Raw genomic sequence first — 44,768 nt, 5'->3', positions numbered from 1 at the left:
ATTTACCCCCTTTGTTAACTTTTCTCGCTATCATCTCGTTTTACCTTTAACATTTTTTCTCCCAAAAAATCCAGTCTCATTTTCCGGGGGCATTATACATTTCAACCATACCTTGCCCAACGGCATCAAAAGCTTGAAGCGCCGGTACAAGCTCTCCTCCGGCGTATACATGTATTTTAAGTCTACCTTCAGACATTTCTTCAATCCACTTGGCTATAAAGTTTGCGCTTTCGCCAAAAACTGGGAAGTTAGGTGGCCAGGTAGTTACCATTTTCCATTCAAAAGATTTTCTAGTTATTATGTTTGTTGCTTCTACTTTTTCTTCTTTTTGCTTACTATTTGTACATGAACTTACCAACATACTGCTACCTAAAGTAAGACCAGTAATAGTTGTTAGGGTAGCTTTTTTTAAAAACTCTCTTCTTTTCATCTACGCCTCCTTGATTTAGTAATATTTAAACATTTAGAACATTGTTTAAATTATGTGGATAATATTAGTATAAATTATCAGTAGTTTCAAGTCATTTTTGTTTTATTGTTTAACTTTTTGTTTATATTTTTTAAAAAAGTTTGATTTTGTTTAACAGGGTAAATGCTTAATTGACAAAACCTTATTTTTTTAATAAAATTCATATATCATAGGTTGGGGAAGTCCGGTGAAAATCCGGCGCTGTCCCGCAACTGTGAGCCTGACGAAAGCCAAATTAGCCACTGCTTTTAATAGTGGGAAGGCTGGCAAGTAGGTTGAAGGTGAGCCAGGATACCCCCTATGAAATACCTTACGTGGATAAGGAGGCCAGGATGCGTTGTCTTTTTACATAACTTCATACTTTTCTCTTTTCTAACTGAATAATATTTAAAACTGGAGGTTATTGTATTTATGAAAAATTTTTATGTAAGTCTATTAATATTACTTTTTTCTTTAAATGTATTTGCTATTGAAACCGTAATTGTAACTGGAAATAGAATCGGTGAAAGTAAAGAAATGATTCCTCAAAAAGTATTGGTTTATGAGGAGGAAGAACTTAAAACATATAATGCTCAGAATGTAGCTGACTTTTTAAAGCAGATAAGCATGGGGCATATTCACGATTATCCGGGGCTTTCAACCTCAATAGATATCAGGGGGTTCAGGACAGATACCCACGGAACAGATTTGAGGGGTAAAGTGTTGATTTTGATTAATGGCCGAAGGGCTGGCACCGGTAACTTATCTTTGATACCTATGACTAATGTTGAAAAGATAGAAATCATAAGGGGCCCTGCCGGTATTCAGTATGGCTCTGCTGCAATGGGTGGCGTAGTAAATATTATATTGAAACAAGGTAAAGAAAAAGGTGAATTTTTTATAGAAGGGTCACTCGGCAGCTTTGATTACAAAAGTGTTACTGTTGGGGCTAATGGTAAAAAGAATGGTTTTGACTTTGCATTGGTTCTAAAAAATATGGATGCAGATGATTATGATACCGATATGGGGACATATCCGAAAACAGATATCGGTGAGAAAAGTATTTCTGCAAATGTCGGCTATACCTTTAATAAATTGGATAGAATTGGATTTGTTTATAATAAATTTGACTCAGGGGATATCGGCTATAACAATAAACAACAATATACTATGGATAATTTAGCATTGTATCTTGATGATTATCAAAATAAAAAACTTGAATCTTATGATTTTGATTTTGCGAGAAATGGCGAAAAAATCAGCTGGAACTTCAAGGTTTTTAAGGGGGAAGAGGAAAAAACGTATCACGACCCTGACAGGGATGATTTTGGGGGCTCAAATTCAGAAAATTATTACAAAACTGAATTTAAAGGTATTCAGGGTAATATTTTTTACAAAAGAGCATTGATTGAGCTGACTACAGGTTTTGATTACAATAGTTATGAAACAATTAATAGAAATTCTGAAAATACTGCTCCCTATAATCCCGATAGCGAATATTCTGACTTTGGGTTATTTATTTTACCAAAATTAAAACTATTAAATGAAAAACTTATTTTAAGTGCCGGGTTAAGGTATGATATTTACGAGTTAAAAATCAAAGAAACTCCTTTAAGAAGCGATGTAAAAGCTCAAGAAACAGAAAAAAAGCCTACTACATTATCTTTTGGCCTAAAGTATAACTTTTCGAAAAATATTTCTTTAAGGGGAAGTTATGGGGAAGCATATGTTATTCCTCAGGCGGATCAATTAAATGCTGATTATTCTGTATGGGGTATGCCTTACAAAGGTAATCCTGATCTTGATCCTGAGACGAGTAAGACTTATGAGATTGGAATTGACTACAACTATATGTTGTTAAATGGCTATTTGACATATTTTTATACAAAATATAAAGATAAAATAATAACTGAAACAGTAACTGAAACAGTAACACAATCTTACATAACCTGGATAAATAGTGGAAAAGCAACGATTGAAGGTATTGAAGGCAATATAAAGTTTGATATCGGCGGGCTATTTAAATTGCCGGTAATTATTGAGCCATATCTGAATTTTGTTTATTATGACAAATTTTATGATGATACAAATGATGTTAAGCTTCTTTATGTGTCAAGACTTCAAGCAAGTTATGGGTTGTTTGTTACCAACAATCCTAATGATTTTTACTGCAGGCTGAATTTTGCTTATACAGGCAAACAATTGGTAGATGACTATGACCCTGCAACATATACCACTACAAGAAAATACAAAGGTTCTTTTACTGTAGGTGATTTGAGTGTGGGTAAGAGATTAATTAAATTCAAAAGGGCAGGTAATTTGTATTTAAAATTAGATATTAACAATCTGTTTGATAAAGATTATGCCTATGTAGAAGGTTATCCTATGCCTGAAAGAAATTATAAAGGCACATTAAAATATGTTTATAATTTCTAAATTTTTAAGGCGACTTTGTGTCGCCTTTATATTTATATTTTTATTTCAGGTATCTGTTTATGCAAAAGATATCAGGATAGTGTCACTTACCCCTTCAATTACAAAACAGTTAATGGCCCTTGGTATTGAAAGGAATATAGTGGGATGCACAAGTTATTGCCCTTTAGCTCAGAAAAAGGGTGCGAACGCAAAAGTAATAGGCTCGGTTTCTACAATTAATATTGAAGCTATTTTGCAGTTAAAACCTGATGTGGTAATAGCAAATTCTTTGACAAACTTAAAGAGTATAGAAAAGCTTAAAAGCTTAAATGTTAATGTTGAAATATTTGAGTATCCAAAAAGTATTGAGGATATTTTTAAAACTGTATCAAGATTAGGGAAAATCACAGGTAGAGTACAGGAAGCAGAAAAAATTGTAGACCAGTCAAAAAGTAGATTAGAAAAGATTAAAGCTAAATTTTTACATAAAGATAGGAAGAAAATTATTTTTTTAATCGGTGCAAATCCACTTTTTACGGCTCCAAAAAATACGTACATAGACGATATAATAAACATTATCAATGGAGTAAATATTGCAGGAAATTTGAATTCCGGAATTATTTCAAAGGAATTTATTTTAAAAGGAAACCCGGATGCAATATTCATAATGAATATGGGAGCAATTGCTGATGATATTGTTAATGATTTAAAGAGATATAGTTTTATAAATGCAGTAAAAATGGATAATTTATTTATAGTGGACGCTGACAGGCTTGGCAGCCCTTACCTGCCGGATTTAATTGATTTGATTGAAAATTTAGGCGAGCTTGTAAACAGATGAGGGGTCTAAAAAATAACTGTAGACCTTTGATGTTTGTTGGCACCGGCTCAGATGTGGGTAAAAGCATAATTGTAGCAGGTATTGGGAGAATTTTAAAACAGGATGGTTTTAATCCGGCACCATTTAAAGCTCAAAATATGGCACTTAACAGTTTTGTCACAAAAGATGGTCTTGAAATTGGCAGGGCTCAAGCAATGCAGGCAGAAAGTTGCAAGGTTGAGCCTGAAGTGCAGATGAATCCAATTCTTTTAAAGCCTAATAAGGATACTGAGAGTCAGATTGTATTAAATGGCAAACCTATAGGAAATTTTTCTGCTAAGGATTATTTTGGTAATGATTTGAAAAACAATTTTTTTCAAGAGGTTAAAAATTCCTATTACTATCTACAAAATAAATATTTCCCGATACTTATTGAGGGTGCAGGCAGTATTAGTGAAATGAATTTGTGGGAAAAAGATATTGTTAATATGCCTGTGGCAAGGTTTACAAATGCTGCGGTATTTTTAATTGCTGATATTGATAAAGGCGGTGTCATAGGGAATATTTACGGACATTATAAGTTATTAAAAGAGGAAGATAGGAAATTAATCAAAGGTTTTATAATAAACAAATTTAGAGGTGACATTTCACTTTTTGAAGATGGTAAAAAAACTATTGAACAGTTAACCGGTGTTCCTGTTGTTGGTGTAATACCATACTTTAGGGATATTTATCTTGATGAAGAGGACAGTTTAAATTGTAAAAAAAGATATCCGGATAAAAGCAAAATTTTTAAAGTAGCAGTGGTGCTGTTGAAACATATGTCCAATTTTACTGATTTTGCTCCATTTGAGCGTATCGATGATGTAAATCTGTTTTATACGGAAAATCCTGAGGAGCTGGATGATGCAGATCTGATTATTGTTCCAGGCAGCAAAAATAGCATCTCTGATATGTTATATTTAAAAAAGAAGGGCTTTGATAGAGCAATTAAAAAACATTTTAATAGTGGTAAAGGTGTGATAGGGATATGTGGCGGTTTTCAGATTTTGGGGAGAAAAATATTCGACCCTTATGGGGTGGAAAGTGATGTTCAAGAGATTGATGGTATAGGTATTTTCCCAATAGTTACAAGGATGACCAAAGATAAAAAAACGGTACAACGAAGTTTTAGATATAAAAATTATCCTGAAAAATGTATAGGTTATGAGATTCATATGGGGGAAACAACATTTTTTGAAAATAGCCCTCTAAACTTTTTTGAAGATGGTTCTGCTGAAGGCTTCCTATTGAATGAAAAGTGTTTTGGTACATATATTCACGGTATTTTCGACAACAGTATTGTATTGAGAGATATTATTAGAAAAGAGATAACTTTAGAAGACTTTGCCGCATTTAAAGATAGGCAGTATGATAAATTGGCAGATATTTTGAGAAGCTCCCTTAATATAAACTATATATATGATTGTATGAGTGGAAAATGTTAAAAGGGCACGGCGGAAATATTTCTGAGTTTGAGGATATTAAATATGATTTCAGTACAAATATTTCCCCTTACGGTATGCATGATAAATTGAAATCGTATTTGGTTGGGCATATAGATGAATTTGAGCGTTATCCGGATATAGAAAGCAGAAGGCTAAAAAAGAAATTATCGTCTTTTTTTGATATTTCATCGGACAATTTTCTTGTTTTAAATGGTTCAATTGAAGGTATATATCTGGTGGCAGAATTGTTTAAAAGCGCAAAAACAGCTATCCTGATTCCGACATTTATAGAATATGAAAAAGCAGCCGAAAAATTTGGTCACAAATTGCAATTTATTAATAGGCTTGAAGATATAACCGATGATGTAACCCTGATTTTTCTCTGCAATCCAAACAATCCTGACGGGAAGTTTTTTGAAAGAGAGGAAATTATTTTTTACTTAAATAGATATAAAAATACCTTTTTTGTAATTGATGAGACATATGAAGATTTTATTCTGAAAGATATATCTCTGGTAAAATACGTTGATAAATATAAAAATTTATTAGTTTTAAGATCGTTTACAAAAACTTTTGCTTTGCCAGGCTTAAGATTGGGATATCTGGTTGCGAATGAGAAGATTGTAAAGCAGATTTACAGTCTGCAAATTACCTGGAGTATTAATTCACTTGCCCTTCTGGCAGGGGAATTAATAGTTGACAATTATGAATACTTGAAACCGCCTGTTGAATTGATGATCAATGAGTCAAAATGGTTACAAAGTGAAATGGCTAAGATAAAAGGTGTGGAAGTTTGTTTTAGTGAACTCAACTTTTTCTTGTGTAAAAGCGATGCCAAAGCTTCAAAATTAAAAGATTTTCTTGCAAAGAACTTCTCAGTATTAATTAGAGATGCTTCTAATTTTAGAGGACTTTCTGAAAAGCATTTCAGAATTGCATCTCAATTGAGGGAGAAAAACCTGATATTGATTAAAGGGATAAGGAAATTCTATGAATGATTTTGTTATTCCTCTGATAATTGGGCTTGCTCTGGATTTTGTTTTTGGTGATCCTGAAAGTAGATTTCACCCAATAAGACTGATAGGTAAAATATCAACATTTTTTGAAAAAATATTTTATAAGAAGACCGAAAATTCTGCTAAAATGAAGCTTTACGGTTTATTTTATCTTATTAGCTGTATATTGGCGGTATATTTTTTAATTAGTTTAGTGATAAATATATTTGAGACCCCATATTACAGAATATTTATTTTATCGCTGCTTGTGTATTTTGGAATTTCAAATAAAGAGTTGATAACCAGAGCCAAAAGTATTGAAAGTAAATTAAGTTGTAATGATATTGAAACTGCAAGGAAAGAGTTAAGCCTTATTGTGGGTAGAGATACAAATCGGTTTGATGAAAATCAGATAAGAAAGGCGGTAATTGAAACTACCTCAGAAAATTTGTGTGACGGGGTTATAGCACCTCTGTTTTACTATTTCTTAGGTGGAATTTATTTTCTTTATGTATATAAAACCGTAAATACCCTTGATTCTATAGTCGGTTATAAAAATGATAAGTATAGAAATTTCGGATATTTTTCAGCAAAAATGGATGATTTGTTAAATTTTATCCCGGCAAGGTTAACTGCCTTGTTGATATACGTCGTTACTTTGAGAGATGATGTACTTAAAAGTGTTAAAAAGTTTGCACGAGCTCACACAAGTCCAAATTCAGGTTACCCTGAAGCTGCAATTGCAGGTTTTTTAAATTGTCAGCTTGGCGGAGTAAACTATTACAATAATATAAAGATTGATAAAGGCACCATTGGTAACAATGATAGAATCATTTTAAAAAAGGATATTCTTGATGTATGCAGCATAAATATGAAAGTTACTGTTTTATTTGTAATCATTATTACTGTATTTAGGCTGAATTTATATGAATAAAAAGAGAGCGCTTGTTAAGATAATTATTCTTTTTTTTATATTGATTATAATAGCTTATTTTAATATTACATATGGGCTTCATCTGTTTGAGAAATCTTCGGATATTGATAAAACAATCTTATTAAATTTAAGGTTGCCTAGGGCTGTGTTAGCAATACTTGCAGGTGGTAGTCTTTCAATATGCGGTGCTGCGTTGCAGGGAGTTTTCCGTAATAGTTTAGTAGAGCCATATACTTTGGGTGTTTCTGGTGGTGCTGCGGTTGGTGTCGCAGTTGCCCTGAGTCTATCTTTAAATAAAATATTTGGAGTTTTTTTACTAATTAGTGCCGGTTTTTTAGGAGCAATCCTGGTCCTTTTGCTACTTTATGTAATTGCAATAAAAAATTATAAGTTGGATATAAAAACATTACTTCTAATCGGCGTTATGATAAGTTTTATCTCATCATCTGTTTTAATGCTGATTTTAGCTGTTTCAAATACGCAAAATTTGCATGGAATAATTTTTTGGATGATGGGCTCGCTCAGCAATGCTCAAAATAATCTAAACATAGCTTTGGGCTGCATTACACTTTTTGGACTTTTAATATTTTATCTTTTTGCAAACAAATTAAATGCTTTGCAGTTTGGTTATGACAAGGGTGCTACATTAGGAGTAAATGTGGAGCAGGTTATCAAAATAACGGTAATCCTTTCTTCTTTGTTAACGGCAGCATCTGTATCTGTTACAGGGATAATTGGATTTATAGGTTTAATTATTCCTCATATAATGAGAAAATTGTTTTATAATGACTTTAGAATATTATTTATAGCCTCATTCTTAGGTGGAGCAATTTTTTTGATGCTTTCAGATTTTATTGCTTCTAAAATAATTTATCCGAATGAGTTACCTGTGGGTGTTGTTACCGGAATTCTTGGCGGAATATTTTTTATCTATATTTTCAGAAAAGAGAAGAGGGCATGACTAAAATCTTGAGGCTTGAAAATATAATTTCGGGATATGAAAAAGGGTTTTCTTTAAAAGGGATAAACTTAACTATCTATAAATCAAAATTTTATGGAATTATAGGCCCAAATGGCTCGGGAAAATCTACACTTTTAAAGACAATGACAGGAATATTAAAACCTTTTAGTGGCAGCATTTTTTTAGATGAAAAGGATTTTTATTCTTATAACCAAAAGCAGAGGAGTAAAAAAATTGCTTATGTAAGTCAGTTTGTGGAGAATAAGGATATAAAAGTGATTGACTTTATTCTTGCAGGAAGGCTTCCTCATTTTAAAAGTTTCCAACTCTTTGAAACGGGGAAAGATAGGGAAATAGCACATAAATATATGAAAATATTTGATATTTTGCACTATGAAAATAGATATATGTATGAATTAAGTGGGGGACAGCAGCAGGTGGTGGCTATATGTTCGGCCTTAGCGCAGGAGCCTGAAATTTTGTTTTTGGATGAGCCTACCGCACATCTTGATTTAAATTATCAAATAAAGATATTAGATTTGTTACAAGAGTTAAATGAAAATATGGGATTGACAATTGTCTGTATCTTGCATGACTTGAACTTAGCTGCCGAATATTGCAGCGACTTAATTTTACTAAATGATGGAGCAATATTTAAATCGGGTAAGCCTGAGGAAATTATTACATATGAAATACTTGAAGAAGTTTACCAAACTGTAATTGTGACAGATATAAACCCTGTGTCAAAAAAGCCTATGGTATTGCCGGTTTCAAAAAATGCTCTAAAGAGTAGTTTGGGAGTTAAAATTGATAAAAAATAGATTTAATTTTTTTCTTATTTTTTCAGTTTTAATTCACACTATCCTTTTTTATTCATTAAAGGTAAATATGAATTTTAATAAGCAGTTATACAATCATAAATTATATAGCTTGGATATATTAACAGTTTCCAAAAAGAATCAAGTTGCACAACATCATGTTGAAACAGAAAAAATAAGCAAAAATATACACATAGAAAAACAGCCGCTCAAAAAAATAGAAAGGGTTAGACCTAAACCTTTTATAAAAAATAAAATTGCTGATATCCCCGATAAAGACAATATTCCTATCAAAAAAGTAAATGATGTTAAGATACAGTCAATAAATAAAGATATTTCAAATTCTGCAAAACCAACAGAAGGTTATACGTATACTATAACCAAAACTAATGTGCTTAAAAATGTAGAAAGTAAATTTAACGAGGTAGCTACTCAAGAGGATGTAGCAGAGAGTAATGATTTAGAGCCTGCATTTGATATAAAAAGCTATTCTAAATATATATTGTCAAAAATTAAAGAAAGGTTGGAATATCCTTTTCTAGCAAGACGAAGGGGGATTGAAGGTGATGTTGAGGTTATGATAACGGTTAGCAAATTAGGTAAACTGGAAAAATTAGAGATACTGAAATCTTCAGGTTATGAAATACTTGATAAAAATACATTGGACATGCAGGAAAAAATTACATTTGAGCAGCTTCCACCTGAAACAGTAAGTTTCCCATTAAAGATTTCATACAGGCTTCAATAATGAAGAAAGAGATTAAATCAATAGGCACCACATCTTTTATTATTCATGACAGCAGGGTAGTGAATGTAAAATATTTACAAAATAAGGTTGATATTGTGCAACTTTTGTATCTTGACAGCTTCAATCATTACGATTTGCCGGATGAAACTGAGATTGAGCAATTGTTAGAAGCCAAACAAGAATTAAAATATTACATCCATATGCCTATTGATTTAGATTTGGGAAAAGAAGGGGATTGGGATAGATTAATATTTTTTGCCGAAAAGCTTTCCCTTTTAAAGCCTGAGCAATTAATTGTACATCCCGTAAATAATAAGATATTTTTTGATTATTTGGAAAAATTTTTAGCAAAATTTCCTGCTACCCTGGTGGAGAATATCAATGATGTGAGTTTCTTTGATAAGATATCTTCAAAAGGTGCAGATATATGCTTTGATGTCGGACACGCAATATTGGAAGGTGTGGATATTAAGGCATTTATAAACACTTATGGAAGCTTTATTAAAGCTTATCATTTGCATGGGGTAAAAAATGGTAAGGATCATCTGTCTGTCAGATATCTGGATGAAAAAAAATTAAATTATCTGTTTGGTTTTGCCAGTGACAATAATGTTGATATAATTGTCGAAGTATTTGGTGAAAAGGATTTTTACGATTCTATTAATTATTTAAAGGAGTTTTTCAGAAAAAATGATTACATTTATCACAGGTGGGATTAAAAGCGGGAAAACAACTTATGGCCTTAGTTTAGGTAATAGCTTTGACTACAAAGCATATATAGCTACGGCCGAGCCGTTTGATGAAGAGATGCAGAGGAAGATATTACTGCATAAGCTTGAGAGAAAAGGGGAGTGGGAAACCATCGAAGAGCCTTTAAATCTAACTGGGGCTCTTGAAAAATGCAAACATTACGATTTTATTTTAATTGATTGTATTACTATTTGGATAAATAATCTTATCTTTTATAAAGAAAATGTATTAAAAGAGGTTGATAAATTAGTAGAGTATATAAATATTTCAAAATTTAAAAATCTGGCAATTGTTTCAAATGAAGTAGGGCTCGGGCTGATATCTGTGGATAAATTATCAAGGGAATATACCAATTTGTTGGGACTTGCAAATCAAAAAATTGCATCCATTAGCGATAAGGTAATATTAATGGTGTCAGGTTGCCCTTTATCCATAAAATAAGCGTGTTTGGAGGAGAGTGTGAGCTATAGATTTTTCAGTAATAAGGATTGTGAATATTATCCATGTCATAAAATACAAAACCAAAATTGCCTGTTTTGTTTTTGTCCATTGTATTTAATTGAGGATTGCGGCGGTGATTTTAAATTGATGAACAATATTAAAGATTGTTCCAAATGTATAAAAAATCATGATGAGAATAGTTACGACTTTGTCCTTGGCAGATTAAAAAAATATTTTGAATCAAGGGGGCGGTAAAATATGTTAAATGAAATATTAGATAATATATCAAGACCATCAGACAAATTTTTGCAATTAGCTAAAAACCGTACGGATAATTTGCTTATGCCTCACAAGGCAATGGGAAGACTGCACGATATTTCAGAGAAACTATGTGCTATTTATGAAACTTTAAAACCTGAAATCAAAAATGCAGCCGTGTTTGTAATGGCTGGTGATCATGGCGTTGTGGAAGAGGGTGTTTCACCATTTCCTCAAGAAGTTACGGGATTAATGTTTAATGCTTTTTTAAATGATATGGCAACCGTAAGTGTTTTGGGGAAAAGGGAGGGAATAAAAATTATATTAACTGATGTAGGTTCTAAATATGAAATAGAAAATCTTGATGGTGTCAAAAATGAATTTCTATCTAAAAAAGTTGTAAAGGGGACAAAAAATTTTACAAAGGAGCCTGCAATGACAAGACAGCAGGCGGTTGAATGTGTTGAGGCTGGAATCGATGTTACGTTGAAGTACATTAAGGAAAATCAGCTTGATATAGTATTGACTGGAGAAATGGGTATAGGAAACACAACCCCATCTGCAGCTATTGGTGCAGTGATTACCGGGAATTCAGTGGAGATGATGACAGGTAAGGGTGCCGGTTTGACTGCTGAAGGGGTTTTGAAAAAAATCGAGGTTATTAAAAAAGGGCTTAAATTGCATAATCCTAAGCCGGATGACGCTCTTGATGTTCTTGCAAAAGTAGGTGGTGCTGAGATAGGGGCGATTGCAGGGACGATACTGGCAGCAGCGTACAGTAAGATTCCTGTAATAATAGATGGTTTTATATCTACGGCAGGGGCGCTTGTTGCCTACAAATTAAATCCAATTGTAAAAGATTATATTTTTGCAGGTCACTGTTCAGAAGAGCCAGGTCATATAAAAATGCTTGAATATCTTGGGCTTGAGCCAATTTTAAATTTAAAAATGAGACTTGGAGAAGGCTCTGGTGCGGTATTGGCTTTGCCAATTATAAAGCAAGCGGCAAATTTGATTTCAAATGTGTTTACATTTGAAGAGGCCGGTATTCCAAAATGAAAGCATTTTTCACAGCGCTCTCATTTTTAACAATATTTAGGCTTAATTTGAAAGATTATGACAATGAAAATGCGCCTGCATATTTCCCCCTTGTTGGTTTTTTGATTGGGCTGACTGCATATTTTGTATTATCAGGTGATATTTATTTAAAAGAAATACTTGCGCTGATTACAATAATTGTTTTTACAGGAGCTTTACACTTGGATGGTCTTGCTGATACTGCCGATGCACTCTTTTCTCACAAAGATAAAATCAAAAAGCTTGAAATAATGAAAGATAGCAGAATTGGTACAATGGGAACGGTGACACTGATAATAGTGCTTATATTTAAACTAAATATTTTTGGAAATATTAGCCCTGGTACGATTCCCGTAGCAATGTTTTTTTCAAGGGCTATTGGTTCATATATAATTTCTAATTCTTCTTATGCAAGGGCTGAAGGTACAGGGTATTTTTTTAAATCTTATTCATTTAAGGAAAATTTATTGATTTTTTTATTAAGTTCACTTGTATTGTTTATATTTATAAACTTGAAGCAGTATATAATTTTAAGCATATTAAGTTTTATTTTGGCCAGGCTATTGATAAGAGTATTTAATTTTTTCTTTGGGGGTTGGACAGGGGACACTATTGGGGCAAGTATAGAATTTTCAGAAATAATTATCTTGTATCTCTTGAGTTTTTAGAAATTTTATAAATATTTTTCAAACTCTAAAAAATTGCTTGAAAATAGCCATTTAATGTGATAATCGTTTAAAAAAATTTAGTGTAGTTAAACATAATATTTTTTTAAATAATTTAAGGGGTAATAATTATGAGCAGGACAGGCGCAGAGGCATTGGTTGAATGCTTAAAAAAACAAAAAGTAGATGTGGTTTTTGGCTATCCTGGCGGTGTACTCCTTGGTATTTATGACACTTTGTTTGATGCGGATATCTTGCATGTGCTTCCACGACATGAGCAGGGTGGCGTCCATGCCGCAGATGGGTACGCAAGGGCGACAGGGAAGGTAGGTGTCTGTTTTGGTACAAGTGGTCCGGGGGCTACCAACCTTGTGACAGGTATTGCAAATGCATATATGGATTCTGTGCCGCTTGTAGCATTCACTGGTCAGGTACCAACTGCACTTATTGGTGGAGATGCTTTCCAGGAGGCTGATATAATTGGTATTACAAGACCAATTGTAAAGCATAGCTATCTTGTTCAGAATGTGGATGATTTACCTAAAATTATCAATGAGGCTTTTTATATAGCAAGCACAGGCAGACCTGGTCCTGTGGTCATAGATTTACCTAAGGATGTGGTTGCGAGCAAGACTAAGGCCAAGTGTAACGGCGAAATAAACTTGCCTGGATACAACCCAACATACGAAGGTCATCCGTTGCAGATAAAAAAGCTTTTAAAAGAGCTTTCTGAAGCCAAGAAACCAGTGATATATGCTGGCGGTGGGGTGATAATTAGTGGTGCAACTGATGAACTGGTCAAGCTTTCTGAACAATTAAGTATCCCAGTTGTGAATTCATTTCTGGGACTTGGAGGTTTTCCAAGTGCCCACGAAAACTATGTCGGCTGGCTTGGAATGCATGGAAATTATGCTTCAAATATGGCAATGACCGAAACCGATTTTATCCTTGCAATTGGTACAAGATTTTCAGATCGTTCTACAGGGAGACTTGACGGATTTGCACCAAATGCCAAAATTGCCCATATTGATATTGACCCTGCATCTATAAGTAAAATAGTAAAAATAGACATACCGATAGTTGGTGATTGCAAAAAGGTTCTTAATCAGATAAATCAGTATATTGATAAATTTAACTGGGATAAAAACAGGGAGCAAAGGAAAAGCTGGATAAAGCAGATAAAGGTCTGGAACACTGAAAGACCGTTTAGTTATAAAAAGTCTGATAAAGTTATAAAACCGCAGTTTGTGGTGGAAGAAATTTGCAGACTTACTGACGGTGAAGCCATTATTGCCACAGAAGTCGGACAGAATCAGATGTGGGCAGGTCAGTTTTACAAATTTAAGCATCCAAGACAATTTATAAGCTCCGGTGGACTTGGAACGATGGGGTTTGGATTTCCTGCAGCAATCGGAGCAAAACTTGGTAGACCAGATAAACAGGTCTTTGATATAGCGGGTGATGGAAGCTTTTTGATGAATATGCAGGAGATTTGTACTGCGGTACAGTATAGAGTTGGTGTAAAAGTGGCTATTTTGAACAATAAATTCCTGGGTATGATAAGGCAATGGCAGCATTTGTTTTTCAATAAGAGATATTCTTATTCATGTCTTGAGTGTCAACCTGATTTTATAAAATTGGCAGAAGCTTATGGCTGTGTGGGGCTTAGGGCTGAAAAACCTTCTGAGGTGGCTGATGTGATAAGTGAGTCCCTTAAAATAGATGATAAGCCTGTATTGATGGATTTTAGGGTTGACAGGGAAGAAAATGTTTATCCAATGGTTGCAGCAGGTGCTGCACTGAATGAAATGATATTCGGGGAGTAATATCATGAGACATATAATTTCTGTTTTGGTTGAAAATCATTTTGGGGTATTGTCAAGGGTAGCAGGACTTTTTAGTGGAAGAGGGTACAATATTGAGAGTCTGTCAGTGGGGGTTACGGATGATCCTAAATATTCTATTATGACCATCGTAACTCATGGTGATGACAAGATTGTAGAACAGATAATCAAACAGTTGAGGAAGCTAATAAACACCATAAGAGTAAGGGATGTTACTCAGGTTGAACATATCGAAAGAGAAATGATGCTTGTAAAGGTGCATGCATCACCTAAATATAGGGCTGAAATATTTGGTATAGTTAATACTTTCAGAGGGAAAATAATCGATTTGACAAGTGAATCACTGGTAATTGAAATCACAGGGACTAAGGATAAAAATAAAGCTTTTATTGATGTGCTGGAAGTGTATGGTATTATTGAAGTTGTAAGAACAGGTAGTGTGGCAATTGCAAGAGGTAGCAAGTCAACAACGGAATTTACAAAACAAGATATAAAAAATCAGGAGGAATAGATGAAGGTCTATTATGAAAAAGATGCAAATCTCGAATTGATTAAAACCAAGAAAGTGGCTGTAGTAGGTTATGGAAGCCAGGGGTATGGGCATTCCAATAATTTGAAGGAAAGTGGTGTTGATGTGGTTGTGGCACTCAGGAAAGGGAGCCCTTCCTGGTCAAAGGTTGAAAGTGCAGGACTTAAAGCAATGGAAATCTCTGAGGCTGCAAAATGGGCAGATGTTATTATGATTCTTGCACCGGATGAGCACCAGGGAGATATTTATAGGGAATATATAGCGCCTAATCTTAAGGAAGGGGACTATCTTGCGTTTGCCCATGGATTTAATATCCATTTTAATCAGATTGTTCCACCTGAAAACGTAAATGTCGTTATGATTGCTCCAAAGGGGCCAGGACATCTTGTCAGGGCGGAATACCAGAAAGGGGGCGGTGTACCTTGCCTTATTGCGGTATATCAGGATTATACAGGCGATTCAAGGGAGCTTGCTTTATCTTATGCCGCAGCAATTGGTGGAGCCAGGGCAGGTGTACTTGAAACAAGTTTTAAGGAAGAAACAGAAACGGATCTTTTTGGAGAGCAGGCTGTGCTTTGTGGAGGACTTACCCAGCTTATTAAGTATGGGTTTGAGACCCTTGTTGAGGCTGGGTATGCTCCAGAAATGGCTTATTTTGAATGTTTGCATGAAGTAAAGCTAATTGTGGACCTTCTTTATGAGGGGGGAATTTCCAACATGAGGTATTCGATTAGCAATACAGCCCAGTATGGTGATATGACAAGGGGCCCCAGGGTAATTGACCCTCAGGTAAAAGAAAATATGAGAGAAGTGTTAAACGAAATTCAGACAGGTGTTTTTGCCAAAGAATGGATGCTTGAGAATAAAGCAGGCAGACCTACATTTAACGCATTAACAAGAATGGATGAAGAACATGAAATAGAAATAGTTGGCCAGAGGCTAAGGTCAATGATGAGCTGGCTTGGTAAAAGCAAAATTGTAGATAAAACAAAAAATTAATTATAAAAGGGGGCTAAGCCCCCTGGCTTATTATTAATCTCAAAAAATGTACTTGCTTTTTTTTCAATACTTGTTAAATTACCAGCAAACAGTCTAAGGGGTGTAGTTTGATAGCAAAAGAGGGCTTTCCTTTTATTATTGTGGCTCTTGTAAGTTTTTTTGTGTTGCTTATTTTTCCGAAGTGGTTTCTGGTTTTATTAAGTTTAATGTGCTTTGTTTTCTTTTTGGTTTTTTTCAGAGACCCTGAAAGAACAGTTCCTCCTTTTGAAAATATAGCGGTGTCTGCTGCTGACGGAAAAGTTGTTGAGATAAAAGATGAACTGGTTGATGGAGTTACGTACAAAAAAGTCAGCGTATTTATGAATGTGTTTAATGTTCATGTAAATAGAATGCCTGTAACAGGAACTGTTGTTAAGGTTGAACATAGACCTGGTAAATTTCTTGCTGCTGATAAACCTGAAAGTTCAATTGAAAATGAGCAGAATCTCATATATGTTGAGTCAAAATATGGTAATATGATATTCAAACAGGTTGCAGGGCTTGTTGCAAGGAGAACTGTTTGCTATGCAAAAGAAAATGAAATGTTGCAAATTGGAGACAGGCTTGGTATAATCAAATTCTCTTCAAGGGTTGATCACTATTTTCCTGAAGGCACTTTTATAGCAGTTGGTCTCAATGACCATGTGAAAGCCGGGGAAACGGTGATAGCAAGATTTGAAGATAAAGAGCAAGAGGTGAGGTAGTTGTTCGAAAAAAAATGTATTTTGCCCAACTTTTTAACAGTTATGGGGATGTTTTGCGGGTTTTACTCTATTGTTGCATCAATCAAGGGTGATTATTTGGCGGCTTCCTATGCTATACTGGCTGCTTTTATTTTTGATGGTCTTGATGGAAAGGTTGCAAGAGCGTTGAATGCTACAAGCAAATTTGGTGTGCAATTGGACTCATTAAGTGATTTGGTTTCTTTTGGAGTTGCACCGGCAGTTTTGGTTTATATGTGGCTTTTGATACCTTATGGGAGGCTCGGGTGGATGGCGGCGTTTTTATTCGTTGCGTGTGGTGCTCTTAGGCTTGCAAGGTTCAATGTGCAAGTTGGAGAGGTTGATTCCAAATTTTTTGTAGGTTTGCCAATACCTTCAGCCGCTGGAATAATTGCTACAAGCGTTCTTTTTGTAAAAGACGTTTTTGGTAATCCGACCGATTTCTCTATCCCTGTTACTTATGTATTTTTAATATATTTGCTTGCTTTTTTAATGGTTAGCTCGCTTCCTTATTATAGTTTTAAGAAAATTGACAGCCTCAGCAAACGTCCTTTTAATATTATGGTGATGTTTGTGCTGTTTATATTTATAATTGGCATGTATCCTGAAATATTTCTGTTTTTGTTTTTTTTAGGTTATGTTTTTTCAGGGCTACTACTTGGTCTACTACGTTATAAGAAAAAAATGCCCGTGGAGGAGCATATTGAAGAGGTATAACTCTTCTTTACCAGGCTGACAAAAGCCCTACCTCCTACGGGGGTAGGGCTTTTTTTTTAGATTTTTAAATAAAAATGACAGGAGGAAGTCAAATGAGAAAGATTGTAGTTTTTGACACAACATTGAGAGATGGAGAACAGGCACCCGGTTTCAGTATGAACATTGATGAAAAAATTAAAATGGCATTGCAACTTGAGAGGCTGGGGGTCGATGTCATTGAAGCCGGTTTTCCTATTTCATCCCCGGGGGATTTTGAGGCTGTAAAAAGAGTTGCTGAAACAGTAAAAAAACCTTCAGTAGCAGGACTTTGTAGGGCAAATAAGAAGGATATCGAAGTAGGTTATGAAGCATTAAAAAACGCTGTAAGGCCAAGAATTCATACTTTTATAGCTACTTCAGATATCCATATGCAATATAAATTAAAGAAAACTCCTGAAGAAGTACTTGAAATTGCTATTGATGCAGTAAAATATGCGAGAAACTTGTGTGAAGATGTTGAATTCAGTGCAGAGGATGCGACAAGGACAAATCTTGACTTTTTGTGTAAAGTTGTTGAAAAGGTTATAAAAGCGGGGGCAAAAACGATAAATATTCCTGACACGGTTGGTTATACTGTCCCTATGGAGTTTGAAAAGATTATATATACAATTATGAATAAAGTTCCAAATGTTGACAAAGCCGTCATAAGTGTTCACTGCCATAATGACCTTGGGCTTGCAGTTGCAAATTCACTGGCTGCAATTAAGGCAGGGGCATCTCAGGTTGAGTGCACAATAAATGGAATTGGGGAAAGAGCCGGGAATGCTTCCTTAGAAGAGGTTATAATGGCAATGTATGTGAGGAAAGACATTTTTAATGATGTCCAAAATGGTATAAATACGCATGAAATTTACAGGTCCAGCAGATTGCTTACTTCGATAACAGGGGTAGAGGTTCAGCCAAACAAGGCAATTATAGGAAAGAATGCATTTGCCCATGAAGCGGGTATCCATCAGGATGGAGTTTTAAAGGAAAGGACTACTTATGAAATTATGACTCCTGAAAGTGTTGGGTTTCCATCAAACAAACTGGTGCTTGGCAAGCATTCAGGAAGACATGCGTTAATTAAAAGAATTCAGGAGCTTGGTTATGATGTAGAAAAGATTGATATAGAAAAAGTCTATAATAAATTCAAGGTATTGGCAGACAAAAAGAAAGAAGTGTACGATGAGGATATAGAAATTATTGTTGACAATCAATCAAGCTCTACAAAGGAAACTTTTACTCTGGAGTATATCAATATAGTTAGTGGTAATACCGCTGTTCCCACAGCTACTGTCCAGCTTATGGATGCAAAGGGTAATATAAATATGGATGCATCAACAGGGGATGGTCCTGTTGATGCAAGTTTTAAAGCAATTGAAAGGATTTCAGGTGTTCAGGGGAGATTGAAAAAATACAGAATTAATGCCGTAACTGCCGGTAAGGATGCGCAGGGAGAGGTGGTTGTAAGTGTTGTTTTTGAGGACTCAGGTTTTGAAGTCACAGGTAGAGGTTATTCAACTGATGTGGTTGAAGCCAGTGCAAGGGCTTATCTTAACGCTTTAAACAGATATCTTAACAGAAAAAATCTTGTCAAAAAAGAGGTTGAAGGTAAAATATGAGGTGTGCCGGTTTTCCGGCGCCTCAAATTTTAGAATTTGTATCCCACTATAAAGCCTGCAAACAATTTCTCTTCTCTGTAAAATGCAATATTTGAGAATTTGTTTGAAATTCCTGATAGTAAAGTGGCGTATATGTTTTTTGAGTTAAACAGATTGTTAAAGTTAAGGATTAAAAAAGCTGATGAAGTTTTTTCTTGTCTGCGTTTATCAAAAATATGGTCATTTTCGTTAAAGTATTTATCAATGTATTTCAATTTGAAAATAGCCGTAATTTTTTTGGAGAAGTATAAGGTGGACAGGCCCGCTGAATATCCGTAATAGCTGTTGCTTTTGCCTTTAGCAGAAGATGCCAAAAATGAAACCTCAGGGTCAAAAACAAGTCCTCTTTTTTTTGTTTTGATTTTGTATCCAAATGTAAAATCTTTGAAAATTGCATCCCTTTTTAAGTCTTTGTATTCAATTTTATCTTTCCGTACATCTGAGTACTTGAGGGAATATTTAAATATAAGATTTGAACTATTTATATCATCTAATTCAAGTTTTAAACCGTATGTGTTGATATTTGTTTCACTGCGTTCATAATTTAATTTGTAAGGGTCTTCCCATGTCTTTGATAAGGGGTCTATGAATAAACTAATTTTATATTTTAAAAATTTTTAATCTTAGAGCTGTATTTTAAAAATAGCCCTTTTAGTTCATCTGTAAAACCAAATCCACCCTTAACAGAACCATTTTTTAATATTTTGGAAGAAACAATTTCGCCAATCATTGCTGAGCTATAATGAGTTTTGTCGGGTTCTTTATAACTGTGAATGGTTTTGCTGCTATTTATGTCAAAGTTACTTTTAGAAGATGCGAAAATAGAGCCAATCCCAATTTTTGTGTCCCCATATGAATAACAGGTATACATAAATATGATTATTGTAATTATAGCTAAACTTTTCATTTTATGCTCCACATTTTATAATATTTTTCAATGTCAAACTTTCTTTTAAGACCATTTTCTGACATATATCTGATTTTTCCGAATATATCCCTTTCAATAAAAGGTCTGTCGTGCATACCAAAGCACCACATTATCCCGGCATAGCTATTGGGGTCTCTGCCATCAATTGCGTATTTATTATTTAGATAAGCCATAATGTTGTAGGCTTCTTTATAGTCATTACTCCATTCAATAATCTTTTTGCCCCAGTACATTCTCATGTAATTATGTATTTTTCCTGTTTTTAAAAGCTCTTTTTGAGCCGCATTCCAATAAATGTCATGGGTATTTGCCTGTTCAAAATCTTTAAGTTTGTATAAATATTTTTTTTCATCCTGTTTGTGGTCAAATAGTGTATCTTTAGCCCATTTTGGAAGATATTTGCTTAGATTATTAGTAGTATCCGAATAAAATGTAAAATTATGCGCCAACTCTCTTCTTATAACTATTTGTTCTAAAAATGCCTCGTAGTTTTCGAAATCATCATGTGGCAAAGTTTTTAAAACTTTAATTGGCGAAATGTGCCCAAAGTGCAGGAATGGGGATAAATTGGATTCCACATTTGAGCATGGGTCATTTCTTTGTAGCGCATATCTCTTAAATCCAGTTTGAATAAAATATTCAAGGGTATTTTCGGCGTTTTTTTCTCCCCCTTTGATATTTATCGGTGAAACATATTCAACACTTTTAAGCAAACTATCTGTATCATTAATATCAAAATCTATAATCTGCTCTACATATGCATTTTTATAATCGTTCATAGAAAAATCACTGATATAATTTTCATATAATCTTTTAATCTTTGGTCTTATTGTGTAACCACCATACTCCATTTTGCTGGATGCAATTTCAACCGGCACAACAAGATTTGTATCTACTTCATATGAATTAAGATTAAGTTTTTTAAAGATATCTATTTTTATATTTTTAAGGTTAGGCAGATATGATTTATCAGTAACTAATGTATGAATATTGGTTTTATACTCACTCAGTACACTCTCAAAGCGCCCTTTTCTTAAATGGAGAGAAATTTTTCTGTTTTTAAGAGTATTGCTGATATCGTTTAAACCTTCTAAAAAAAACTTAAAACTTCTATAATTTGCTTCAGGATAGTCAAGATTTAATATGACAAGCACAATCAAAGGCAAATTATATAAATTTGACAAATAGATGGAAAATTCAAGTGAATGATTGTAATTGCACCTAAAAGCTCCCTGCATCCAGTAAAGTATATATTTGCCCTTGTTTTCAGCTTTATGTGTTTGCTTTATTCTTCCTTCAAGTATATTCATATCAACTCTTTCTTCCCCTTTAATTATACAGTGAGTACATGATAATGCAAATTTATTTTTATGATAGTCTAAAACGATACTTTTTTAGGTACTCTACAATAAATATTTCCCTTGACAGTAAATGCGGTATATGTGTATTATTTGTCATATAATGTCATTTATTGGTATAAAATGTTATGAAAATATTAGGCAGTTTTAAAGGCAAAAGCTTGCATACCATCAATGAAACAGGGAGGGTTAGTATTCCGTCCAAATTCAGGGATATACTCAAATCCAAGTATAATGATGAGTCTTTGATACTTGTTTCGCTTGGCAGCCATATAGTGGCATACCCTGTTTATGAATGGTCAAAGCTTGAGGATGCCTGGGAAAAAGAGCCTCCTACAGACCCAAAGGTAAAAAAATTTATAAAGTATCTTTATTCCACAGCAGAGGATTGCACAATAGATAAGCAGGGTAGGGTATTGATACCAAATATATTGAGAGAAAAGACAGGTCTTGCTTCTGAATGTGTGATAGTAGGGGTAAGAAATAAAATAGAAATTTGGCCGAAAGAAAAATGGGAGGCAGAGTTTGAACATGTTGATGTAGAGGATATGTTCAACACAATTTCAGAGCAGTTTCCGGAAATTAACTTATAGCAGGTGACAAATGCATAAGCCTGTAATGCCTAAAGAACTGATTGATTTTCTTGCTCCGGTATATGGTGGTGTCTATGTTGATTGTACCGGTGGTGGCGGTGGACATGCACAACTGGTTCTTGAAAGAATAGGGGAAACAGGTAAGCTTTTGATTTTTGATAGAGATCAGGATGCAGTTGATAGATTGAAATCCAAATTCGATAAACCAAATGTAGTAATTATAAATAAAAATTTTTCTGAAGTTGAATCAGTACTGGCTGAGCTTGGCATTGATAAAGTTGATGGTCTTTATGCGGATTTTGGGACATCAAGTTTTCAATTAAATGACGCTCAAAGGGGTTTTTCTTTTATACGTAACGGTCCCCTTGATATGAGAATGGACAAAAGTTTTGATATGGATGCTTACACGGTTGTCAATACATTTCCAGAGGAGACAATAGCAAATATTCTTAAAAAATACGGAGAAGAACAATTTGCAAAGAGGATTGCATCAAAAATTGTTCAAAAAAGGGGCATTTCAAAAATTTCAACTACCAAGGAGCTTGCTGATATTGTATTTGATGCAGTTCCGAAAAAGTTCCACAAGCCAGGCGTTCATCCAGCCACAAAGACATTTCAGGCCCTCAGGATTTTTATAAATAAAGAGCTTGAGTCGATAGAGTCTCTTTTAAGGTCAATTGAAAAGATAATAAAAAAGGGAGGGAGAGTAGTGTTTATTTCCTTCCACTCATTGGAAGACAGACTTGTAAAGGATTTTCTTACATTTTACGCAAAAGATTGCATTTGTGAAATAAAAACACCTGTATGTAATTGCAAAAAAGTACAAACATTCAAAATCTTGACAAAAAAGCCTGTAACCCCTTCAGAAGAAGAACTCCAGAATAACAGACTTAGTAGAAGTGCAAAATTAAGGGCTGCGGAGAAGATAGTATGAAGGCAATTATTGCGGGGATCAAGTCAATTGAAATAAGTATAAACAAAGTTTTTTTTGTGAAGCTTTTTATAATTGCTGCAATTAGTGTCGCTATTATAGCGGTAAAAATTTCAAGTATCAAAACCGGTTATCAGATTAGCAAAATAAGTTCAAGGCTTAAAGAAGCAAGGATAAGATACGAGAGTTTGAAAAGACAAGAATATAAGATTACCGATGTATATCTTTTAACAGAAAAAGCTGATGATATGGGGCTTAAACTTATGGATGCCGGGCGGACATTTTATGTTAAATGATTATTTTAAAGCAACTTTTATAGCAGGTGCTTTGACAGTTTGTATATTAGGTATTGTTCTCAAACTTTTTTACCTGCAAGTTGTAAAACACGATTTTTATGAGGATATGGCAAAAAACCAGTCTTCTGTTACAGTAACATTGGATAAAAATAGAGGTATGATTTTCGACAGGAATGCAAAAGTTTTGGCAACAAATGTTTATACTGCATCAGTTTATGTTGATGCTTCAAAGATAAAAAATCCTAAGAATTTTATATATGTTTTGAGTGTCAACGGTGTAAATCTTTCAAACAGGGTAAAAGAAAAAATTTTGAAAAAAGATCGTTTTGTATGGATTGACAGAGGCCTTGATGTAGAAAGTGCAAGGAAGCTTACTCGTCTTGATGAAAATTTGCAGCTAATTTACCAGGAAAGAAGATTTTATCCGGAAGGGGATACTGCTTCAAAAATAGTTGGGTTTACAGGGATTGATAATCAGGGGCTTGAAGGTGTCGAAACATTTTTTGAAAAAACTCTCAAAGGGGAAAAAGTCAATGTGGCTGTTTTGAGAGACAGCAGAGGTAACACAATGACTTTTGAAGACAAGATAATGAAAACCAGCCCGGATAAAAATATCTATCTGTCTTTAGATGTGGATTTACAAAAGGTTGTAAGTGGAATCTTATATAATGATTTGAAAGAATTTGGGGCAAAAGGTGTACTTGCAGGTGCTATGGATATACAAACAGGTGAGATAATCTTCTCTACTTCACTGCCATCTTTTGATGCAAATAGCTTTGAAAATTACAAAAGGCAGCTATGGAAAGACCCTTTGTTTTATTATCTTTTTGAGCCTGGCTCGATATTTAAGGCTGTTACGTTTGCAGCCCTTTCTGATGCAGGAGTTTTGAAGTGGAATGAGAAGGTAAACTGTGAAAACGGTAAATATTATTATATGGGGCATACATTTAATGATGTGCATGAGTATAAGGAACTTAACTTATCCGAAGTATTTGCATTTTCAAGTAATATCGGGACTATAAAGCTTTCGGAAAAAATTACCTCCAGACAGTTTTATGATTATATCAAAAAATACGGTTTTGGAGATAGTTCAGGGGTAGTAGGATTCGCGGATGAAACCGGGCTTTTGAGAAATTACAAACAGTGGTCAGGGCTTTCAAGACCATCAATTTCAATTGGCCAGGAGGTTCTCGTAACACCCATTCAGATTTTAAGATTTTATGCTTCAATAGCTAATGGGGGTTATCTGATTACCCCAAGAGTGATAAAAGGTGTTTCGAAGGAAAGAAAAAAAATAATGAGTGATTATACAGCAAATTTACTGAAAGAACTTTTGATAAAGGTGGTTGAAGATGGAACCGGTCAAAATGCAAAGTCTTCAATTGTTAAGATTGCAGGAAAGACCGGTACGGCACAAAAATTTGACAAAGAGAGCAACTCCTATTCATATAGGGAATACAACGCGAGTTTTGTTGGCTTTTTTCCAGCCGAAAACCCTAAGTTTGTAATGATTGTTACTTATGATTCTCCTAAAAAATCAATTTACGGTGGGAGCACGGCTGCTTATACTTTCAGAAAATTGGCGGAGCAGATAGCAGTATTTTATAAATTAAATCTTAATCAAATGCTGGTGGAAGATGAGAATAAAAGAGCTTCTTGATAGTAAAGACATTATTGATATTTCTGATGAAAAGCTCCTTGATATTGATGTTGAAGATATCTCATTTGACCATAGAGCACTTAAAGAGAAATCTGTTTTTGTTGCAATGAAAGGAGAGACATTTGATTCACACAATGTAGTAAATGATGTTATTAAAAATGGGAAGGTGCTCACAATTATATCAGAAAAAAGGCTGCAAGGGGTTGCCCATATTTTGGTAAACGATTCAAAAAAAGTGTTTAATAATATGTGTATAAACTTCTTTGGAATAGATTTCAGTAAGCTTACAAAGGTAGGTATTACCGGTACAAACGGTAAGACGACAACAAGCTATCTTGTTGAAAGCATTTTACTGTCTGCAGGTAAAAAAGTAATAAGGCTTGGAACAGTTGAATACAATATATACGGTGAAAAAATTATTGCCAATAATACGACTCCGGGAATGTATGAAATATGTAGAATGATCAGTGAAGGGTTGAAAAAGGGCGCTGATAGCCTTGTAATGGAGGTCTCATCACATGCTCTCAAGCAAAACAGAATTTTGGGGATACCATTTGATGTGACAGCTTTTACAAACCTTACCGGGGATCATCTTGATTATCATAAAGATATACAAGATTACTATAATTCAAAAAAGATGCTTTTTACGGAAAAATACACTGACAGATGCGTGGTTAATATAGAGCATGAATATGGGAAAAGGCTTTTTGAAGAAATAAAACTTGATAAGTTATCTTATTCGCTTTCCAGAGGCAGTGATATTATACCTTTGAATGTGGAATACTCTCTTAACGGCATTAAATGTGATTTGTCAATAAAAGAAGATATCTATCAAATAGATGCAAATCTTGTAGGCCAACACAATCTTGAAAATATCTTATGTGCTTCAGGGGTAGCTTTTGCGCTTGGCCTTGATAGAGGATTTATTGAAACAGGGATTAATAATCTTAAAAATGTCCCGGGCAGGCTTGAAAAATTTGAACATAAAGGTGTTTTTTACTTTGTGGATTACGCTCATACAGATGATGCACTGCTAAATGTTTTAAAGGCGCTACAACCTTATAAGAAAAATAGAATTATTACTGTATTTGGTTGTGGCGGCGACAGAGACAGGACTAAAAGGCCAAGAATGGCAAAGGTTTCTCAAAGTTATTCTGACATAACAATCGTTACAAGTGATAATCCGAGGACAGAATCACCTGAGAAAATTATTGATGATATTTTAGAAGGTTTTAGTAGCATGGAAAATGTCATTGTTATTCCGGACAGAAGAGAGGCGATATTGCACTCAATATCAATAGCCTTAAACGGGGATATAGTTTTGATAGCAGGTAAAGGTCATGAAGATTACCAGATTATCGAAAAAGAAAAGATTCATTTTGATGACCGGGAAGAGCTTTTAAAAGGGTTTAAAAATATATGAAAAAATTTGATATAGCTTATTACCTTCAAAATTTTGTTGATATAAAAGTTGAGAATGAAATCTTCTTTGGCGGTGTCAGTATCGATTCGAGAAAAATTAAAGAAGGGGATATATTTATCGGCTTGAAAGGTGAAAATTTTGACGGAAATATGTTCGCTGATGATGCGATAAAAAAAGGTGCCTGTGTTGTGATTCTTGATAATGAGGAAGTGTATAATAGAATCGATTACAACAAGATACTGGTAAAAAACAGCTTAATGGCCTTAAAAGGGATAGGAAAGGCAAACCTCAATAGCTACAAGGGTAAAATTGTTTGTATTACTGGAAGTGCCGGGAAAACAACCACCAAAAAAATGGCAGGTGAGGTTTTGGGCAGTAAAAAAAGTGTATTTGTAGCTTATAAAAATTTTAATAATGAAATAGGTGTGTCTTTAAATGCGGCAAATATTGATACTCAAAGTGAATATGCTATTTTTGAAATAGGCACCAATAATCCTGGCGAAATTGAAGCACTATCCGGTTATTTGAATCCTGATATAGGAATAGTAACAAATGTAGGTAAATCACATATTGGAAGATTTAATAGTGTTGATGCAATCGGCACTGAAAAAGCAAGTATGCTTGAGTATGTTAAAGATTATGCAATTGTTTATGAAAATGTGGTACCTTTTATTAAAAATTACAAATGTAAGGTTATTGTTTATGGTTTTTCAAATAAATGTGATGCGAGAATTTTTGGCGAAAAACTGGTAAATAACAATATTAACTTTTCAATCAATTTCAGAGATAAAAAATATCAATTTGTGTTGAATCATTTTTATAATCACTTTGTGCAAAATCTTTGTGCAGCCGCAGTATTGGGCTTAAGTGAAGGGATATCTTATGAAAGTATTGCCGAGACAATATTAAACTTTTCTCCGGAAGAGCACAGAGGGGATGTCATAAAAATAGGGGACCTTACAGTAATTGATGATACATATAATTGCTCCTTCGAGTCCCTTTTGGAAGCATTGAGGAGCCTTGGGAATATTGAAAATGATTGTGGTAAATACGCGCTCATAGGCGAAATGGCAGAAATCGAAGGTTTTGAGGATGAGTTTTATAAACAAATAAATGAATTTGCCAAAAACAATAATAATATCAGATTTATGTTTTTCGGGGAAAAGTATGTAAACCTGCCTGCGTATGACAATACTGAAAGCTATTTAACAAAAGATGAAGTGTTTAAAAAGCTGTCAGAGATGAATAGCGGAGTTTTGCTTATTAAGGCTTCAAGGAGCAAAAGGTTTGAAGAGTTTGTTGAGTTTATAAAGGGTAGAAGTCAGGAGATGGGAAAAAATGCTGTATAACTTACTTTATCCATTATCAGAATATTTTATTGTGTTTAATGTGTTTAAGTATATTACCTTTCGTACAGTCTATGCCATAATTACTTCCTTGATTCTAAGTTTATATTTAGGTCCTATTGTAATAGAAAAACTTAAAAATTTACAACTTTCCCAGAAGGCAAAAGGTTATGAGCCTGAAAGGCATAAGGCAAAAGAAGGCACCCCGACAATGGGCGGTATCTTTATAATTATTTCTGCTGCAATATCAACGATTTTATGGGCTGATTTGAAGAATTTATATATCTGGATAGCACTTTTTGCCTTCATTTGTACAGGGATGATAGGGTTTTATGACGACTATATCAAGACCGTAAAAAAGAATCCTGAAGGGATAACACCTAAAGCTAAATTTGTTCTCCAGCTGTTAGTTGCGGTAATTGTTTCAATTTCTGTTATATTTGCAAGCAAAGGCGATTTTTCAACAAAACTGGCGTTTCCATTTTTTAAAAATCTTATAATAGACTTATCATATTTTTATATTGTTCTATCAGTTTTTATAATTGTTGGTACATCAAATGCGGTAAATCTCACCGATGGACTCGATGGTCTTGCGGTGATGCCAAGTGTTATCTCTTTTGGGACATTTATAATTTTTGCATATGTAGCTGGGAATATAAAAATAGCAAACTATTTGCAGATTTTTTACGTACCTGGCTCAGGTGAATTGTCAATTTTTTGTGGGAGCCTTGTGGGTGCTGGACTTGGGTTTTTGTGGTTCAATGCATATCCAGCATCTGTATTTATGGGTGATGTGGGTAGTTTGTCACTTGGGGCGGCTCTTGGGACAGTGGCAGTCATTGTAAAACAGGAAATTGTACTTGCTATTGTTGGAGGATTATTTGTTTTGGAAACGATTTCAGTAATTCTTCAGGTTGGATTTTTTAAGGCAACAAAAGGGAAAAGACTGTTTAGAATGGCACCTATTCATCACCATTTTGAACTGAAAGGATGGCAGGAGCCCAAAATTATTGTGAGATTCTGGATTGCTTCATTTGTTCTCGCGTTGCTTGCTTTAAGTACTCTAAAATTAAGGTAATTATATGAAAACTGCTATTTTAGGATATGGTAAGAGTGGAAAATCTGCTGAAAAATTACTAAAAAAAATGGGTATTAACAATATCCATATATATGACGACAAGTTAACAGATTTTCCTGAAATTAACAAGGTTACGGATGAGTATGACATATATGTGGTATCTCCAGGTATTGATATCAATAATCTTGGAATAAATAAAAATAAAATAACAAGCGAAATTGACCTTGCGTACAATCTTCTGGAAAGAGAATCAAAAATAATAGCGGTTACGGGAACAAATGGAAAATCCACTATCACTTATCTGACCGCACAGATACTCAATAATTATGGTGTAAAAGCAAAAGCCTGCGGAAATATAGGATTTGCTTTCGGTGAAGCCGTTATTGAAGGGTATGATGTCTATGTGGTGGAGCTTAGCAGTTTTCAGATTGATTTGATAAAATATTTCAGGGCAGATGCATCTTGCATTTCCAATGTTACAGATGACCATTTTGACAGGTATGGTAATTTTGAGAACTATTTGAAATCAAAAATAAAAATAAAAGACATCACAAAAGGTCAGCTATTTTCTTTAAATAGTGAATGTCTTGTAAATAAGCTTCCCGAATCAACAGTTTTTATAGATGAAAATTTGAAAAATTTCCCTGTTTTCGAGGACAACAAACTAAGATTTGAAAATTTTTACGTGAGCCTTGATAACTTTAACCTTTATGGGTGGCATAATAAAATTAACCTTGCTTTCTCCTTAAGCCTGTCTTCTTCATTGTTTGATTTCTTTGGTGATATGACACATTTAATAGAAAATCTAACAGGGCTTGAGCATAGGTGCGAATTTGTGGGTGCAATAAATGAAACGATTTATATAAATGATTCCAAGGGAACAAATGTTGACTCTACAATGGTTGCATTAAAATCAGTAAAAGAAGATTGCATATTGATTTTAGGTGGTTATGACAAAGGGGGGGACTTTGGCGAGCTTGCAGCTCTTATAAATGAAAAAGTTAAAAAAGTAATACTTTATGGTGCAGCTGCAGCAAAGATAGAAAATCAGCTTTTAGGAAGAGTAAATGCAGAAATAATAAGTGTTTATTCATTAAAAGATGCCGTTGAGAATGCTTATCAAAACAGTGAAAATATAAAATATGTCCTTTTTTCTCCGGGATGTGCGAGCTTTGATCAATTCAAAAATTTTGAAGAAAGAGGGGAATATTTCAAGAAATATGTAAATGAAATAAAGGAAAAGATAGGATGAGAGTTGATAATTTATCAAATGAAAAGATAAAATTGATAACCGTTACTCTTCTGTTGGTGCTTATAGGTTTTATATTTGTTTTTTCAGCCGGCTCAATGCAGGCTTTACGTATTGGAAAAAGTGAAACATATTTTTTCTTCAAGCAGTTTATAGCTTCAATTATCGGTGTGCTGACCATGATAGCTGTGTATAGAATACCGCTTGAGTTTTATCGAAAAGCAGTGTTTGTAATTTATCTTATGACACTGTTTTTGTTGCTGGCGGTATTTGTGTTTCCTGCAATCAACGGCTCACATAGATGGATTGTTTTTCAGTTAATAAATTTACAACCTTCAGAAATAGCCAAATTTACTACAATATTATACCTGGCTCATTATCTTGATAAAAAGCAGGATAAATTAAAAGACTTTTCAAGAGGTTTTTTGCCTGCTTCAATACTGCTTGGTATACTTGCATCTTTGATTATGCTTGAACCGGATTTTGGTACAACTTTTCTTTTGATGCTTCTTGCATTCACACTGCTTTTTGTAGGCGGGATAAATGTTATGCATATATTGGGCGCAATCTTTATGGTGATTCCGATTCTTGTGACACTTATTATGATGGGTGATTACAGAAAAATGAGATTTATAAGTTTCTTAAATCCATGGGAATATAAAGATACCGTTGGCTATCAGCTTATCCAGTCATTGACTGCCGTTGGGAGCGGTGGGCTTTTTGGTAAAGGACTTGGCAATAGCTCACAAAAACTGTACTTTCTGCCTGAGGCACATACCGACTTTATATATTCCATTATTGCAGAAGAATTTGGCTTTATTGGGGCAGTTATCGTATTAATTCTTATTTGTTACATTTTTTATATATCCTTTAAAATAGCATTTATGCATAAAGACAGGTACAAGAGACTTCTTACTCTTGGGATAGCTTTTTTGATAATTTATCAGGCTATTATACATATTGGTGTTGCAATTGGTATGCTTCCTACAAAAGGGATTACACTGCCTCTAATAAGCTATGGTGGTTCTGCGCTAATTTTTCAGCTTGGTGCTATTGGGATTTTGCTTAGAAGTGTAAAGGAGTTGCAATGAAAGTTATTCTGGCAGGTGGTGGCACAGGAGGACATCTTTATCCTGCAATTGCTGTGGCAGAAGAGTTAAGGGCCAAAGGGGTAGAGTTTGTTTTTATGGTATCAGACAGAGGTCTTGAAAGGGATATTTTGACAAAGATGAATTTTAACTTTATTGAACAGCGCATAAAACCTTTTGCAGGGCAGAATATATTTGGGAAGATTAAAGTAATTACAAGTATAATTAAAGAGTTTTACAGATTAAGAAGGTATTTTGATGTTAGTGACAAGGTTATTCTTTTTGGAGGGTTTGCAGCGGCAGTCTCAGGTATAATAGCAATTACCAGAGGGTGTGATTTGTATGTTCATGAGCAAAACTCTGTAATGGGAAGGACAAATAGATTTTTTGCCAAGTATGCAAAGAAAGTATTTGTAAGTTTTGACAAGACATTGAAAGCAAAGGGTAAAATAGTTCAGGCGGGAAACCCGGTAAGAAAAAATATCCTTCAAAGAGAGCCTAAAGATATTTTAAATAAAACGATTTTGCTTATTGGTGGGAGCCAGGGCAGCAGACTTTTGAACAGTATAATGACAGAGAGTGCAAAAGAGCTGATAGATAAAGGATATTCAATAATTCACCAGACAGGCAAAAAGCTTTACAATGAAACTACCCACAGATATGAGCAGATGGGAATATTAAATGATAACAAACTAAAAGTTTTACCTTATCTTGAAGATATAGATAAGTATTATGAAATGGCTGATATAATTGTTAGTCGTGCCGGTTCTGGTTCGGTATTTGAAATAATGACAGTCAAAAGACCTGCCGTCTTTGTGCCTTTAAAAATAGCTGCTGAAAACCATCAGTATTTCAATGCGCTTGAGGCGGTAGAAAAGGGAATAGGGGTAATTATTGAAGAGCATAATCTGGATAAAAACCTACTTATAAAAAAGTTGGAGGATATTTCCAACAATTATCAGAAGAAATATTTACCAAAACTAAAGCAACTACATTTAAAAGACTCAGTTTCGATTATTTTAAAAGGGATGAATTTATGATTTTTGGAAAGGTAAAAAAAATACATTTTGTTGGTATTGGTGGAATAGGGATGAGCGGTATAGCTGAGGTGGTGAAAAATTTAGGCTTTGAAGTTACTGGCTCAGACCTCGGGGAAAATGCCAATATAGAAAGATTAAAAGGGCTTGGTGTAAAAGTATTTAAAGGCCACTCAAAAGAGAATGTGGAAAATGTAGATGTGGTAGTTTATTCATCTGCCGTTAAAAAAGACAATCCTGAGATTTTGGCTGCTACTGAAATGTATATACCTTGTATAAGAAGAGCTGAAATGCTTGCGGAATTAATGCGCATGAAATACTCAATAGTTGTTGCAGGAAGTCACGGCAAAACGACCACGACTTCAATGATTGCAGAGATTTTTAAATTAGCCAAGCTTGACCCAACTATTGTAATTGGTGGGAGACTCAACAGTGAAAACAACAACGCAAGTTTGGGCAAAAGTCTTATTATGATTTCCGAAGCAGATGAAAGTGACAGGTCTTTTCTCATTTTATATCCAACTTTTTCGGTTATTACAAACATAGACCTTGAGCATCTTGATTGTTATAAAGACCTTGATGATATAAAAAATGCCTTTGCAGAATTTGCCAACAGAGTACCATTTTATGGCAAAAATTTTATCTGTCTTGATGATGAAAATTGTGCAGATATTTTTCATCTGATAAATAAAAAAGTAGTTACTTACGGGATACATTCGAAAGCAGATATTACTGCTTCAAATATAAGAAAAAATGGCTTCAAAACATCTTATAATGTAAGTGCATATGGTGAAGACCTGGGAGAATTTGAGCTGAATTTTCCTGGCGAACATAATGTTTCCAATTCGCTTGCTGCAATAGGGATGGCATTGGAATTTTCAATTGAAATATCGGTGATTAAAGAAGCGATAAAAAACTTTCAGGGTGTTCAAAGAAGGCTCAGTAAAAGATTTGAATCTGAAGATATAGTTGTTTTTGACGATTACGGTCATCACCCCACAGAGATAAAAGCGACACTAAAGGCTGTAAGGGAGGCCTATGAAGATAGAAATATAATAGTTATATTTCAACCCCATAGATACACAAGGACCAAGCTTTTGATGAATGACTTTGCAAAATCATTTTTTTATGCCGACAGGGTTTTTGTAACCGATATTTATCCTGCAAGTGAATCACCAATTGAAGGGGTAGATTCAAAAGTGCTGGTCGAAGAGATGAAAAAACATGGATTCAAAGATGCTGTTTATCTTGAAAATAATGAAGATTTTTTCAGATATATAGATGGTTTAAACTTAAACAAATCTGTAATTATGACTTTTGGAGCAGGAAGCATTACAAAGTTTTCTTTTGAACTGGCAGAATATTTTAAAAGGAAATAGGATGAAAAATAAAAGAATAGCAGTACTTTATGGTGGTTTTTCAAGTGAGAGGGAAGTATCTCTCAAAACAGGAAGTGCAGTGTATAATACACTAATTGAAAACGGGTATGAAAATTGTGTTCTGGTAGATGTGGATAAAAATATTGCAAGCAGGCTTATAGAGTTAAAACCTGATATTTGTTTTAATGCACTTCATGGAAGGTTTGGCGAAGATGGCACCATACAGGGGCTTTTGGAAAGTCTTGGGATAAAATATACCGGTTCGAATGTTGCAGCAAGTGCTGTTGCATTTGATAAGGCTTTATCAAAATATGTTTTTGTTGCAAACAACATACCTACTGCAAATTATATGGTATGTGATGGGGATTATAATGTAAAAATCCCTTTCAAAAAATGTGTTGTCAAACCGGCCCGTGAAGGCTCAACAATTGGAATCAGTATTGTAGAAAACCAGATTGAATTTGATAAGGCATTAAAAGAGGCACTGAAATTTGACACGAAAATTATTATTGAAGAGTTCCTTCAAGGTAAAGAGCTTACTGTAAGTGTTTTGTCAGATATTGTTCTTCCACCCATATGGATACGGCCGAAAAAAGGTTTTTATGACTATGAATCAAAATATACAAAAGGGATGACAGGATATATATTTGAAACAGGTTTAACTGAAGATGAGATGGAAAGGTTAAAAGAAGTTTCCTTGATGGCTGTCAGGGTGATTGGGTGCACTTCTGCTGCAAGGGTTGACTTTATATATGATGGCAATGATTTTAATGTACTTGAGGTAAATACATGTCCAGGAATGACTGAGACAAGTTTATTGCCAAATGCAGCTAAAAAGGCAGGATTAAGTTTTATACAGTTGATAGAAAAGATGCTGGAGCTTGCATAAATGAAAATTATAAGGGGTTTTAAGATAGTTTTACTGATTTCAATTATGGTTGCACTACTTTACTATATAAATGCTGAAATCAGAGAATTTTTAAGAAGCCCTTATTTTTATGTTAAAAATGTCAAAATTATAGGTGTATCAAATGCGGATATAAACAAACTTGATAAGTTTTCAAAAAAGATAATCGGGAAGAATATTTTTAAGATAAAATCTGATGTTTACGGTGAGAAATTTAATGATAGCTGGATAGAAAGGATTGAGATTATAAGGAATTATCCTTCAACAGTGATTTTGAATATTTATGAAAAGAAACCTTTGTTTAATTTTGTTAAAGACGGTGTAGTTTATAGTTACTTGAATGACGGAAGCTATTTGAAGGCAAGAACCAATATCAGTAATATTTCTGTAGAAGGCAAATTCTGGCAAAGCAATCTCAATAAATTTTCTTCCTTTATTGATAGCAAATATCTTAAAACATTTGAAAAAATAGAAATTTACGATTCATACATCTTGATGAAGGGTAAAGATATTCTATATAAATGTGGATTTAATGCGGATACTTTTGAAGATGCAATGAAAAGGATGGACTTGATACTTAAAAGGTATAAAAAAGTTAACTATGTGGATTTAAGGATAGATAAAAGAATTTATGTTGATGGAGTTAGGCTATGAAACAGGATAATGTTTATGTAGGGCTTGATATAGGGACTACAAAGGTATGCGCTGTAATTGTAAAGAAAAATGCAGATGATTCTCTTGACGTTATTGGTGTTGGCAAGGCTCCAAGCGTTGGACTTAGAAAGGGTGTTGTTATAAATATTGATGCAACGGTCAACTCTATAGTTGAAGCTGTGAAAGAAGCTGAAAAAGTCTCCGGTGTGCAGGTGAAAAGTGTTTGTGCCGGGATTGCCGGGGGGCATATAAAAAGCTTTAATTCAAGGGGGATAATTGCCGTAAAAAACAGGGAAGTTACAGCTAAAGATGTAGACAGAGTTATTGAATCGGCATCTGCAGTTGACATACCACTTGGCAGTGAAGTTTTACACGTTATTCCTCAGCAGTATATTCTGGACGGCCAATCAGAGATAAAGGACCCTATTGGGATGAATGGCATAAGGCTCGAAGTAGATGTGCACATTGTCACAGGGGCTGTAAGCAGTGCGAAAAATATATTAAAAAGTTGCGAGAGGGCAAATATTTCAGTTGATGATATAGTTCTTGAGCAGCTTGCATCAAGTGCAGCGGTATTATCAGATGATGAGAGAGAAATCGGTGTTTGTTTGATAGATGGTGGCGGTGGCACAACAGATATGGCTGTATTTAAAAGAGGGGCTGTTTGTCATACAGCGGTTTTGCAACTTGGTGGGAACAATTTTACAAGAGATTTATCTATTGGGCTTAATACTCCTGAGTCTGAAGCTGAAAAACTTAAAAAACAATATGGCTCTGTCTGGCTTCCAACAACTACGGATGAGACTATTGATGTGCCTTCAGTTGGAGGCAGGCCACCTCGCAAAATATCAAAACCTGTATTGACACAAATTTTGCAGGCAAGGTGTGAAGAGATTTTACAAATGTTTTTGGGCGAACTTCAAAAAAAACAGTTATTGGAGTTTTTGGGGGCTGGAGTAGTTGTAACAGGGGGGTTGTCAAATCTTGCAGGAATTGAATACCTGGCTCAATCGATATTTGAGCTTCCGGTGAGGGTTGGGAGACCTTTGAATGTTCATGGGTTAAAAGATTTGGTAGATGATCCTGTGTATGCCACAGGGGTCGGTCTGGCGATTCATGCGGCCAGAAAGGGGCATCAGCAAGTTAAAATATCTAAAGGTAGCGATGAAAAAGTTTTTTTACAAGTCTTAAAAAGAATGAAGAGCTGGTTTGGTGAGTTCTTCTAAAATAAATGGGGGTGAGCATATGTTTGAATTTGAAAGTATTACAAGTGGTGCGGTTATAAAGGTTATAGGAGTTGGCGGAGCTGGTGGCAATGCTATCAACAATATGATAAAGGCTGGCATTGAAGGGGTTGAGTTTATCTCAGCTAATACCGATGCACAGGCTTTGTCCAAAAACCTTGCTCCGGTTAAAATTCAGCTCGGTACAAATCTCACCAAAGGTCTTGGTGCAGGTGGTAATCCTGAAGTTGGAAGAAAGGCAGCTGTTGAAGATGCTGAAAGTATTGAAGATGCTTTAAGAGGAGCTGACCTTGTTTTTGTGACAGCCGGTATGGGTGGTGGTACAGGTACAGGTGCAGCTGCAGTTATAGCAAGTATTGCAAAAGACATGGGCGCTTTAACAGTTGCAGTTGTATCAAAGCCATTTTATTGGGAAGGTAAAAGAAGGAATGAGTTTGCAGAGCAGGGTTTGAAATTTTTAAAAGAACACGTTGATACTTTTATAGCAGTACCAAATGACAGACTGCTTGATATTATTGACAAAAATACATCTTTTACAGAGGCTTTCAGAATTGCAGATGACGTTCTGAGACAGGGTGTTCAGGGTATTTCTGATACCATAAACAGTGAAGGGTATATTAATGTGGATTTTGCCGATATCAGGGCGATAATGGAGTCAAAAGGGATGGCTCTTATGGGTATTGGGCAGGCAAGCGGTGAAAATAGGGATATTGAGGCGGCCAAGAAGGCACTGATGAGTCCGCTTCTTGCCGATGCAAATATCAAAGGAGCTGAAGGGATACTGATTAACATTACTGGCGGACAGGATATTACTATGTATGAAATACAGAATATAGCCCAGTACATTTATGAAAATTCCGGCGAAGATGCAGCAATTTATAAAGGGGTTGTAATTGATGAAAAGTATCAGGGACAGATAAAGGTTACTGTGGTGGCAACTGGCCTTGGAAGGGTGAAAGAGACACCTAAAACCGTTAAAATGGATGAATATATAAAGAATACGACACCTGAAGCTTCAAAAATCATTAAAAAAGTTCAAAATATTAGAAATATTGACAGAGGGCTAAAAACTCTGGATGACTTTGATGAAGAGGAGTATGAAATCCCTACATATATTAGAAAGCAAGTGGATTAATGAGGTTTTTGCAGGTTATAAATGTAAGGTGGTATAATGCCACGGCATGGTATGCGGTGAATTTGTCCCGTATTTTAAAAGAGCACGGGCATGAAGTGATTGTGATCGGATTGCCCGGCTCACCCCCTATCAAAAAAGCCAGAGAGTATGGTCTGGGGGTTTGTGAATTAAATCTTAATACTAAAAGTCCTGCATTAATTTTAAAAAACATAAAAACACTAAATTTATTGATAAATAATTTTAAACCTGAAGTGATAAACTGTCATAGGGGAGAGTTTTTTTGGTGGTTTGCCTATAAACGTTTTAAATCAAAAAGTTTTACACTTATTCGCACAAGAGGTGATCAAAGAAAGCCATCTGGGGACATATTTAACAGATTTATCCACTCTAAATGGTGTGATATGATTGTGGCAACAAGCAAAAAGATTAAAGGCTACTTCACGGATGTGGGGATAAGTGAAAATCATATTAAAGTCATATACGGTGGAGTAGATACCAAAGTTTTTCATCCTGATAAAACATTGAGGGGAAAAATAAGGGATGAGTTTAATTTCACTGAAGATGATTTTGTAGTGGGTATTGTAGGGAGATTTGATCCAGTAAAAGGGCATGAGGTATTAATAAGAGCTGTGGCTCACCTTTTTAATAATGAAAATATTAAAAATATAAAATTATTCATTGTAGGCTTTGACAGTATAATTAAGAAAACTGAGTTGATTGATGTTATAAAACAGAATGGAATTGAAAGCATTGTAAGATTCACAGGAATTCGTGAAGATATTTGCGCAGTAATGAACAGCTTTGATTTAGGGGTTGTATCGTCAGTAGGCTCAGAAACTATTTGCAGGGTAGGGATGGAAATAATGGCATGCGGGGTTCCTCTTGTGGTTTCCAATATTGGCACACTTCCTGAACTGGTTGAGGACGAGAATGTTTATCAATATGATAATCATATATATCTGGCAGAGAAGATAAAAAAACATAGCAAAAATGTTAGAATTTATTCAGATGAAAACTTTTATAATGAATATATGAAAATTTTAGAGCAAATAAAAAAGGGGGCTTAAGCCCCCTTTTGAAAAATTATTTGTCTGTAATACTTACAGGGTTTTTCCCGCCAAATTTGTTCCAGTCAATGACTGGGTTTTCACCGTGACAACTGGAGCACCTCAGAGCTTTTTCTTTGGGAAGGATACCATGACTCACTGAGAAATATTCTGTGACTTCCTTAAAGCCTACAAATGAGGATTTTTGAAGGAATGGTTTATCAGGTTTCCCATTTGCCATAGTCCCTAATTTTTCACCTATAAATATAGCCTTTTCAAGGTTATCTCCAACTCCGTTGCCGTTTTTATCTTCGCCAGGTCCACCCTTAGTAACTAAGCCAAGTTTGATTGGTAATCTGTTGCCATCTTTATCAACAGGGATTCTTGATGTATATTTTTTGAAAGGATAAATTTTGCTGCCTTTTATATTTTTGCTACCGGTAGGGGTAAGCTTTTCACTGGTAGTTTTATCCCACCACATATACTCTACTGGCACAGAATGTTCATCTTTTATAACTACTTTAAACAGCCAGAAACCACTTTTTTCACTCTGGTGCAGCTGGCTAAAATCTTTATGGACAAGTCCTCCTGTTTTGCCTACGTGACAAGTTACACAGGCAACAGCACTGCATTTATTGTAGATTTCATCCTTGTGAATTTGTCCTGAATGACACTTTACACATGACTCAGATTCAAAATAGTGATCATAGGCCCAGTTGTTGAGGCCAGCGCCTCTTATCATTCCATGGTCAGTTCTTGGTCTTTTGGTATGACAATCAACGCACATAAGCCCTTTTGCTGCATGAACGTCCACATCGCTTGCATAATCAACGCCTCTTTTAAATAATGGGCCTCCTCCAGCTGTATAGTGACATCTCATACATGCATCATTTGTTGGGCGTCCTACAGATTGCAGAGCTTTATCACTCATATCTTGAGTAAGTCTTAATATAAGGTTACCATCTTTATCACCAACTTTTATAACGTTTCGTTTTGATTTATCATACTCTTCTGCATGACAATAGAGACACTCTACTGCATTTCTCTGCTCAAATGTAGCTACTTCATAATCAACAGGGGGAAAACCACCGCCGATATGACAATTTCCACATCCCATCCCTATCATTTTTCCATCTTTGTCAGGAAGTATACCAAGATAGTTTGCAAGAGGATAAGCACCAGGGCAGTTTCCAATCCTGTATTTTTTTCCAACTTCTTTGCTGCCTGTTATATACTTACCATCCTTGTCTTTCAGGTATTTTGGCGGAACAGGACCTGCCCATTTGTAATGGGAAGAATTCATTACCTCTTTTATAGCGCCTTCATGACACTTTTCACAAAAATAAGCTCCGGTGTATCCTGTTAATTTACTGTGTGGGTTAGCCTTTCTGGCGCTTCTTGCTTTGTACTTGGAATATTGTTCCGACTTGTAATAATCTTCGCTTAAAACATAACCATCAGCAAAGCAGCAAACTGAAAATGATAAAACGGACAGCAAAATAAATAAATATTTTTTCATATTTCCTCCTAAATTAATAAAAAAAAGGCAACCCGTGAGGTTTGCCTTTAATGTCAGTTACTTAGTCACCCCTGAAAAATTCGTTTTTGAGCAAATATTGTAGTTTTTTTTATACATTTTATTTTAACTTTTTGTAAAATGTTACGTATGGAACCACTAAATTTTATGTGCTGCATCCCAAAAGTTCGGTTCTTTGGATACTGTTTGTCATCATTTGCCATAAATTTTTAAGAAAAAATAAAAGGAATGCCAAAAGCATCCTTAAATTGTGACCACAACCAGACAATATCGCATTTGCTTCATTGCCTTCATGACCTTTGAGATAATTACGATCCATACGACTGTTTCTCTTAATATGAGAAATCAACGCCTCAATAGATGCCCTTTTCTTCAATATTCGCCTGAAATAATGACTGAATTTCTTTAAATTTCTTGGAACTACAGTAATCTTGATGTTACCCTTGTAATTGTGACCCCTAAACCCCAAATCTACAAGTGCCTCTTTTATCTCATTGTCACCTATAACATTAGATGCATCATCTAAACTTTTTGCAAGAGTCTTACTGTCATGAACATTCTTCTTAAAACTTGTCACACCCAAAACAAAATTCCTGGTCAAACTGTTCACTATACCCACCTTATTGCCAAATTCATATTTCTTATGAGTCTTGCCTTTGCCAATACATTCCACCTCAGGATGATAAAGACTGTAGAGTTTATCTTTACTGTGCTTATTTCTTGATTCAAGATTTTTAAAATAAAATGTCAACTGTTTAAACTCTTCACTCCCCCTTAAAACTTCAGGTAATTTCCGCTCCAAATCCCTATAAAGTCTACCCATATTAGTCTTAGCCTTAGAAGTTAACTTATTAGCTTTTGAATATTTTTTACTATGAACTAATCCACTATGAGTTCTTATCCCTCTCTTCGTTACACGTAAATAAGTCTGCTTTAATTCAATCCCATTCTTTTTCGCAAATTTAACCAAATATTTCATCATCACATAATAAAGCTTTATGTCTGTAGGATAAGATATATTCTTTTCTTGAACGGTTGTATCAACAGAAACCCTCTTAACATCAGATGATTTTAGATAACCAGATTTGAAACCTGTCTCTATTGTTATTTCAAGTAATTTTAATAAATTGTCCTTTTTTAGGCGTTTGCGAAATCTCGTCATGGAGGTAGGGTCTATCGGTAACTCCGTCTGAAATACTGTCTCACCTGTAAAATATTGCCAATAGGGATTCTCTAACCAACGATACACTACCTCTTCATCACTCAAATTGTACGTATATTTCAAATATTGTAAACCTATCATCAAACGTATAGGTTTACCGGGTCGACCTTTCTCACTGTACAGTTTGCCAAATTCTTCTTCCAATTTCTCCCAGTTGATTATTTGGCTCAATTTGCACAGAGGGTGAGATAAGTCTATTATGTTAACAAGAATCGGCTTTAAGTGTTCTTCTAACGGTATATTGGTAGGCTTTGGACGCATCAAAAACTCCCAGATTATTGTTGTATTTTTAACCTTAACTGAGAATTTTATACCATATCAGTACATTCTTTTCAACGTATTATTAATTAGTTATGTATTTTTTCAGGGGTGACTACTTAATTTCGCATTTTCCGCTTGAATAATCAACGTGGGCATCAAGGAAGAACAATCTATTCATTTCAGGATATTTGCAATCTTCTTTTAAACCAAAGTACATTTCTCCAGCACGTCCACCACTTGCACACATAAAGATCACATATTTATCTTTTGGAAGCTTTGATGTAACATTGTTACAGTCTTTATACATGTCATCTACTGGAATATTGATAGCGCCTTTTACGTGTCCTGTAGCAAATTCAGAAGGTGATCTTACATCTACAATTACGATATTGTCAGGTCTTTCATCAATGAGAGTTTTGAAGAATTCTTTGTCAACGGTCCCTTCATCAGCACCTAACTTTATGGCAGAAGGTGCAGAAGCAGTTTTCTCTGAAGAACTAACTTGAGCTTTTTCGCCAGGTTTTAGTATAGGCTGCCCATTTTCTTTCCATTCAGGCTCTCCACCAGCGTAAACCAAAACATTTTTGTAACCCATTTCATAAAGTTTCTCAGCTACAATATGTGACTTAACGCAGGCATAACCACCGCAAAATACAACTATCTGTGCATTTTTATCGGCTGGCAACATGCTCATATAAGGAGCTGGATCTTTTACAAATTTAGTGTCAGGAATATTGATGGCCCCTGGGATTGTTCCTTTTTTGTAAACTCGATCAGGTCTTGCATCTACAAACAACACACCTTTACTAAGTAATGATTTTGCATAGTCAAAGCTGATTTCCATAAAATTTTTCTGAGACCAATCAGGGTCACCGGCAAGATAGACTTTGATATTTTTAAAGCCTTTGTCTCTTAAGTATTTTGCATCATTATAACTTTTGATACAGTTAAAACCTCCGCAGTAAACGACTAATTCGGTATCTTTAGTCACCTTAAGCTCTTCAAGCTGTGGATAAAACTTGTCAAATTTTGTGTCAGGGATATTGATTGCACTTGGAATGTGACCTGAGTCGTATTTTCTTTCCGGCCTTGCATCAATGATTACTACTTGATTAAACTTTCTAAGTCCATTTCCTACTTTTGCCTTTACATAGTCATAATCGACTATTTCAAATCCTGCTGCTTTGACCTGCTCCATAACAGACGGGCCTTTAGCTTTTTCCCCCTCAGGCTTTACCTGGGTTTTTTGAGCACAACTTGCCAGAATAAATAAAGATAAAATAGAAGCTAAAATGGTTAGTCTTTTTAGACTTTTGATAAACATACATACCTCCTAATGAATTGTTGTCTACAAATCATAACACCAAAAAACGGAGTGTCAATAGTTTTTGGGCAAAAAAATATTAATTATTAATAAGTTAAATCATAGCAAGTTTGTAGGGGATTGTTTGTAACTGCTAATATAAAATATTTTTTTATAATCTCCAGTATAATATGTTGTGAGGTACTTTATCTTTTAATACCCCCTTAACGTCAACAAAAACTGAAGCTTTGTCAATCAAAGGGGTTAAAATATGAAGATTTTCTATAAAATAATTATGTTTGACAGCCAAAATAATGCTGTCATATATTTTAGAATTGTCCAGTTTCGTTAGCGCTTTTATACCATATTCGCTTTCAATCTCTTCTTTGTCTGCTATCGGGTCAAAAATATCCGCAGTTATGCCGTAATCTTTAAGCTCATTGTAAATATCAATTATTTTTGTATTTCTTATGTCAGGCACATTCTCTTTAAAAGTAAAGCCTAAAATTAACACTTTTGAGTCTTTTACGATTTTTCCCGCTTTTATCAGGAGCTTGACAGTTTTTTCGGCGACAAATTTTCCCATACTATCATTTATTTTTCTACCGGCTAAAATTACCTGAGGGTGATAGCCAAACTCTTCGGCTTTGAAAGTGAGGTAATATGGGTCCACACCTATGCAATGTCCGCCGACAAGCCCGGGCTCAAACTTGAGAAAATTCCATTTTGTGCCGGCTGCCTCAAGTACACTTTTAGTATCTATATGCATTTTATCAAAAATAAGCGCAAGCTCATTCATCAGTGCAATATTCAAGTCTCTCTGGGTATTTTCTATAACTTTTGCTGCTTCAGCCACTTTTATATTCTCAGCTTTGTAAATACCTGCTTTTACAACCTTGCCATAAATTTCAGCTATTAAATCCAAACTTTCCTGATCACATCCTGAAACAACCTTGATGATGTTTTCAAAGGTATGAATTTTATCCCCCGGATTTATCCTCTCAGGAGAGTAACCAACTTTGAAATCTTTGATAAACTTTAGCCCTGATTCATTTTCGAGGATAGGTACACAGATTTCTTCTGTAACGCCCGGATAAACGGTGGACTCATAGACAACGTAGTCTCCTTTTTTCAAAACCTTTCCAACAGTTTTGGTTGCACTTATTACAGGTTTTAAGTCAGGGTTATTGTGAGTGTCTATTGGTGTTGGAACAGTAACAATATAAAAATTTGCATTATTTAAATCTTCAGGGTCAGCTGTAAAATTTATGGAAATGTTTTTTAAATCTTCACAGTTCACCTCACCGGTAGAATCTTCGCCTCTTTTTAACTCTTCAATTCTTTCCTTTTTTATGTCAAATCCTATTACATCAAATTTTTTTGCAAATGACACGGCAAGTGGCAACCCCACATACCCAAGACCTATAACAGCTATTTTCATAAATCACCTACTCAATAATTTTTAGTGTATATTACAAAAGTTAAAAAAAATATGAAGTAAAATCTAAATATGGTAATGTCAATTTAATTGTGTCAGTCACCACCCTTGAATTAATTTTATCCATTAAAGGCCTCCTCAATAATATGAGAATACCTCAATTTCCTCTGCTGATATTTCAAACTCTTATCACTGAAAAACATATACAAAAACTTTTTAGCACTATCCTCAGAATGAAAATATCCCCTAATTCTGATATTGTCCTTAAGCTCTTTAAAGCACCTTTCAAGCCAATTGGTAGTTCTG

Annotated in this window: 43 protein-coding genes, 1 pseudogene and 1 riboswitch; of the genes and pseudogenes, 35 read left to right on the top strand and 9 right to left on the bottom strand. The window is 34.7% G+C overall.

What is annotated here, in order from left to right; genetic code table 11:
- Nucleotides 1–76: 76 nt before the first annotated feature.
- Entirely contained in the window at nt 77–430 is a 354-nt protein-coding gene (locus ACTCAF_RS05890) for a hypothetical protein (RefSeq protein WP_463062364.1), read from the bottom strand.
- 193 nt (nt 431–623) lie between these two features.
- A riboswitch (cobalamin riboswitch) is annotated at nt 624–785 on the top strand.
- Between the two features lie 95 nt (nt 786–880).
- On the opposite strand from ACTCAF_RS05890, the gene ACTCAF_RS05885 reads away from it, so the two are divergent.
- From ACTCAF_RS05885 to ACTCAF_RS05795, 19 genes are all read left to right on the top strand, one after another.
- Nucleotides 881–2,884, top strand: coding sequence for a TonB-dependent receptor (locus ACTCAF_RS05885; protein ID WP_463062363.1), 2,004 nt, complete (start codon nt 881–883; stop codon nt 2,882–2,884).
- On the top strand, nt 2,868–3,704 hold the full coding sequence (locus tag ACTCAF_RS05880; protein WP_463062362.1) for a helical backbone metal receptor: 837 nt from the start codon (nt 2,868–2,870) through the stop codon (nt 3,702–3,704). The genes ACTCAF_RS05885 and ACTCAF_RS05880 overlap by 17 nt, the downstream gene beginning before the upstream one ends.
- On the top strand, nt 3,701–5,170 hold the full coding sequence (locus ACTCAF_RS05875) for a cobyric acid synthase (protein ID WP_463062361.1): 1,470 nt from the start codon (nt 3,701–3,703) through the stop codon (nt 5,168–5,170). The genes ACTCAF_RS05880 and ACTCAF_RS05875 overlap by 4 nt, the downstream gene beginning before the upstream one ends.
- Nucleotides 5,164–6,168 carry a pyridoxal phosphate-dependent aminotransferase gene (locus ACTCAF_RS05870; RefSeq protein WP_463062360.1) on the top strand — a complete coding sequence of 335 codons (1,005 nt, stop codon included), beginning with the start codon at nt 5,164–5,166 and terminating at the stop codon, nt 6,166–6,168. Before ACTCAF_RS05875 ends, ACTCAF_RS05870 begins: the two co-directional genes overlap by 7 nt.
- Nucleotides 6,161–7,099: an adenosylcobinamide-phosphate synthase CbiB gene (gene cbiB, locus ACTCAF_RS05865; RefSeq protein WP_463062359.1), complete on the top strand. Its 939-nt coding sequence runs from the start codon at nt 6,161–6,163 to the stop codon at nt 7,097–7,099. The genes ACTCAF_RS05870 and cbiB overlap by 8 nt, the downstream gene beginning before the upstream one ends.
- On the top strand, nt 7,092–8,060 hold the full coding sequence (locus tag ACTCAF_RS05860; RefSeq protein WP_463062358.1) for a FecCD family ABC transporter permease: 969 nt from the start codon (nt 7,092–7,094) through the stop codon (nt 8,058–8,060). The genes cbiB and ACTCAF_RS05860 overlap by 8 nt, the downstream gene beginning before the upstream one ends.
- The gene (locus ACTCAF_RS05855; protein WP_463062357.1) at nt 8,057–8,881 is read left to right on the top strand and encodes an ABC transporter ATP-binding protein; all 825 of its coding nucleotides are present in this window, start codon (nt 8,057–8,059) and stop codon (nt 8,879–8,881) included. The genes ACTCAF_RS05860 and ACTCAF_RS05855 overlap by 4 nt, the downstream gene beginning before the upstream one ends.
- A gap of 109 nt (nt 8,882–8,990) precedes the next feature.
- Nucleotides 8,991–9,626: an energy transducer TonB gene (locus tag ACTCAF_RS05850; protein ID WP_463062356.1), complete on the top strand. Its 636-nt coding sequence runs from the start codon at nt 8,991–8,993 to the stop codon at nt 9,624–9,626.
- Nucleotides 9,626–10,345, top strand: coding sequence for a cobamide remodeling phosphodiesterase CbiR (gene cbiR, locus ACTCAF_RS05845; RefSeq protein WP_463062355.1), 720 nt, complete (start codon nt 9,626–9,628; stop codon nt 10,343–10,345). The genes ACTCAF_RS05850 and cbiR overlap by 1 nt, the downstream gene beginning before the upstream one ends.
- Entirely contained in the window at nt 10,317–10,817 is a 501-nt protein-coding gene (locus tag ACTCAF_RS05840; protein ID WP_463062354.1) for a bifunctional adenosylcobinamide kinase/adenosylcobinamide-phosphate guanylyltransferase, read from the top strand. The genes cbiR and ACTCAF_RS05840 overlap by 29 nt, the downstream gene beginning before the upstream one ends.
- Before the next feature lie 18 nt (nt 10,818–10,835).
- A complete protein-coding gene (locus ACTCAF_RS05835) occupies nt 10,836–11,072 on the top strand; it encodes a cysteine-rich small domain-containing protein (protein WP_463062353.1) in 237 nt (78 codons plus the stop codon).
- A 3-nt stretch (nt 11,073–11,075) separates the two neighbouring features.
- On the top strand, nt 11,076–12,134 hold the full coding sequence (cobT, locus tag ACTCAF_RS05830; protein WP_463062352.1) for a nicotinate-nucleotide--dimethylbenzimidazole phosphoribosyltransferase: 1,059 nt from the start codon (nt 11,076–11,078) through the stop codon (nt 12,132–12,134).
- On the top strand, nt 12,131–12,820 hold the full coding sequence (gene cobS, locus ACTCAF_RS05825; RefSeq protein ID WP_463062351.1) for an adenosylcobinamide-GDP ribazoletransferase: 690 nt from the start codon (nt 12,131–12,133) through the stop codon (nt 12,818–12,820). Before cobT ends, cobS begins: the two co-directional genes overlap by 4 nt.
- A gap of 128 nt (nt 12,821–12,948) precedes the next feature.
- Nucleotides 12,949–14,643 (top strand): biosynthetic-type acetolactate synthase large subunit, encoded by a 1,695-nt coding sequence (ilvB, locus tag ACTCAF_RS05820; RefSeq protein ID WP_463062350.1) that lies wholly within the window; start codon nt 12,949–12,951, stop codon nt 14,641–14,643.
- Between the two features lie 4 nt (nt 14,644–14,647).
- Nucleotides 14,648–15,172, top strand: a complete 525-nt coding sequence (gene ilvN / locus ACTCAF_RS05815) for an acetolactate synthase small subunit (RefSeq protein ID WP_463062349.1) — start codon at nt 14,648–14,650, stop codon at nt 15,170–15,172.
- The gene (ilvC, locus tag ACTCAF_RS05810; RefSeq protein ID WP_463062348.1) at nt 15,173–16,189 is read left to right on the top strand and encodes a ketol-acid reductoisomerase; all 1,017 of its coding nucleotides are present in this window, start codon (nt 15,173–15,175) and stop codon (nt 16,187–16,189) included.
- Between the two features lie 107 nt (nt 16,190–16,296).
- Nucleotides 16,297–16,932, top strand: coding sequence for a phosphatidylserine decarboxylase family protein (locus ACTCAF_RS05805; RefSeq protein WP_463062347.1), 636 nt, complete (start codon nt 16,297–16,299; stop codon nt 16,930–16,932).
- Nucleotides 16,933–17,667: a CDP-diacylglycerol--serine O-phosphatidyltransferase gene (gene pssA / locus ACTCAF_RS05800; protein WP_463062346.1), complete on the top strand. Its 735-nt coding sequence runs from the start codon at nt 16,933–16,935 to the stop codon at nt 17,665–17,667.
- 92 nt (nt 17,668–17,759) lie between these two features.
- Entirely contained in the window at nt 17,760–19,310 is a 1,551-nt protein-coding gene (locus ACTCAF_RS05795) for a 2-isopropylmalate synthase (RefSeq protein ID WP_463062345.1), read from the top strand.
- Between the two features lie 29 nt (nt 19,311–19,339).
- Here ACTCAF_RS05795 and ACTCAF_RS05790 read toward each other — a convergent pair whose 3' ends face one another.
- From ACTCAF_RS05790 to ACTCAF_RS05780, 3 genes are read right to left on the bottom strand one after another with little or no spacing between them, the layout of a single operon-like run.
- Nucleotides 19,340–19,948, bottom strand: coding sequence for a DUF2860 family protein (locus ACTCAF_RS05790; RefSeq protein WP_463062366.1), 609 nt, complete (start codon nt 19,946–19,948; stop codon nt 19,340–19,342).
- Between the two features lie 8 nt (nt 19,949–19,956).
- On the bottom strand, nt 19,957–20,256 hold the full coding sequence (locus tag ACTCAF_RS05785) for a hypothetical protein (RefSeq protein ID WP_463062344.1): 300 nt from the start codon (nt 20,254–20,256) through the stop codon (nt 19,957–19,959).
- Complete coding sequence (locus ACTCAF_RS05780) at nt 20,253–21,587, bottom strand: deoxyribodipyrimidine photo-lyase (RefSeq protein WP_463062343.1); 1,335 nt, start codon at nt 21,585–21,587, stop codon at nt 20,253–20,255. Before ACTCAF_RS05780 ends, ACTCAF_RS05785 begins: the two co-directional genes overlap by 4 nt.
- A 176-nt stretch (nt 21,588–21,763) precedes the next feature.
- On the opposite strand from ACTCAF_RS05780, the gene mraZ reads away from it, so the two are divergent.
- Genes mraZ through ACTCAF_RS05700 form a run of 16 tightly spaced genes read left to right on the top strand, consistent with a single transcriptional unit; the run spans nt 21,764 to nt 38,722 of the window.
- Complete coding sequence (gene mraZ / locus ACTCAF_RS05775) at nt 21,764–22,228, top strand: division/cell wall cluster transcriptional repressor MraZ (protein ID WP_463062342.1); 465 nt, start codon at nt 21,764–21,766, stop codon at nt 22,226–22,228.
- A 10-nt stretch (nt 22,229–22,238) separates the two neighbouring features.
- Complete coding sequence (rsmH, locus tag ACTCAF_RS05770; RefSeq protein WP_463062341.1) at nt 22,239–23,162, top strand: 16S rRNA (cytosine(1402)-N(4))-methyltransferase RsmH; 924 nt, start codon at nt 22,239–22,241, stop codon at nt 23,160–23,162.
- Nucleotides 23,159–23,455 (top strand): hypothetical protein, encoded by a 297-nt coding sequence (locus ACTCAF_RS05765; protein WP_463062340.1) that lies wholly within the window; start codon nt 23,159–23,161, stop codon nt 23,453–23,455. The genes rsmH and ACTCAF_RS05765 overlap by 4 nt, the downstream gene beginning before the upstream one ends.
- The gene (locus ACTCAF_RS05760) at nt 23,445–25,115 is read left to right on the top strand and encodes a peptidoglycan D,D-transpeptidase FtsI family protein (RefSeq protein WP_463062339.1); all 1,671 of its coding nucleotides are present in this window, start codon (nt 23,445–23,447) and stop codon (nt 25,113–25,115) included. Before ACTCAF_RS05765 ends, ACTCAF_RS05760 begins: the two co-directional genes overlap by 11 nt.
- Nucleotides 25,093–26,538 carry a UDP-N-acetylmuramoyl-L-alanyl-D-glutamate--2,6-diaminopimelate ligase gene (locus ACTCAF_RS05755; RefSeq protein ID WP_463062338.1) on the top strand — a complete coding sequence of 482 codons (1,446 nt, stop codon included), beginning with the start codon at nt 25,093–25,095 and terminating at the stop codon, nt 26,536–26,538. The genes ACTCAF_RS05760 and ACTCAF_RS05755 overlap by 23 nt, the downstream gene beginning before the upstream one ends.
- A complete protein-coding gene (locus tag ACTCAF_RS05750) occupies nt 26,535–27,887 on the top strand; it encodes a UDP-N-acetylmuramoyl-tripeptide--D-alanyl-D-alanine ligase (protein WP_463062337.1) in 1,353 nt (450 codons plus the stop codon). The genes ACTCAF_RS05755 and ACTCAF_RS05750 overlap by 4 nt, the downstream gene beginning before the upstream one ends.
- The gene (mraY, locus tag ACTCAF_RS05745) at nt 27,877–28,962 is read left to right on the top strand and encodes a phospho-N-acetylmuramoyl-pentapeptide-transferase (protein WP_463062336.1); all 1,086 of its coding nucleotides are present in this window, start codon (nt 27,877–27,879) and stop codon (nt 28,960–28,962) included. The genes ACTCAF_RS05750 and mraY overlap by 11 nt, the downstream gene beginning before the upstream one ends.
- A 4-nt stretch (nt 28,963–28,966) precedes the next feature.
- On the top strand, nt 28,967–30,214 hold the full coding sequence (gene murD, locus ACTCAF_RS05740; protein ID WP_463062335.1) for a UDP-N-acetylmuramoyl-L-alanine--D-glutamate ligase: 1,248 nt from the start codon (nt 28,967–28,969) through the stop codon (nt 30,212–30,214).
- Nucleotides 30,211–31,302, top strand: coding sequence for a putative lipid II flippase FtsW (gene ftsW, locus ACTCAF_RS05735; protein WP_463062334.1), 1,092 nt, complete (start codon nt 30,211–30,213; stop codon nt 31,300–31,302). Before murD ends, ftsW begins: the two co-directional genes overlap by 4 nt.
- A complete protein-coding gene (gene murG, locus ACTCAF_RS05730; protein ID WP_463062333.1) occupies nt 31,299–32,339 on the top strand; it encodes an undecaprenyldiphospho-muramoylpentapeptide beta-N-acetylglucosaminyltransferase in 1,041 nt (346 codons plus the stop codon). Before ftsW ends, murG begins: the two co-directional genes overlap by 4 nt.
- A complete protein-coding gene (murC, locus tag ACTCAF_RS05725) occupies nt 32,339–33,715 on the top strand; it encodes a UDP-N-acetylmuramate--L-alanine ligase (RefSeq protein WP_463062365.1) in 1,377 nt (458 codons plus the stop codon). Before murG ends, murC begins: the two co-directional genes overlap by 1 nt.
- 1 nt (nt 33,716) lies before the next feature.
- Nucleotides 33,717–34,604, top strand: a complete 888-nt coding sequence (locus ACTCAF_RS05720; RefSeq protein ID WP_463062332.1) for a D-alanine--D-alanine ligase — start codon at nt 33,717–33,719, stop codon at nt 34,602–34,604.
- Nucleotides 34,605–35,276, top strand: a complete 672-nt coding sequence (locus ACTCAF_RS05715) for a cell division protein FtsQ/DivIB (RefSeq protein WP_463062331.1) — start codon at nt 34,605–34,607, stop codon at nt 35,274–35,276. It abuts the gene before it with no gap.
- Nucleotides 35,273–36,502 (top strand): cell division protein FtsA, encoded by a 1,230-nt coding sequence (gene ftsA / locus ACTCAF_RS05710; protein WP_463062330.1) that lies wholly within the window; start codon nt 35,273–35,275, stop codon nt 36,500–36,502. The genes ACTCAF_RS05715 and ftsA overlap by 4 nt, the downstream gene beginning before the upstream one ends.
- A gap of 19 nt (nt 36,503–36,521) precedes the next feature.
- Complete coding sequence (gene ftsZ, locus ACTCAF_RS05705) at nt 36,522–37,655, top strand: cell division protein FtsZ (protein WP_463062329.1); 1,134 nt, start codon at nt 36,522–36,524, stop codon at nt 37,653–37,655.
- The gene (locus tag ACTCAF_RS05700; protein ID WP_463062328.1) at nt 37,655–38,722 is read left to right on the top strand and encodes a glycosyltransferase; all 1,068 of its coding nucleotides are present in this window, start codon (nt 37,655–37,657) and stop codon (nt 38,720–38,722) included. Before ftsZ ends, ACTCAF_RS05700 begins: the two co-directional genes overlap by 1 nt.
- Nucleotides 38,723–38,738: 16 nt before the next feature.
- On the opposite strand, the gene ACTCAF_RS05695 is transcribed toward ACTCAF_RS05700, so the two are convergent.
- From ACTCAF_RS05695 to ACTCAF_RS05675, 5 genes and pseudogenes are all read right to left on the bottom strand, one after another.
- Complete coding sequence (locus ACTCAF_RS05695; RefSeq protein ID WP_463062327.1) at nt 38,739–40,220, bottom strand: hypothetical protein; 1,482 nt, start codon at nt 40,218–40,220, stop codon at nt 38,739–38,741.
- A 163-nt stretch (nt 40,221–40,383) separates the two neighbouring features.
- Nucleotides 40,384–41,721 carry an IS5 family transposase gene (locus ACTCAF_RS05690; protein ID WP_463062326.1) on the bottom strand — a complete coding sequence of 446 codons (1,338 nt, stop codon included), beginning with the start codon at nt 41,719–41,721 and terminating at the stop codon, nt 40,384–40,386.
- 112 nt (nt 41,722–41,833) lie between these two features.
- A complete protein-coding gene (locus tag ACTCAF_RS05685) occupies nt 41,834–43,045 on the bottom strand; it encodes a sulfurtransferase (protein ID WP_463062325.1) in 1,212 nt (403 codons plus the stop codon).
- 151 nt (nt 43,046–43,196) lie between these two features.
- Nucleotides 43,197–44,465, bottom strand: a complete 1,269-nt coding sequence (locus tag ACTCAF_RS05680; protein WP_463062324.1) for a nucleotide sugar dehydrogenase — start codon at nt 44,463–44,465, stop codon at nt 43,197–43,199.
- 116 nt (nt 44,466–44,581) lie between these two features.
- Nucleotides 44,582–44,768: pseudogene (locus ACTCAF_RS05675) on the bottom strand (IS256 family transposase); the annotation flags it as partial.

It is taken from the genome of Deferrivibrio sp. (assembly GCF_055117995.1).
This window is presented reverse-complemented; position numbering and strand designations above follow the sequence as displayed.

Coding starts and splice junctions, on each gene's coding strand:
- ACTCAF_RS05890 (WP_463062364.1), bottom strand. CDS start 430: ATGAAAAGAAGAGAGTTTTTAAAAAAAGCTACCCTAACAACTATTACT.
- ACTCAF_RS05885 (WP_463062363.1), top strand. CDS start 881: ATGAAAAATTTTTATGTAAGTCTATTAATATTACTTTTTTCTTTAAAT.
- ACTCAF_RS05880 (WP_463062362.1), top strand. CDS start 2,868: ATGTTTATAATTTCTAAATTTTTAAGGCGACTTTGTGTCGCCTTTATA.
- ACTCAF_RS05875 (WP_463062361.1), top strand. CDS start 3,701: ATGAGGGGTCTAAAAAATAACTGTAGACCTTTGATGTTTGTTGGCACC.
- ACTCAF_RS05870 (WP_463062360.1), top strand. CDS start 5,164: ATGTTAAAAGGGCACGGCGGAAATATTTCTGAGTTTGAGGATATTAAA.
- cbiB (WP_463062359.1), top strand. CDS start 6,161: ATGAATGATTTTGTTATTCCTCTGATAATTGGGCTTGCTCTGGATTTT.
- ACTCAF_RS05860 (WP_463062358.1), top strand. CDS start 7,092: ATGAATAAAAAGAGAGCGCTTGTTAAGATAATTATTCTTTTTTTTATA.
- ACTCAF_RS05855 (WP_463062357.1), top strand. CDS start 8,057: ATGACTAAAATCTTGAGGCTTGAAAATATAATTTCGGGATATGAAAAA.
- cbiR (WP_463062355.1), top strand. CDS start 9,626: ATGAAGAAAGAGATTAAATCAATAGGCACCACATCTTTTATTATTCAT.
- ACTCAF_RS05840 (WP_463062354.1), top strand. CDS start 10,317: ATGATTACATTTATCACAGGTGGGATTAAAAGCGGGAAAACAACTTAT.
- cobT (WP_463062352.1), top strand. CDS start 11,076: ATGTTAAATGAAATATTAGATAATATATCAAGACCATCAGACAAATTT.
- cobS (WP_463062351.1), top strand. CDS start 12,131: ATGAAAGCATTTTTCACAGCGCTCTCATTTTTAACAATATTTAGGCTT.
- ilvB (WP_463062350.1), top strand. CDS start 12,949: ATGAGCAGGACAGGCGCAGAGGCATTGGTTGAATGCTTAAAAAAACAA.
- ilvN (WP_463062349.1), top strand. CDS start 14,648: ATGAGACATATAATTTCTGTTTTGGTTGAAAATCATTTTGGGGTATTG.
- ilvC (WP_463062348.1), top strand. CDS start 15,173: ATGAAGGTCTATTATGAAAAAGATGCAAATCTCGAATTGATTAAAACC.
- ACTCAF_RS05795 (WP_463062345.1), top strand. CDS start 17,760: ATGAGAAAGATTGTAGTTTTTGACACAACATTGAGAGATGGAGAACAG.
- ACTCAF_RS05785 (WP_463062344.1), bottom strand. CDS start 20,256: ATGAAAAGTTTAGCTATAATTACAATAATCATATTTATGTATACCTGT.
- ACTCAF_RS05780 (WP_463062343.1), bottom strand. CDS start 21,587: ATGAATATACTTGAAGGAAGAATAAAGCAAACACATAAAGCTGAAAAC.
- mraZ (WP_463062342.1), top strand. CDS start 21,764: ATGAAAATATTAGGCAGTTTTAAAGGCAAAAGCTTGCATACCATCAAT.
- rsmH (WP_463062341.1), top strand. CDS start 22,239: ATGCATAAGCCTGTAATGCCTAAAGAACTGATTGATTTTCTTGCTCCG.
- ACTCAF_RS05765 (WP_463062340.1), top strand. CDS start 23,159: ATGAAGGCAATTATTGCGGGGATCAAGTCAATTGAAATAAGTATAAAC.
- ACTCAF_RS05760 (WP_463062339.1), top strand. CDS start 23,445: ATGTTAAATGATTATTTTAAAGCAACTTTTATAGCAGGTGCTTTGACA.
- ACTCAF_RS05755 (WP_463062338.1), top strand. CDS start 25,093: ATGAGAATAAAAGAGCTTCTTGATAGTAAAGACATTATTGATATTTCT.
- ACTCAF_RS05750 (WP_463062337.1), top strand. CDS start 26,535: ATGAAAAAATTTGATATAGCTTATTACCTTCAAAATTTTGTTGATATA.
- mraY (WP_463062336.1), top strand. CDS start 27,877: ATGCTGTATAACTTACTTTATCCATTATCAGAATATTTTATTGTGTTT.
- murD (WP_463062335.1), top strand. CDS start 28,967: ATGAAAACTGCTATTTTAGGATATGGTAAGAGTGGAAAATCTGCTGAA.
- ftsW (WP_463062334.1), top strand. CDS start 30,211: ATGAGAGTTGATAATTTATCAAATGAAAAGATAAAATTGATAACCGTT.
- murG (WP_463062333.1), top strand. CDS start 31,299: ATGAAAGTTATTCTGGCAGGTGGTGGCACAGGAGGACATCTTTATCCT.
- ACTCAF_RS05720 (WP_463062332.1), top strand. CDS start 33,717: ATGAAAAATAAAAGAATAGCAGTACTTTATGGTGGTTTTTCAAGTGAG.
- ACTCAF_RS05715 (WP_463062331.1), top strand. CDS start 34,605: ATGAAAATTATAAGGGGTTTTAAGATAGTTTTACTGATTTCAATTATG.
- ftsA (WP_463062330.1), top strand. CDS start 35,273: ATGAAACAGGATAATGTTTATGTAGGGCTTGATATAGGGACTACAAAG.
- ftsZ (WP_463062329.1), top strand. CDS start 36,522: ATGTTTGAATTTGAAAGTATTACAAGTGGTGCGGTTATAAAGGTTATA.
- ACTCAF_RS05700 (WP_463062328.1), top strand. CDS start 37,655: ATGAGGTTTTTGCAGGTTATAAATGTAAGGTGGTATAATGCCACGGCA.
- ACTCAF_RS05695 (WP_463062327.1), bottom strand. CDS start 40,220: ATGAAAAAATATTTATTTATTTTGCTGTCCGTTTTATCATTTTCAGTT.
- ACTCAF_RS05690 (WP_463062326.1), bottom strand. CDS start 41,721: ATGCGTCCAAAGCCTACCAATATACCGTTAGAAGAACACTTAAAGCCG.
- ACTCAF_RS05685 (WP_463062325.1), bottom strand. CDS start 43,045: ATGTTTATCAAAAGTCTAAAAAGACTAACCATTTTAGCTTCTATTTTA.
- ACTCAF_RS05680 (WP_463062324.1), bottom strand. CDS start 44,465: ATGAAAATAGCTGTTATAGGTCTTGGGTATGTGGGGTTGCCACTTGCC.